Origin of the sequence: Salipiger sp. IMCC34102 (assembly GCF_004145405.1) — a bacterium.
Classification (GTDB): domain Bacteria; phylum Pseudomonadota; class Alphaproteobacteria; order Rhodobacterales; family Rhodobacteraceae; genus Loktanella.
The window spans coordinates 282288-336231 of sequence record NZ_SELQ01000002.1 but is presented as its reverse complement, the minus strand read 5'-3'; the positions used below and the strand labels follow the sequence as shown (position 1 = coordinate 336231).

Here is a 53944-nt window from a genome sequence, read left to right as displayed (position 1 = left end):
CACTTGCGCCGCCAGTTCGCGCGTCGGTGCAAGAACCAGGCTGCGGGGCATGCGGGCGCGGGCCCGGCCACGGCCCAGCAGCGTGATCATCGGCAGCGTGAAGCTGGCGGTCTTGCCGGTGCCGGTCTGCGCGATCCCCAGGACGTCGCGTCCTTCGAGGGCCGGGGGAATGGCCCCCGCCTGGATCGGCGTGGGGGTTTCGTAACCGGTGTCGGCCACGGCTTTCAGAACCTTCGCATCCAGGTTCAGGTCGGAGAATTTGGTCATCGAGGCCCTTTCGATCTTGGCGGCTGATGGGCCGCAGATCTTGCGCGGCCAGGTCCGACCGGATTGTCGGACACGTCGATGGGGGTCCGTTACGCCTTTGTGAAGATTGGGTCAAGGTAGCGAGGAACCTGCCGCAAGAGCCGGCGTTGGTGAGCGAAGATGAATAAAAGGAGATCAAGATGATCAAGAAGCATGGTACCGCGAACTGGAAGGGCACGCTCAAGGACGGCGAAGGCCACGTCTCGACCGAAACGGCCGCGCTGCAAGAACATCCCTACGGCTTCAAGGCCCGTTTCGAAGGCGGCAAGGGGACGAACCCCGAAGAGCTCGTCGGCGCGGCGCATGCCTCCTGCTTCGCCATGGCGCTTGCCATGGGCTTGGGCGAGAAGGGCTACACCGCCAGCAACATCGACGCCAAGTCGACGGTCTCGCTCGAAGAGGTCGATGGCGGCTTCGCTGTGACGAAGGCCCATATCGAAGTCTCCGCGAGCGTGCCCGATATCTCCGAGGAGGAGTTCATGGAAGTCGCGAAGGCAACCGAGACCGGCTGCCCGATCAGCAAGTTGCTGACTGCGGAAATCTCGATGGACGCCAAGCTGGTCTGACCCCGTTCGGATCGCGAATATGCAAAAAAGGGGATCCTTCGGGATCCCTTTTTCATATGACGGTGAATTGCAACGCAAGATACCCGCCGACCGCGAAAAGCACGTAGCCGATACAGACCCAGACACCGTCACGCACGGTCGTGCCGATCCCAAGGATCATGGCTGACAATCCCAGCGCAAAAGGCGCGCCCGGCACGAAGCCCAAGGGGACCATGATCGCCCCGCTTGCAAGGATGCACAGCGCGGTCAGCCGTCGTGCCACCGGGCCCTGACAGACCGCATGGAGCCGGTTCGAAAGCAATTTTTCCAGCCGCTTGGCCCAGGGACGCGCTTTGTCGAGCGCAGTCTCTACCTTGCTTGTCTCGATCTCGATGTCCTTAAGCTTTCGGGGGAACCATAGGGGTCTGCCCAGAAGCATCTGGCCGCCCATCAAAACCAGCATGACGCCGATAAGGGCTGGGACCCCGGGAATGGCACCGGTGGGCAGGACGACGAAGGCGGACAAAAATGCGATCAGTGGCCCATAGCCGCGCTCTTCGATTCGTTCGACGAGATCGCCGAAGCGGGTTTTCTCTCCTTCCTCATCCTCGAGGACGCAGTCGAGCAGGTCGAGCAGGGGGCCGTCATTGGATCTGGTCATGTTGCGACAACCCGTCGCAGGGGTCATGGTTCCGGAACGGGCCCTTCAAAGACAAGATCACCACGTGGCGCGATCGGCGGCGGGTCCGACCCACGTTGCGCCTCTGCCGCGGCGAGGACACGGGCGAAGGCCCCGGCGGGCACGGAGCCGGCGTAGGATTGCATGCGTCCCTCCACGATCAGCGGCAGGCCGTTCTTTGCCGCGGCGATGAACTGGTCCTCTGTCAGGCGGATCGCGCCGACCTCGGCTTTCTGGCAACCGTCGATGCAATGGGTGTAAAGCCTGTCATGCCGCTCGTAGGGCAGGAGTTGCGTACCCGTCGCCATGAGCCTGACCGCCGGCGCATTCGGCGCGCGGCGACGCACGTTGGTCAGGACCGCGTAAGCGCGCGCACCGCCGCGCTGGACGATGGCGGGACGCGCGGCCATCAGCCCGGTGCCGTCGCGAAAGATCTCGCGTTCCCGCGTGGTGAAGGTCTGGATGCCCGACGACGTGCCTTCCGAGGCGATCACTTGCCCATCGAGCGGCCCCAGACGCGGAGCACCGAGAGGCGGCGTGCATCCCGCCAGAAAGATCAGAAGAAACAACGCGCGGCACATGCGGGCTAGCTTGGGCGCAGAAGATTAACCAAGTCTGAACAGCCGTCGGACCGAAACCCGGCGGCTCTCCCGCGCCGTCAGGCCACCATCATCTCTTTCGTCGACGACAAAGTCACGTCCGGATAGTCGCGGTCCACCCGGTCGATGTCCCATTGCAGCCGCGTCAGGTAGACCGTGTCACCATCGTTGTCGGTCGCGATGTGCTGCTTGTTGGCCGCGGCGAACTTGTCGACCGCGTCCTTCGTGCCGTGCACCCAGCGGGCAGAGGTGAACTGCGACGGCTCGAACCGGACCGGCAGGCCGTATTCCATCTCGATCCGGCTGGCCAAGACCTCGAACTGCAGCGCCCCCACGACGCCCACGATGAAGCCCGACCCGAAGGTCGGCTTGAAGACCTTGGCGGCGCCTTCCTCCGCGAATTGCATCAGCGCCTTTTCCAGGTGCTTGGCCTTCATCGGGTCGCCCGCGCGGCAGGTCTGCAAAAGCTCCGGCGCGAAGGAGGGAATGCCCGAGACACGCAGCGCCTCGCCTTCGGTCAGCGTATCGCCGATCCGAAGCTGGCCGTGGTTGGGGATGCCGATGATGTCGCCGGCCCAGGCTTCCTCTGCCAGCTCGCGGTCCGAGGCGAGAAACATGACCGGGTTGGTCACCGCCATCTGCTTTTTCGACCGCACATGCGTCAGCTTCATGCCGCGTTCGAAGTGACCCGAGGCCATGCGGACGAAGGCCACGCGGTCGCGGTGCTTGGGGTCCATGTTGGCCTGCACCTTGAAGACGAAGCCCGCGACCTTGTCTTCCTCTGGCGCAATCTCGCGCGGGGTGGCCTTCTGCACCTGCGGCTCGGGGCCGAAGGTGCCGATGCCGTCCATCAATTCCTTCACCCCGAAGGAGTTGATCGCGGAGCCGAACCAGATCGGCGTCATCGTGCCCGCGAGGAGCGCCTGACGGTCGAGCGGCGGCAGCAGTTCTCGCGCCATCTCGATCTCTTCGAGGAAGGTGTCCAGCAGGTCCGCGGGCACGTGTTCGGCCAGCTTGGGATCGTCGAGCCCGCTGATCTTGACGCTTTCGCCGACCTTGTTGCGGTCGGCGCGGTCCATCAGCTCCAGCCGGTCGCGCAGGATGTCGTAGGTCCCGATGAAGTCGCGGCCGCGCCCGATGGGCCAGGCGGCAGGGGTCACGTCGATGGCCAGGTTTTCCTGGATCTCGTCGATGATCTCGAAGGTATCGCGGCTTTCGCGGTCCATCTTGTTGCAGAAGGTCAGGATCGGCAGGTCGCGCAACCGGCAGACCTCGAACAGCTTCTGCGTCTGGCTTTCTACCCCCTTGGCCCCGTCGATCACCATGACGGCGGCGTCGACGGCCGTCAGGGTGCGATAGGTATCCTCGGAGAAATCCGAGTGACCGGGCGTGTCCACGAGGTTGAAGCGGTAGGTCTCGAAGTCGAAGGACATGGCCGAAGCGCTGACCGAGATCCCGCGGTCCTTCTCCATCTGCATGAAATCGGACCGCGTGCGCCGGGCCTCGCCCTTGGCGCGCACCTGTCCGGCCATCTGGATGGCCCCGCCGTAGAGCAGGAACTTTTCGGTCAAGGTCGTCTTGCCGGCGTCGGGATGCGAGATGATCGCAAAGGTCCGGCGGCGGGCGATCTCGGCGGGCAGGGCGGGGCGATTGGACATGGGGCGAGCCATAGACCGCGCCCGTGGCTCGCGCAAGGCTGCACAAATTGGTCACAGCCACGCGCCAGATCCGACGTAATCACCGGCGATACGACGGGAAAGCGAAACGACAAGAGAAGAGCAGAATGTCGCTGAAATCGATGACGACGGTTCTCGTCCTGACCCTCGCGGCCGGTTGTGGCGGCGGGGGCGGATCCTCCGAGACGCCACCGCCCGCCAGGGATCGTGCGACGAAGGCCGACACCTCCGACAAGGTCCCGACCACCCCCCGGCAGGAGGCGACGGAAGACACCGCTTCCCCGGATACGACCGAAGGGCAAATCGACGGGCAACTGCGGATCCGCGACCGGGCGGAGGCATTGCTGAGCCGATACGAGGGCCGCATCGCGCAGGCGCGGTTCACCGACCCCGATGCGCTGCCGGCGACAGGCTCTGCGACCTACGAGGGTGTGGCGGGCTGGTCCCTGGGCGGTGACCCGCTACTATCGGACGTCGCGGCCCTGGAAGCGGCCGAGATGCTCTCGCGCCTGGAACTGGACGTCGACTTTCGCGACAGCGCGCTCTCGGGCAAGATCGACGATGTCTTCGAGGTCCGGTCGGGCAAGGCCTATGCGGGTGATCTGTCCATCGCCGGCGACTTGCGGCGCGGGACGGATCCGTCGCAGCAGGCTGGCCTGCGCGCGCGCGCGCAGGGCGATCTGCGCGGTGGGGACCAGACCCTGAACCTCGATCTGGAAATGTCGGGGGATGCGCTGGCCGATGGCGCCGCGGTGGCCGGACAGTTGACCGGCGTTGCGCGCAATGCGGGGCGGGTTCAGACCGTTCAGGGCGGTTTCGTCGCGGACCGGTGAGCGCCGGGGCGCTCGCTATCGGATAGCGGGGGGCTGAAATTGCCTTCCCCCCGGCATTCCCGGACGTTGGGGTCAGATCCCGTGACTGCGGGGAAAGCCCAACCTGGAGACCTGCCATGACCGTCCATTCTTCTACCCGCGCGCTCTTTGCCGCCGGCGCCCTTGTCCTGATGAGCGCCTGCGGGGGCGGTGGATCCGCGCTGCAGGGCGGTGCCGCGGCCGCCGATGCATTGGAGTCCGCGCCCCGCGATCGCCTGACCTTCGCCGAGATCGCCGATGTCGCGGCAGAGGTGAACGACGGCTACAACGACGTGCCCATCACACCCAAATCGCAAGTTCCGACGGCGGGGCGTGCGGATTATTTCGGCGCCGTGGGCGGTGACATCGTCGTGGGCCGCAACCGAACCGAGGTCGCCGGCGTCATGGGCCTCGGCGTCGATTTCGCGGCGAACCGCGTCGGCGGTCGCCTGAGCAACTTCGTGACCCGGGACGGCGATGAGATCACGGGCTCGCTCGGTGTGAACAACGGGGTTCTGAACCGCCAGTCGAACAGCCGCCAGGTCGCCATCTTCGGTGACGTCGACGGCACGCTGCGGTCGGCGGCCGGCGAGCGGATCGTCGTCGACGCCCGCCTGCGCGAAAGCGGTTTCAAGGGCCGGAACGTCGAATACATCGGTGGCAGCGTCGAAGGCGGCGTGAACGTCGATGGTCAACCCGGTTCGATCGACATGCGCGCACAACTCGAGCGGTGAGAGGCGTCCGCGCGTCTTAAGGGATCGTTAACCGATCTGGCGCAGGGTGAGCGGGATCTGACGAAAGGGACCCCGCACATGACGGTTTCACGTAGCCTTCCGCTCTTGTTCCTGCTCGCGGGCTGCGGCGGCGGCGGCGGGGGGGAGGCTGCGGTCGACCCCCAGCCCGTCCGCACGGAAGTGGTCGAGCGTCTGGAAAGCCGGATCGCGCGCGAACCGGTGTCCGACCCGGCCGTCCTTCCGAACCAAGGTCGTGCCTTCTACGAAGGTTTCATGCGCGCGACCCTGCCCACCGGTCCGAACGGCGAGCGTATCGGATACATCGGCGACATGGAAATGAACGTGAACTTCGGCGCGGCCCGGGACGAGATCGCGGGCCAAGCGGACGGCTTCCAGACCGGCGACGGCGACCGCCTCGCCGGGCGCCTCGACATCGCCGGCGGCGACATCTTTCGCGACACCGAGGTGCGCGAGAATTATACCTTTACCGGCGATGTCGACGGCGATTTGCGGCGCGGCGACGACACCTATCGCATCGACGCCGGGATCGAAGGCGAATTCAAGGGCGCGGACCAGACGGCCGTCAGCGGCTTGCTGTTCGGTGACGTGACAGGACCGCTGGGGCAGGACGTCTTCGACGGGTCCTTCGCCGGAGAGAAACAGCGGGAGTAAGGACCGCACGCGTGCTTCGGCGTATGACAGCGATGGCCCATGCGTGAAAGCGCTTGCCGCTTTCGCGTTTCGCCCGCCCGCGCGAAGCCGCGAACCTGCCGGCAAGCCTCAGCTTCTGGAGGCGCGCTTGAGCAAGGCGACTGCGTCGGGGTGGGAGACGAGCTGTTTCTGCACCTCGTAGTTCATGTGCGGCCGGAACCCGTGGCCGCCTTCCGCGATCCCGTCCAGGTGCTTCGGCAGGGCCGCGCGCGTGCGGTGGTCGATCAGCATGGATTCGGCGGCGATACCTTCGGCATAGATGATCTGGTGCTGGTCGAAGAGCAGTTGAAAGTAATCCACGAACCCGCCGTCGCGCTGGTAGACGGTCTTGCCGTTGATGAGGTGTCGTACCTTGACCAGCACCTCCGACCGGCCCGCGCCCAGCTTGTCCTGCCGCTGGTAGATGAAAAGCCGGTGGTCGGGGCTGAGAACCAGGTCATTCTGGTTGTGCAACGTGCCCGCTTTCACCACCACCGGGGCGAATTCGCCCACCGCGCGCAGCGTCGTCTCTCCGATCCAGCGGACCGGTTGCGGGCCGTCGTTGCGTGTCAGCACCCGGTCGCCGATGCGCACGTCCTCGATCCTGACCTGCGCACCCGAGGCCATGGTGATATGCGTTCCGCGGGTGAACGAGACGCTGGCGGCTTCCGCAAACCGGGTCGTGGCCAGTTGGCGATCGATGCCGACCAGCCGGTAGGGCGTCTTGGGGTGAAGGTCGGCAAGGGGGAGCAGGTAGATCTCCTCCACACCGCCGCCCACGACCTCGACCAGGACGATCCCTTCGTAGGTCGTGCCGTCGGTGCTCATCAAGGTAATGCAGCAATCGAGGTAGATCTGCGCCGCGGGCAGCCCGGTCTGCGAGGCCTGCGCCACGTGGAACGGCCCGCCGTCCGCGGGCATCTCCAGCGTCATGGGATGCGGGCGCGCGTCCGGCGCCAGCATGTAGGTGTCGTCCAGCACCAGCTCGTCGGCAAAGCTCAAAGGTTCGCCGTCGGCCACGCCTTCGGCGACAACGAAATGCTTCGCCTGCCAGACCGAGAAATTCTGCACTTGTGATCTGGTCTGGGTCATCGCCTGCACATTCGTTCCGGTTGGACACATATGGCACGGCGTGCAAGAAAGCCATGCGCCGGCTACCGTGATAGTGCGAAGGCGCGCGCCGAGTGTAAACGGCGCAGGCACCGGCCCCGTCCGGACCATGCAACCTAGGAGGGTGGAACCGATGGATTTGAACATAACCGGAAAACGGGCGCTGGTCTGCGCCTCGTCCAAGGGACTGGGACGCGGCTGCGCCATGGCGCTGGCCGAAGCAGGGGTCGATCTGATCCTGAACGCCCGCGGCGCCGAGGCGCTCGAGGCGACCGCGCAGGAGATCCGCGATGCCCACGGCGTCGAGGTGGTCTGCGTCGCCGCCGATGTCTCGACCGAAGAGGGCCGTTCTGCGTTGCTGGAGAAGGCGCAGGGCGTCGATATCCTCGTCAACAACGCGGGCGGCCCGCCGCCGGGCATGTGGTCGGACTGGGACCGCGAGGATTTCATCAAGGCGCTCGATTCCAACATGCTGGCACCGATCGCCCTGATGAAGGCGCTTCTGCCCGGCATGATCGACCGCGGCTGGGGCCGGGTGGTGAACATCACCAGCCAGTCGGTCAAGGCGCCGATCCCGCAACTGGGCCTGTCGAACTCGGCCCGCGCGGGCCTGACGGGCTATGTCGCAGGGACCGCACGGCAGGTGGCCGAACACGGTGTGACGATCAACAACCTGCTGCCCGGCATCCATGCCACGGATCGGGCCGTATCGCTCGACACCGGCGTCGCGCAGAACGAAGGCATCTCGATGGAAGAGGCGAAGGCGAAGCGGGAGGCGACGATCCCCGCCCGCCGCTACGGCACGCCGGAGGAGTTCGGCGCGATGTGTGCCTTCCTGTGTTCCGACCGGGCCGGTTTCATCGTGGGCCAGAACATCCTGCTCGACGGCGGCGCGACCAACGCGACGCTGTGAGCTTGCAGCCCGGGCGGGCGGTTGCTAGGCACGCCGGAGTCTTTCGCTAAGGTTTCCGATGTCCCAGCCGCCGCGCCTGCGCGTGTCACATCTGGCCAAGTCCTTCGATGGCCGCCGCGTGGTGGACGACGTGTCCCTGTCGGTCATGCCGGGGCAGGTGACCTGCCTGCTGGGCCCATCGGGGTGCGGCAAGTCGACGACCTTGCGCATCATCGCGGGCGTCGACGCGCCGGACGCTGGAAAAATCGAGGTGGACGGCGCGCTGATCTGCGACGCGGACCGCTCGGTCCCGCCGGAGGACCGCTCGATCGGCCTGATGTTCCAGGATTTCGCGCTTTTCCCTCATCTTACCGTGGCGCGCAACGTGGCGTTCGGCCTGGCGCGCGGGGCCGGGGTGGCGGCCCGGGTCGAGGAACTCTTGGCCAAGGTGGACTTGCCGGGCTACGCGGACCGCTACCCGCACGAACTGTCGGGCGGCGAACAGCAGCGCGTGGCGCTTGCGCGCGCGTTGGCGCCGCAGCCCCGGATCCTGCTGATGGACGAACCGTTCTCGGGCCTCGACGACCGGCTACGGGACGAGATCCGGGACCAGACGCTGGACGTGCTCAAGGCCGAGGGCACCGCGGTCCTGCTGGTCACGCATGAACCCCAGGAAGCCATGCGCATGGCCGACGAGATCGCGCTCATGCGCCACGGTCGGATCGTGCAGCGCGGCGCGCCCTACAACATCTACAACACGCCCGTGGACCTGGAGGCCGCGTTTTTCTTCAGCGATATCAACGTGATCGAAGGCGAAGTTCACGGCGCGCTGACAGAGACGCCCTTCGGTCAGTTCCTGACGCCGGGACTGGCCGACGGCACGCGTGTCGATATCTGCATCCGCCCGCAGCACCTGCGGATCGACTTCGACCGCGGCGGTCGCGGCCCCCATCCGACACCGTCCGAGGGCACGGCGGCGCGCGGGACCGTGCAGCGGGCGCGCTTCATGGGCTCCGAGAGCCTGGTGGAGTTCCGCATGGACCACGACGCCACGATCCTGACCGCCAAGGTGCCGTCGGTCTTCCTGCCGAAACCGGGGACGCCATTGTGGCTTATGCTGCGGCGGGACCGCTGCTTCGTCTTTCCCCGAACGGCCTAGGACGTCAGGCGAGCCACTTGGCCTCGTTCGCCTCGATCGCCTTGATCCGCTCGGGCGTCTTCGGATGGCTCAGCATCCAGGCGGGGGTGCTGTTGCCGCGGCTGCCCGTGAGGTCCTCAAGCTTGGTGAAGAGCGACTTCTGCGGCCCAGTCCCGATCTCTGCCTTCAGAAGCAGGGCACTGGCATAGGCATCGGCCTCGAACTCGTCGCTGCGTGATAGCCGCGCGGCCAGCAGGGACATCAGCGCGTTGCCGATCATCAACCCGATACCCGGCAGGATCCGGTTCAACACCATCGCGATGGCCGTGCGCATCGCGTTCTGGGCCGAGAAATCCGTCAGCCGTCGCCGCGAATGTCCCAGCGCGACATGCCCCAGCTCATGCGCGATGACCGACGCCATCTCCTCTGCGGTGACGTCGCCCTTCCGGTAGCGGTTGTAGAAGCCGCGGGTGATGAAGATGCGCCCGTCGGGGGCCGCGAGGCCGTTGACCTGCTCGATCTCGTAGATGTGGACCTTGATCCGCTCGATCCCCAGCGCGCGGGCCATGCGGTCGCAGAGCGCGCGAAGGGGGCCGTCGGCCAGCTCGGTCGATCGGTCGTCCAGCTCGCGCCGGGTCCGCCACGCGCTGAACTGGTACATGGCCAGCCCGTAGAGAACCGCCAGAAGGATCGGGGTGAACTTGATCATGCTCTAGATATGGGGCCGCGCGGGGCCGCGCGCAATCACGACAGCAGCTTCATGCCTTCGGTGATCCCGCCCAGCGTCATCGGCACCATGCGGTCGGGCCCGAAGATCTCCTGGATCATGTGCAGCGACTGGGTATGCGGCCAGTAGCGGCGGTCCATCGGGTTGATCCAGACATGCTGCGGCCATTGATCGCGGGCCCGCTCCAGCCAGACCGACCCTGCCTCTGCGTTCCAGTGCTCGTTCGCCCCGCCGGGCATGGCGATCTCGTAGGGCGACATCGAGGCATCGCCTACGAAGATGCATTTCCAGTCGGACCCATAGGTGCGCAGCACCTCCCAGGTCGGCGTCTGCTCTGTCCAGCGGCGGCGGTTGTCGCGCCAGACGCCCTCGTAGAGGCAGTTGTGAAAATAGAAGTGTTCAAGGTGCTTGAATTCGGCCTTGGCGGCACTGAACAGCTCTTCGACCACGCGCACGTGGGGGTCCATGCTGCCGCCCACGTCGAGAAACAGCAACACCTTCACCGCATTGCGCCGCTCTGGCCGGGTCTTCACGTCCAGGTATCCGTTGCGCGCCGTATGGCGGATCGTGCCGTCGAGGTCCAATTCCTCGTGCGCGCCGTCGCGGGCCCAGCGGCGCAGGCGTTTGAGTGCGACCTTGATGTTGCGCGTGCCCAGATCGACCTCGTCGTCGAGATTGCGAAATTCGCGCTTGTCCCAGACCTTCACCGCGCGCTGGTGGCGGGACTTGTCCTGCCCGATGCGGACGCCCTCGGGGTTGTAGCCGTAGGCGCCGAAGGGCGAGGTTCCGGCGGTGCCGACCCACTTGCTGCCCCCCTGGTGACGACCTTTCTGTTCCTCGAGTCGTTTCTTCAGCCGCTCCATGAGGGCCTCGAAGCCGCCGGAGGCTTCGATCTCGGCTTTCTCCTCTTCACTCAGATGCTTCTCGGCCATTTTCCTGAGCCAGTCGTCGGGAATGTCGACGGCGTCCATCACGGCCTCTTGCGGGATCGCCTCCAGCCCCGAGAAAGCCTTCGCGAAAGCCCGGTCGTAGCGGTCGATGTGACGTTCGTCCTTCACCAGGATCGTGCGGCCGAGGTGATAGAAGGCGTCGATGTCGTAGGTCGCGAGGCCTGCGTCCATTCCTTCGAGGAAGGCGAGGAACTCGCGCAGCGTGGCGGGCACGCGCGCCTCTCGCAACGCCTCGAAGAAGGGCAGGAACATCAGACCGCGGCGCGGGAGATGAAGATCAGCACGAACAATCCGACGAGCGCCAGCGCCGTCCCCATACCGAAGGCCCATTGCGCCATGTCACGGCCGTTGCCGCCGGCGGCGCGGGCGCGCCAGGCCCCGAGCAGGGCGCCGAGAAGGAAACCGCCTAAGGGGATGATCATGGGCCTGTCCCGTCTAGAAAGGGCGCAATCTCTTCACTTCCGCAAAGCGCGCGCGCACGTCTGTTTCAGACCCGAAGCCGTAACGCGCCATCGGCAGACTGTCCAGCCGCAGGGCCTCTGCCGCGACGGTGCCGCCTTGCAGGTCCAGCGCCTCTGCCTTGAACATCATCAAGGTCGCAAGCAAGGCCGCATTCTGGTGAAGTCTGGCGGTGGGGATGGCCCGGTCCGCGATCTCGATCGTGGTCATCGCATCGCCCTGGGACAGCGCGAATGCGGCTTTCTGCACGGCGATATGGGCGGCATGGATCCGGGTAACGGGGCTTGCGGAATAGGCGCGGTCCGCGGTCTCGAACGCGGCGATGGCCGCGGCGGAGTCGTGGCCCACCTGCAAGCGGCCGTAGGCGTAGTAGGAAAAGCCCTGCCGCGGTCCGGTCCAGCCCAAGGTGCGGCTGATGCGCACGGCACGCGCGGCTGCGGCGCGGCGCGCGCCCGGCGTGGCCCCGTCGGTCAGGGCGGTCTCCATCGCGTCGATCCAGTCGCGCGAGGTGTCGGCAAAGCTGCCGGCCCCCGCGAAGCGTCCGCCGGGGTTCAGCCGGTCCAGCACGTCCGGGACCACGGCGGCGGCCTGGGCGCGGCTCATGCCAGAGCGCAACTCGGGCGCGTAGGTCACGCGCAGCATCAACATGTCGAAATCGGTGAGCACGGCGTGGATGTTGTCGTCGTTGAACACCGAATCCGGCAACCGGTAGAGGTCGTTGAGCGGACCCAGCGCCTGGGCCAGTTCCTCGTGCAGGCAGTCGCGGATTTCCTGCGGGGCCGCATCGGAGGGCACGAAGATCGCGGCACGCTGCCGTTGCCTGACGTTGCCCCAGTCGATGGACCCGCCCCGGCGGCGGGACAGGTAGTCGCTCCAGTCGCGCGCGTCTGGCACGACGAAACAGGCGGCGGTCGGCACGGCGCGCCGCAGGTCGCGCTGCGGAATGGCCTGCACGGTGATGCGCGCGTCGTCGCTGGTGGTGGGCTGGATGTCGAGACCCGCTTCCTGCCGCAGCCGGCCCAGCAGGGTCGACAGATCGCCGGAGAGTGACGGCGGGGCCGCACCAAGGATGCGCACGGTCAGCGGGCCTTCGAAGCGGCTCATCGCGGTGACCACGCGCCCACTTTCCAGGCGGAAGGTGAGGTCGAGGAAATCCTGCGCCATCTCCGCGTTCGATCGCGTGACCCGCACCGGTGAGCGACCCTTGAAGCCGTCGATCATCGCCATGGCCGGCGCCGTCGCGGCCCGGCTGGGGGGCGGTGGGGTAGATGGGCCGGGGGCGCAGGACGCGCAGAGCGCAAGCCAGAGAAGTGCGATGGACCGCCTCATGCGCAAAAGCCGTCGCGCCGCGCGGTCAAGAGGAATGTCGGGGGCTCGGCATGGGTCATGGCGCGCTCTCCTTCTTGTTTCGACACCCGACCTGGCAGCGGACTGCGGCTCCTTGAGGACCCGATTGCGGCGCGAATGCCGCAATTTTGAAAGGAACGCGGCGCCATCTAAGGGGAAACGGCGAGATTCGTGCGAACGAAATCGCACGCGCAGGCAATCGGCCCCCCAGGCGTTGCCGCAATACCCCATTCCGGCGGTTGGGGCCGGGTGGATCAGCGCTGCCTTCGCGCCATGAAGGCCAGCCGCTCGAACAGGTGCACGTCCTGCTCGGTCTTGAGCAGGGCGCCGTGCAGTTTCGGCAGCGCGCTCGCCCCGTCGCGGGCCAGATCCTCGGGGGACAGATCCTCCGCCAGCAGGAGTTTGAGCCAATCCAGCACCTCCGACGTCGAGGGCTTCTTCTTGAGGCCCTGCGTCTCTCGCAGCTCGTAGAACTGGGTAAGGGCGGTGGTCAGAAGACGCTCCTTGATGCCGGGGTGGTGGACCTCGACGATGCGCTTGAGGGTCTCCATGTCGGGGAACTGTATGTAATGAAAGAAGCAGCGGCGCAGGAAGGCGTCCGGCAGTTCCTTCTCGTTGTTCGACGTGATGATGACGATCGGCCGCACCGTGGCCTTCACGGTCTCGCCGGTCTCGTAGACGTGGAATTCCATCCGGTCGAGTTCCTGCAGCAGATCGTTGGGGAACTCGATGTCGGCCTTGTCGATCTCGTCGATCAATAGCACCGTGCGTTCGCCCGCGGCGAAGGCCTGCCACAGCTTGCCGCGTTTGATGTAGTTGCCGATGTCGTGGACGCGTGCGTCGCCCAGCTGGCTGTCGCGCAACCGGCTGACGGCATCGTATTCGTAAAGGCCCTGCTGGGCCCGCGTGGTCGACTTGATGTGCCACTCGATGATCGGCAGGCCCAGCCCCGCGGCCACCTGGCGGGCCAGTTCGGTCTTGCCGGTGCCGGGTTCCCCCTTGACCAGGAGCGGCCGCTCCAGCGTGACCGCGGCGTTGACCGCCATCGTCAGATCGTCGGTGGCGATGTAGCTGTCGGATCCGGTGAATTGCATGGGACGCTCCGTCTTGGGTCGTCCCGTGATAGGGTGTCGCAGAGAGGCTCACAAGCGTCGCAAGCCAATGAAAACAGGTGACACCCCGGCATCATCCGTCTAAGAGGGCGCCAGTAGCCAGCAGGAGAGTCGAATGTCATCCGACCACCAAGACCTGACACTCGACCGGGACAAGGGGACACCAATGAAAGCAGAAACCTTTCTGCCGGACGATTACCGCCCGGCCGAGGACGAGCCGTTCATGAACGACCGTCAGATCGAATATTTCCGCCGCAAGCTGCTGGACTGGAAATCCGACCTGCTGGACGACACGCGCGACACCGTGGCCGGAATGAAGGACCAGACCCGCAACATTCCCGACATCGCCGACCGCGCCAGCGAAGAGACAGACCGCAGCATCGAGCTGCGCACCCGCGACCGCCAGCGCAAGCTGGTCTCGAAGATCGACGCCGCCCTGCGCCGCATCGAGGACGGAGAGTTCGGCTATTGCGCGATCACCGGCGATCCGATCAGCCTCAAGCGGCTGGACGCGCGCCCCATCGCCACCATGACGCTGGAGGCGCAGGAGCGCCACGAGCGCGGCGAACGGGTGCATCGCAAGGACTGAGCGGATGCGGAACATGCGGGTTGCCGTCGTAGGCGGCGGCCCGGCGGGACTGACAACGGCGCTGGCCCTTGCGATGCAAGGCGCCAGCGTTCGAGTTTTCGAGCGGGCCGCCGTGCTGGGAGAAGGTGGTGCAGGCCTGCAGATCAGCCCCAACGGCGCGCGGGCTCTGAGGGCGCTCGATTTGTCGGGCGGGCTCGATCGGATCGGTCTGACCTCCGACGCGGTCGTGCCCACGGACGGGCTGACGGGCCGCGCGGTGACCCGCTTCGACTTGACCGCGCAAGTGCCGCGATATCGCTTCGTCGCCCGCCCCGACCTGGTGGGCCTGCTGGCGGAGGCCTGCGCGCGGGCGGGGGTCGAGATCACGACCGGCACCGCCATCGACCGACCCGAAAAGTTCGACCTGACCGTCGGGGCGGACGGGATCGGCTCTGGCATCCGGCGCAGGCTCAACGGTGGGGCGGCGCCGGCGTTCTCCGGCCAGGTTGCCTGGCGTGCGACCGTCCCGGCAGAGGCCGCTCCGCAAGCGCATATCTGGATGCTGCCGGGCCGCCATGTGGTGAGCTATCCGCTGCCGGGTGGCCTCGTGAACCTCGTCGCTGTGCAGGAGCGCGCAGAGTGGACGGCAGAGGGCTGGCGGCATGCGGACGACCCCGACAATTTGCGAGCTGCGTTTGTCGATGCCTGTCCCGCGCTGATCGGCCTGCTGTCGAAGGTCGAGACGGTGCATCTATGGGGCCTGTTCCTGCACCCCGTTGCGGCCGTCTGGCACGACGCGGACACTGTTCTGGTCGGCGATGCCGCCCACCCGACGCTGCCATTCCTGGCCCAGGGCGCGAACCTGGCGCTGGAGGATGCGGTGGTGCTGGTGCGGTGCCTGTCGACCAAAGGTCTCTCCGCCGGGCTTGCGGCTTACCAGGCGGAGCGCGCCCCACGGGTCAGCCGCGCCATCGCCGCGGCTAGGTCCAACGCGGTGAACTACCACCTGCGCGGGATGCGGCGGCGCGTGGCGCACCTTGGGCTGGCCGGGATCGGCAAGCTCGCACCCGGGGCCTTCATCGATCGGCTCGCCTGGCTCTACGATTACGATCCTGCCGAAAGATGAAGGGGCTCTGCCCCCGCGCCTGCGGCGCTCCCCCGGAGTTTATCCGGCCAGATGAAGCGCGCGTGGATCAGGGCCAGTTGCGGGCAGCCTCTGCAGTGGCGCGTTCGAGCACTTCCATCGTGCGGTAATCGACCCGGTAGATGTCTCTCTCGATCCGGAAATATACCCAACCATCCTGTGGCAGGGGCAGGCCATAATAGCCTGCGTTCATCAGCATCGAGTAACGCCCGCGGTCGAGGATTTCCCCGATGTCCACCGGCGGCGGGCCGGGGTCCGGCGGGCTTACGCGCCGGATCGGGGCGGTGGCGCAGCCGGCGCCGATGCTGGCCATGCGGCATTGGGCGGTGGCCGGTGCAGGCGGCAAGGTGCACGCCGCGATGACCGCCGCGCAGGCCAGGCGGGCGATCATGCGGCCAGATCGACCCAGACCGGCACGTGGTCCGACGGTTTCTCGCGGGCGCGGACGTCCTTCTCGATCCAGGCGTCGGTGAGCAGATCGGCGCCTTGCGGGGTCAGCAGTACGTGGTCGATCCGGATGCCGTCGTTCCGATCGAAGGCCCCGGCCTGGTAATCCCAGAAGCTGTAGTGCCCGGGCCCGCGGGTGCGCGCGCGAAAGGCTTCGGTGAACCCGAGGTTGACGACCTTCCGCCAGGCCATCCGGCTGTCCAGCCGGAACAGCGCATCCTCGCGCCAGGCGTCTGGCCGGGCGGCGTCTTCGGCTTGGGGGATGATGTTGTAGTCGCCCGCCATGAGGGCCGGCATCTCTTCGGTCAGAAGATCGGCGGCCCGGGCGCGCAGGCGGTCCATCCAGGCGAGCTTGTATTCGTGTTTCGGCCCCGGCGCGGGGTTTCCGTTCGGCAGGTAGAGCCCGCAGACCCGCACCGCCGTCTCGCCGATGACCGTGGCTTCGATCCAGCGCGCCTGTTCGTCACTATCGTCGCCGGGCAGTCCGCGTGTGACATCCTCGAGGGGAAGTTTCGACAGGATCGCGACACCGTTGAACCCCTTTTGTCCATGGGTCTCGACCGTGTAGCCCAGATCCTCGATCACGTCGCGGGGGAAGCCGTCGTCGACGGACTTGATCTCTTGCAAAAGGGCGACGTCCGGCGCGCTGTCCTTTAACCAGTGGAGAAGGCCGTCGATGCGGGCCTTGACGCCGTTGATGTTGAAAGTCGCGATCTTCATGTGCCTGGCCCCTCGAGAGATCGCCAAACTAGGCCAAGGCACCGTCGGGGTGCAAGAGATCAGCGACGGGGATCGCGGACGCGAACCGGGATGGGGGCGTGATCCTCTCGCGGACCGCGCGCGGCCTGTCCGGCGATGGTCAGACCGGCCAGGCCTGCAAGGATGGTTCCAATCAAGACGGTCATGTATGTTTCCTCCTGTTGATCGTGAAACGATCGCTGGATGAGTTCGGTTCCTGCGACATCGTCGCGTGTGGTCAGATCGAGAACGAGGTGCCGCAGCCGCAGGACGAGGTGGCGTTGGGATTTTCGATGACGAACCGCGCGCCGATCAACTCTTCGCTGAAGTCGATGGTGGCATCGGCCAGGAACGGCAGGGAGACGGAATCGATCACCACCGTCTCGCCCTTGTCGGACAGCTTGAGATCATCCTCTCGCGGCTCGTCCAGGGCGATGTCGTACTGGAAGCCCGAACAGCCACCGCCGTCGACGGCGATACGCAGAACCTTGCCCTGGCCTGCGGCACCGATCTCGCTCAGGCGCTCGAAGGCGCGCGGGGTGACTTTGGGCGGCAACGTCAACATATCGGACCTATCGGTTTGGCTTCGCTTGAAATATAGGAAGCGCGGGCAATCGACACAAGACGGGCAGATGGCAGCACCTTACGCAACCGACCCCGCGGGTTCGCGCGGGCGACTTTACGCCGAAGAGGAAAGCGCGCACCGCTCGCCGTTCCAGCGCGACCGCGACCGGATCATCCATTCCAGCGCGTTCCGGCGACTCAAGCACAAGACGCAGGTCTTCATCGAACACGAAGGCGATTACTTCCGCACGCGTCTGACCCATTCGATCGAGGTGGCCCAGGTGGCCCGCACCGTGGCCGCCGCACTCGACCTGAACGTCGAACTGACGGAGGCCATCGCGCTTGCGCACGACCTTGGCCACACCCCTTTCGGCCACACGGGGGAAGAGGCGCTCGACCGCCTGATGCGGCCTTACGGCGGGTTCGACCACAACGCCCAGGCCCTGCGGATCGTCACCGATCTCGAGCGGCACTATGCAGAATGGGACGGGCTGAACCTGACGTGGGAGACGCTGGAAGGCATCGCCAAGCACAACGGGCCGGTGCCGGCGCCGCATCCTTACGCGCTCGCCGCATACGATGCGCGCCACGATCTCGAGCTGCAGACCCACGCCAGCGCCGAGGCGCAGGTGGCGGCGCTGTCGGACGATATCGCCTACAACAACCACGACCTGCACGACGGTCTGCGCGCAGAGCTGTTCAGCACCGACGAATTGGCCGAGCTTCCGATCCTGAGCACATGTTTCGCGAAGGTGGACGCGAAGTACCCCGGGTTGAACTACTATCGCCGCCGGCACGAGGCGCTGCGGCGGTTCTTCGGCGTGCTGGTGGAGGACGTGATCGCGGTCAGTCGCGCCAACCTCGCCGCGCTCGATGCGAAAAGCGTCGCGGATATCCGGCACGCGGGCCGCATGGTGATCCAGTTCACCCCGGCGCTCTGGGCGGACCTGAAGGTCATCCGCCGGTTCCTCTTCGAACGCATGTACCGCGCCCCCGCGGTGATCGAGATGCGCCGGACCGTGACCGGCATGCTGGACGAGCTCTTCGACTTCTACCTGACCCATCCGTCCGAACTGCCAAAGCAATGGCGCAAGGAAGTGGCAGAGGCATTGGACCGCCAGACCTTGGCACGGCTGGTTGCGGACTATATCGCCGGAATGACGGATCGTTTCGCGATCCAGGAACACCAGCGGCTGATCGGCGGTCGCGACGTCCCACCAGGAGTGACAGATGGCCATTGAGACCGCCCCGGGGGCCCTGAGCCCCGTTATCGCCATTGCACTGGTCGGCGGCCTTGGCGTCGGAAGCCAATGGCTGGCCTGGCGCCTGCGGATGCCCGCGATCGTGCTGATGCTGGCCGCCGGCATCGTGATCGGCCCGGTCCTGGGCGTCTTCGATCCCGCCCGCGACATCGGGCCGCTGATGACACCGATCATCGCCATCGCCGTGGCCGTCATCCTGTTCGAGGGGGGGCTCACGCTCAACTTCCACAAGTTGCGCGACGCGGCCGTCGGCGTGCGGCGGCTGGTCTTCGTCGGTGCGCCGGTGGGGTGGATCCTGTCGGCCCTGGTCCTGCGGTACGGGGCGGGGCTGTCCTGGTCCTCGTCCTGGGTCTTCGGCGGCATCATGATCGTGACCGGCCCCACGGTCATCGCACCCTTGCTGCGCACCGCACGCCTGGCACGCCGTCCCGCGCAGCTGCTGCAGTGGGAGGCGATCGTCAACGACCCCATCGGGGCGATCGCCGCGGTGCTGGCCTTTCAGGTGGTCCTTGTCCTGAACTCCGCCGAAACCGTCGCGAGTGCCGTCTGGGTGCTTGCCCTGGGCATCGGCTGCGCGATCGCTCTCGGCCTCGCGGGGGGTTACGGGCTGGCCTGGGCGTTCCGTAACGCGCATGTGCCGGAATACATGAAGGTCAGCATCCTCTTCGCAGCCCTTCTGGGGATCTTCGGCCTGTCCGATGCGATCCTGCACGAAAGCGGGCTTCTGGCCGTGACCGTCATGGGCATCGTGATCGCCAACGCCAACCTGGCGTCCTACGCGGAGCTGCGCCGGTTCAAGGAGCATGCGACGATCCTGCTCGTCTCTGGCGTCTTCATCCTGCTCGCGGCCTCGCTCGATTTCGCGGAACTCGGCCAATTGACCGGGCGGGCGGCGCTGTTCGTGGCGCTCATCATCCTCGTGGCGCGTCCCGTGACCGTCTTCTTGTCGCTGGCTGGGTCCGGCCTGCCGTGGCGCGAGCAGGTGCTGGTGGCCTTCACCGGACCGCGGGGCGTTGTGCTGGTCGCGGTGGCCGGGCTCTTCGCCGATCGTCTCGTGGAACTGGGGCTGGAGGACGCCCGGGTGATCGGACCGCTGGCCTTCGTCCTGGTCGCGGCCACGGTCGTCATCCACGGCTTCACGCTCAAGCCCATGGCCCGGTTCCTGAAACTAGCGGGGGCGGGCAATCCGGGCGTCATCATCGTCGGCGGGTCCGAATGGACCACCGCGCTGGCCGAGGCGCTGGCCAAGGCCGACGTGCCCGTCCTGATGACGGATGCCAACTTCGGACACCTGCGCAAGGCGCGGACGGCCGGTATCGCGACCTTCACCGGCGACATCCTGTCGGAGGCCGCCGAACAGCGGCTGGAACTGGTCAGCTACGACAAGCTTCTCGCCGCCACCGACAACGATGCCTACAATACGCTGGTGGCCACCGACCTCGGCCCCGAGTTCGGACGCGAGAACGTTTTCCAGATCGAACGCACCCGCACCGACGGGGCCCGCCATACGCTGCCGGCGACGCTGGGCGGCCGTCCCTTCGGGCACGGTGTCACCTTCGACGAATGGGAGCGGCTGGTGAAAGCGGGCTGGACCTTCCGGATTACCCGCCTGACCGAGGAATTCACGCTCGCGCATTGGCAGGAGAAACGTCCCCGGTCGCACCTCGTCGGGCGGATCCTGCCCAACGGCGACTTCCGCCTTCTGCACGAAGACGAGGAGATCCGCGGCATCCCCGATACCCGCCTGATCGCCTTGCGTCCGCCGGATCCGAAAACGGGCAGCGTGCAGCCGCCTGCGGATACCTGACGCCAAATTTCCGGCCGCGGTTCGGGCTGAATCTGCGGGACGCCTCGCCGGCGGGGCGGATGTTTTCAGAACAGAGATGGGGGCGGCGCGCGACAGGCCGGCGCGTCGCGCGGAGGGAGGCGACAGGGGTTCGCAAGGCACGATCGGCGCTTGCGGGCCTTCGAGATGGTGCATGATGCGTTGACGCGGGGCAGGGGGCTGGTAAACCACCCGACACCCCCAGTCACAGGTCCTGCCATGAATATCTTCGCCGACATCCGCACCCTCGTTCTCGACGCGCTGGACGGTCTGGTGCGCGAAGGCGTCCTGCCGGAGGGTCTGTCCACCGACGCCATCACCGTCGAACCGCCGCGCGACGCGGGCCACGGCGACATGGCGACCAATGCCGCGATGGTGCTGGCCAAACCCGCGCAGAAAAAACCGCGCGACATCGCCGAGGCGCTGGCCGCGAAACTGGCCGGCGACGACCGGATCGCCGCCGCGGAGGTGGCGGGACCGGGGTTCCTGAACCTGCGGCTGGCGCCCGGCGTCTGGCACGAGATTCTGCGGGCGGCCCTGACGGATCCCGGCTACGGGCGCTCGAAAATGGGGAACAACCTGCGCACGCTGGTGGAATACGTCAGTGCCAACCCCACCGGGCCGCTGCACGTGGGCCATACGCGCGGCGCCGTCTTCGGCGATGCCCTGGCCGCCTTGCTGGACTACGCGGGCTTCGACGTGACGCGCGAATACTACATCAACGACGGCGGCGCGCAGGTCGACGTGCTCGCCCGGTCCGTCTACCTGCGCTACCAGGAGGCGCACGACCTCTCCGTCGACTGGCCAGAGGGCACCTATCCCGGCGACTACCTGATCGAGGTGGGCGAGGCGCTGAAGGAAAAGGTGGGCGATGCCTACCTCGACCAGCCCGAGGAGGTCTGGCTGGAGGAGGTGCGGCTTTTCGCGACGGACGCCATGATGGAGCTGATCCGCACCGACCTGGCCAAGCTGGGCATCGTGATGGACAACTTCTATTCCGAGAAGTCGCTCTACGGCACCGGCAAGATCGAAAAGGCGATCGAGCGGCTGGACGCCGCGGGCCTGATCTACCGCGGCACGCTGGAGCCGCCCAAGGGCAAGATGCCGGAGGACTGGGAACCGCGGGAGCAGACACTCTTCAAGTCCACGGCGCACGGCGACGACGTGGACCGGCCCGTTCAGAAAAGCGATGGCGCCTGGACCTATTTCGCGCCCGACATCGCCTATCACTACGACAAGATCGACCGGGGTTACGACGCGCTGATCGACGTCTTCGGCGCCGATCACGGTGGCTACGTCAAGCGCATGAAGGCGGCCGTGTCGGCCCTGTCGAACGGGCGCGTGCCGCTCGACGTGAAGCTGACGCAGCTGGTCAAGCTTTACCAGAACGGCGAGCCCTACAAGATGTCCAAGCGGGCGGGCACCTTCATCACGCTGGCGGATGTCGTCGACGAGGTGGGCCCCGACGTGACCCGCTTCCACATGCTGACGCGCAAGAACGACGCGCCGCTCGATTTCGATTTTGCCAAGGTGACAGAGCAATCCAAGGACAACCCGGTCTTCTACGTGCAATACGCGCACGCACGGGTGAACTCTGTCCTGCGCAAGGCGCGCGAGGCCGGGATCGACGTCTCGGACGCCACGCTCGCCGGGGCGGAGCTGTCCAAGCTGGACCACGCGGCGGAACTTGCGCTTGCCGCCAAGATCGCCGAATGGCCACGCCTGGTGGAGATCGCCGCCCGCGGGCACGAACCGCACCGGGTGGCATTCTACCTTTATGATCTGGCGTCCGAATTGCACGGCCTCTGGCACCAGGGAAACACGGACGAATCCTTGCGTTTCCTGCAGGATGGCGACAATGCCACATCGCAGGCCAAGATCGCCCTCATTCGTGCAGCCCAGGTTGTGATCGCCGCGGGCTTGGGTATCCTTGGCGTCACACCGGTAACAGAGATGCGTTGAAGCGCACGCGATCCGATCAGGCAGCAAAGGACCCGCGAGAGGTCCGGGACAAGAGGCAGTAATGGCAGCATTCGACGATATGAGCGCACCCGCGCGCAAACCCGTGACGCAACTGGCAGGGGCCGCATGTTCGCTGGCCTTGATGGTGGGCATCGGCGCCTGGGGTACGACGATGGTGATCCGCGACGTCTCCGGCGTGCCTGTGGTGCGCGCCGTGCAGGGTGAGATGCGCCGCGCCCCCGACCACGCGGGCGGTCGCATCGCGGACCACGAAGGGCTTTCCGTGAACGAGATCGCCGCGCGCGGCGAGGCGGGCGGGCCCGAGGACATGCTTCTGCTGGCCCCCTCCGGGTCGGACCTCGCCGCCGAGGATCTCGAGGTGGCGCCGCTGGGCGAGGACGAATTGACCGTGACCGAACTTGTCGAGGACGACGGCACCGAAGTCGCCGAAGCCCCGCAGGACGAGGCCGCGTCGGAGGCGCTGCAGACCGTTTCCGTGACGAGCGGTCCGATGAGCGCCGACGAGATCCTGGCCTTCGCCGATCGCATCGCGGAAGGCGCCGACCCCCTGACGGATCTGGCCGAAGGCGAGGACGTGGCCCCCGTCACGATGGTCGACGGCGAGGAGATCGACCCGGTTGCCGCAGCCCTGGCCGAGGCGATGGCCATGGACGCGCCGCCCGCCATTGAGGGCAAGCTGGCGCAGACCCTGCGTCCGGCGCTGCGGCCCCGTGCGAACCCCGGCATCCAACCGCAATCGGAGTCGATGGTGGTTCCGGTCTCCCTGACGACCGAGGATGTCCCGCTTCCCAGCGCCGCCGTCCTGACCGACGCGCTGCCGGTCGGTACGAAGCTGGTGCAACTGGGCGCCTTCCCGACCCCGACCGAGGCGCAGGCCGAATGGGACCGCCTGTCCGTCCGCTTCGCCGATTACATGGGCGACAAGACGCGGGTGATCCAGGAGGCCTCCTCGGGCGGGGCGACGTTCTATCGCCTGCGCGCCAGCGGGTTCGGCGATCTGGCCGATGCGCGGCGGTTCTGCGCCACCCTGGACGCGGCCCGCGCGGCCTGCATTCCCGTCATCGTCCGCTAACGCCCTTGTCCGCGAGCAACGCCACCATCCTCGGCACGTCGGGCCCCCGCCTGACCGCGCGCGAGGCCGCGTTCTTCCGCGATGCCGATCCCTGGGGTTTCATCCTTTTCGCGCGCAACGTGGACAACCCCGACCAGCTCCGGGCGCTGACGTCCGACCTGCGACAGGCCGTGGGGCGAGAGGCGCCGATCCTCGTGGACCAGGAAGGCGGTCGCGTGCAGCGGCTGCGCAGCCCGCATTGGCGGGAATACCTGCCGGCGCTCACCCAGATGGCGCGTGCCAGCGATCCCTTGCGCGCCCATTGGGTCCGCAACCGGTTGATCGCGCAGGAACTGCACGACGTGGGCATCGACGTGAACTGCGCGCCGCTTGCCGACCTGGTCGAGGCGGAAACCCATCCCGTCCTGCGCAACCGATTGTCCGGCCAGACGCTGGAAGAGGTCACCTCTGCCGCACGCGTCTGCGCCGAGGCGTTCCTCGCGGGTGGCGTCCTGCCGGTGCTGAAGCATATTCCGGGCTATGGCCGCGCCAGCGTCGACAGCCACAAGAGCTTGCCGCGTGTCCATGCCCCGCGCGAAGATCTCGACGCCCGGGACTTTGCCCCCTTCGTCGCACTCAACGACATCCGCATGGGGATGACCGCGCATATCGTCTTTTCCGACATCGACCCGGTGGCGCCCGCCACGACCTCTGCGCGCATGATGGAGGTGATCCGCAAGGACATCGGCTTCGACGGGCTGATGATGACCGACGATATCTCTATGGAGGCTCTGTCGGGCAGCGTGGCCGAACGCTCCACTGCGGCCATCGCCGCAGGCTGCGACCTGGTTTTGCATTGCAACGGCGAGCTGGACGAGATGGAAACGGCCGTCGCGGCGGCGGGGAAAATGGGCGTTCTGGCGCAAGCCCGGGCCGCGAGCGCGCTGGCCCAGCGACAGCCGCCCGTGGACGTTGACACCGCGGCGCTGACGGCGGAACTTGAGGCGCTTCTGAGCTGAAAGGCTGAACAGTGCCGCAGGACACAGACCTGAGTGTTGCCGACCGTGTCGCCGCCGAGGCGCTGATCGTCGACGTGGACGGCTTCGAAGGACCGCTCGACCTGCTGCTGACGTTGTCGCGCACGCAAAAGGTCGACCTGCGGGAAATCTCGATCCTGGCCTTGGCCCGACAGTACCTGGCCTTCGTCGAGCGGGCGCGGGCCCTGCGGCTGGAACTGGCGGCGGATTACCTGGTGATGGCGGCCTGGCTCGCGTTCCTGAAATCGCGCCTGCTGCTGCCGCCGGACCCCGAGGAAGAGGGCCCGTCGGGAGAGGAGCTGGCCGCGCACCTTGCGTTCCAACTGGAACGGCTGGAGGCGATGCGCCGTGCCTCGGCCCGACTGATGGCCCGCGACCAGCTGGGGCGGGACTTCTTCGGCCGCGGCATCACGCAGGACGTGACCCGCGTGCGCCGGGTGAGCTACACCGCGACGCTTCTGGACCTCATGCAGGGCTACGCGCGCATCCGCACCCGCGACGACTTCAGGCCTTACGTCATGGACCGCGAAAACCTGATGACACTGGAGGACGCGCTCGGCAGCCTGCGCAAGCTGATCGGCTTTGCGGGGGAATGGAGCGACATCTCGGCGTACCTGCCGCCGGGCTGGACAGAGGATCCGGTGCGTCGCCGCAGCGCGACCGCCGCGACCTTCGCGGCCTCGCTGGAACTGGTGAAGGAAGGCAAACTTCAGATAAGGCAGTCCGAGACCTTCGCCCCCTTGCAGATCCGCCGCAGCGAGGGCCGCAATGCAGGATGACCCCGGCCTTTTCGAGGCGCCGCCCGTGGCCGAACAAGAACGGATGGTCGAGGCGCTCTTGTTCGCGACCTCCGATCCCATGACGGTGCCGCAACTGGCCGGACGCCTGCCGCACGGCTGCGATCCCGCGACGGCGCTCGCCTCGTTGCGCCGTCGCTACGAAGGGCGCGGCGTGCGGCTGGTGCGCGTAGGCGACGCCTGGGCCATGCGGACCGCCCCGGACCTCGGCCACCTCATGCACGACGAGGTGACGGAAACCCGCAAGCTCAGCCGTGCGGCGATCGAGACGCTGGCGATCATCGCCTACCACCAGCCCGCCACCCGGGCCGAGATCGAGGAGATCAGGGGTGTCAGCGTCTCTCGCGGGACCATCGACCAGTTGATCGAGATGGGTTGGGTGAAGCTGGGCCGCAGGCGCATGACGCCCGGCAGGCCCGTGACCTTCGTGGTGACGCCCGCGTTCCTTGACCACTTCGGGCTGGAGACCGCACGCGATCTGCCGGGGCTGAAGGAACTGCGCGCGGCTGGGCTGCTGGACAACCGCCCCGTGCCGGGCACACCGGACGAGAGCGATGACGACGGGCAGGGCGGTCTGTTCGAGGAAGAGTGAGTCGCCTCGGGGGGCGTCGCGCGTCTAGGCAGAGGTCGCGCTGGCCGAAAGTGCGGGACGCCTCGCCGGCGGGGCGGATATTTTCAGAACAGAGATTGCGGGCGGCGCGCCATGAGGCGCAGTTCTGGTTGATGCTGCCAAGGGGGTCAGGCCTTTTAGGCCGGGGTCCGGAAGTGCTTCGACAGCTTCAAGCCCTGTCCCTGATAATTCGATTTTATGTCCTGACCGTAGAGCGCGTCGGGCACTTGCGACATCCGCTCGTAGATCAGGCGGCCGACGATCTGGCCGTGTTCCAGCACGAAAGGAGCCTCGTGGCAGCGGACTTCGAGGACGCCCCGCGCACCCGCGCCGCCGGAAGCCGCCCATCCGAAACCGGGGTCGAAGAAGCCCGCGTAATGCACGCGAAATTCACCGACCATGGCGAGGTAAGGCGCCATCTCGGCCGCCTGTAGCGGCGGGATCGCGATCGATTCGCGGCTGACGAGGATGTAGAAGGCGCCCGGATCCAGGATGATCCAGCCGCTGTCGCTGTGGATATCTTCCCAGTAATCGGCGGGATCGTAGTGCGTGAGCTTGGAGAGGTCGACGACGCCCGTGTGGGGCTTGGCACGAAAGCCGACGCGGGTGCCGGTTGCGGGCCGCAGGTCGACCGAGAAACCGAGTCCGTCCGAGATCACGGGCCGTGTGTCGACGATCGGCGTTTCGGCGTGCAATGCCAGAAGCTCGGTATCGCTCAATCGGGTCTGGCCCGCGCGAAATATGATCTGGGTCAGCATCTGCCCCGGCTGCGCCACGACCGAGAAGCTGCGCGGGCAGATCTCGACGTAGAGTGGGCCGGTGTAGCCGTCGGGGGCGCGGTCGAACTCCGTCCCGCGGTCGGTGATGATCCGGGTGAGAAGATCCAGCCGCCCGATGGACGACTTGGCGCTGGCCGCGGCGGTCATGCCCGCCGGCAGGGCCAGGGATTCGCGCAAGGGCACGACGTAGACGCAGCCTTTCTCCAGCACGGCACCACCGGCAAGCGGGACTTCGTGCATGGTGAAATCGGCAAGCCGGTCGGCGACCGTGCGCCCGTGTCCCGGCAGGAAGGACGCGCGGACGCGGTAGGCCACGTCCCCCAACGTGAGGTCGAGAGAGGCCGGCTGGATCTGACCCTCCGCAAGGTCCGGCACCTGCACCGCGCCATTCGCGATCAATTGGGCGATCTGGTGGTCCGCAAGGACGCCGGCGGGAATGGTCATCGCAGTGCCCCCTTCATAGCAAAACGCCCGCCGCGGGATGCGGGCGGGCGGTTTGTTGGTCGGGCTAGCAGGACTCGAACCTGCGACCTTCCGTCCCCCAGACGGACGCGCTACCAGGCTGCGCTATAGCCCGACTGAGCGCGTGTTTACCCGAATGACGCGTGGAGGCAAGGCGGTTTTGACGCTTGTGAAGCGGTTTATCGACCCTGTCTCAGGCGGTCGTGCAACGCATCCAGCCGGTCGAGGAGCGGACCGAGAGTATCAGCCTCCCGCAAGAGGTTCTCGGGGTCGGATCGGGCGGCGAGCGACAGCAGCGCAGGTCGGGTCGCCCCGGCGGGCCGGGGGCGCAGGGGCACGACCTGGGAACGCGGTTCGGATGGTTGGGCAGACGCAGGTGATGCAGCATCCTCCGCCCGTATTGATTCGGTATCGTCCGACGGTGCGGAGGCGCTTGTCGGAACCCCGGTCAGCTTGGACGAATCGGACGGGACGTGGTCGATGACGTCCGCCGCCCCTGTCCGGTCGTCCTGGGCGTCCTCGAGCGCGGAAAGGCCAAGGTCGGCGACATGCTTCACGCCCTGATCGCGCAGGACCTTCTGGGCGCCTTTGATCGTCAACCCCTGTTCGTGCAGCAACACGCGGATCCCGCCCAGCAGGGCCAAGTCGTCGGGACGGTAATACCGCCGCCCGCCGGCGCGTTTCACGGGCTTCACCTGGGCGAACTTGCTTTCCCAGAACCGCAGCACGTGTGGCGGGGTGTCGAGCACGTCGGACACCTCTCCGATGGTGCGAAAGGCGTCGGGAGATTTTGCCAAGGGATCGTTCCTAGCGCTTGTTTCCGGCGGCGACCTTGTCCTTCATGAGGTGGCTGGGCCGGAACGTAAGGACACGGCGCGGCAAGATCGGTACCTCTTCCCCGGTCTTCGGGTTGCGCCCGATCCGGGCCGCCTTGTCCCGGGTGCTGAAGGTGCCGAAGGACGAGATCTTGACTTGTTCGCCGTCGACGAGAGCGTCGGAGATATGGTTGATCACGCTTTCCACCAGCTCGGCGCTTTCGTTGCGCGACAGGCCGACCTGTTCGTAGACCGCGTCGGACAAATCCATCCGTGTCAAAGTCTTGTCCGACATAAATTCCCCAATCCAATCGCCGGTTAACTTAGACGGGTCGGTTCGGCTGTCAAGCGTTCTACCAGCGCAGGACGACCGACCCCCAGGCCAGACCGCCGCCAATGGCTTCCGTCACCACCAGATCGCCGGGCTTGATCTGACCGCGCGCGTGCCCGACCGACAGGGCCAGCGGGATCGACGCGGCGGACGTATTGCCATGGTCCTGCACCGTCACGACGACGTGCTCCATGTCCAGCCCCAGCTTGCGCGCGGTGGACTGGATGATGCGGATATTGGCCTGGTGCGGGACGACCCAGTCGACGTCCTGCGGCGACAGGCTGGCCTTCTGGAGTGCCGCCTCCGCGGTTTGCGCCAGCTTCTCGACTGCGTGGCGAAAGATCTCGCGGCCTTCCATGCGCAGCTTGCCGGTATTCTGCGTGGCAACGCCGCCGTCGACGTAAAGCAGATCGCGATAGCGTCCGTCGGAATTGAGGTCCGTCGACAGGATGCCGCGGTCGGCGCTGGTCCCTTCGCCGTCCTCTGCCTTGAGGACCAGCGCGCCGGCACCGTCGCCGAAGAGCACACAGGTGGACCGGTCGGTCCAGTCCATGATCCGGCTGAAGGTCTCTGCCCCGATGACCAGAGCGGTCTTCGCCTGGCCCGACTGGATCAGGGCGTTGGCATTGGCCAGCGCGAAGACGAAGCCCGCGCAGACCGCCTGGACGTCGTAGGCGAAACCGTTCGTCATGCCCAGGTTGCCCTGCACCATCGTGGCGGCGGAGGGAAAGGTCATGTCCGGGGTCGAGGTGGCAAGGATGATGACGTCGATCTCCGAGGCCTCCATGCCGGCATCCGCGAGGGCCGCCTGCGCGGCGCGCGTGGCCAAAACCGATGTGCCTTGACCCTCGGCCGAGAAGTGGCGCCGCTCGATGCCGGAGCGCGAGCGGATCCATTCGTCGGAAGTGTCGAGAGAGGCCTCGAATTCCGCATTCTCGACCACGCGGTCGGGCAGGTAATGGCCGCAACCTTTGACGACGGCGCGCAAGGTCATGAAGCGCTCTCTTTCTCGTCGGTATGGGGGAGGGCGGCGGTCAGGCGCGCCGCGAGCTTTTCCGAAAAACCCTGATCGGCCAGCCGGTGCGCGAGCTTGAGTGCCGCGGCGACCCCGGTTTCGTCGGCGGACCCATGGCTCTTGATGACGATCTTGGACAGCCCGAGGAACACGCCGCCGTTCACCCGGCGCGGATCGACCTTGCGCTTGAGCCGGGCCAGGGCGCCTTTTGCCATCAGCGCGCCCAGCATCGACAGGGGCGTGCGCCGCAGGCTGGCGCGCAGGGTGTCGGAGATCAGGTTGGCGATGCCCTCGCCGGTCTTCAGCGCCACGTTGCCGGTGAAGCCGTCGGTGACGATCACGTCGCAGCGGTCCCCCGGCAGATCGCCGCCTTCGATGAACCCCGCGTAGTCGAATCCACCCGGACCGGCGGCTGCGGCGATCATCTCGTGCGCGACCTTCAGCTCAGCCCGGCCCTTGTGCTCCTCGGTGCCGACATTCAGCAGGCCGACGCGGGGCTGATCCAGGTCGAAGGCGTTGCGCGCGTAGGAGGACCCCATCAGCGCGTAGGTCAGCAGGTCGTCCTGGTCGGCGCGGATGTCGGCGCCCGCGTCCAGCATGACGTTGAATCCTTGGGGATTGCGCGACGGCCAGAGGCAGGCGATGGCGGGGCGGTTCACGCCGTCGATCTTGCGCAACCGCAGCATCGACATCGCCATCAGGCCACCGGTGTTGCCGCAGCTGACGACGACGCCGGCCTCGCCGTTGCGCACGGCCTCGATCGCGGACCACATGGAGGTCTGCTTGCCACGGCGCACCACCTGGCTGGGCTTGTCGTCCATGGTGACGACGTCCGGCGCGTCGCGCAGCGTGACCCGATCGGTCAGCTTGTAGCGCGCCAGAAGCGGCGCCAGTTCCGACGCGCGGCCGTGAAGGAGGATCGCGGTGTCGGGCGCCTTGTTCAGAAAACGCGCGAGGCCCGCGACGACCGTCGCAGGCCCGTTGTCACCGCCCATCGCATCGACAGAAAGCACACGCGAGGCGTCGCCCCTGGCCGCAGAGACGGGATCCGTCCGTGCCATGTGCGTCCCCCCCGCGCGGGCGATTATGCCGCGTCTTCGTCCAGATCGAGGTCGGTGCCGATCACTTCCTTCGAGGCGTAGTGGCCGCAGGACGGGCAGATGTGGTGCGGGCGCTTCAGCTCGCCGCAGTTTTCGCATTCGTTGGGGTTGGCCCCTTCGAGCGAATCGTGCGCGCGACGGTTGTTGCGACGGGACTTGGAGACTTTGTTCTGCTGGACGGCCATGGCGCACCCTATCAACTGGTTGGGGGGCCGGTTCATGGCCCGTGGTTCAAATGATTTGCGCGGTCCTAGGACATTCGCGCGGCCCTGTCGAGAGGGCCTTACGGAAGGCCGCCTACATACTCCGAAATCGCGCCGTGGCAACCCGGTATCGGGCTAATCGTCCTTCGCCAGGCGGTCGCGCAATGCACCGAGACCGGCAAACGGCTTCACGTCCTCGTCCGTCATGGGGTCGACCCCGTCCTCGGCGGCCAGCACTTGGCCGACCTCGGCCCCTTCGGCGCGCGGGAAGGCGGGCAGGGCGAGGCTCAGCGCCTCGATCATCACCTGGGCCACGTCGACGGCCGCCGGAAGCGGTTCGATCGTGTCATCCTCCGGCATCTCGGTCTCGGAGGCCTCGGGGAATTCGAAATCGGCGGCGTAGGTGCGCAGGACGGACTCGTCGATGCGGGTCGTCACCGGCTCCAGCGTGGCAACGCAGGACTGGACGACCGTGGCCCCAAGCGTTCCGGTCAGGCGCCAGTCGGCGCGCCCTTCGGGCGCGATCTCGCCCACGAAGGTCAGTTTCTTCACGGCGACGATGTCCAGTTCGCGCGCGGTGGCCGCGCGTTCTGCGGGCGTTGTCTCGAGGTCGAACGCGGTTCCGCGGCGGTTGCGCAACTGGGACAGCTGGAGGACGTGGGTCGGCAGGTCGGACGTCATGGCGGGCATCCATTCTTGGCAAGGGGGCCGGGCTTCGATAAGGGGGATACAAGGGCGCGCGGCGTCAAGGCAAGGGGGCGCGCATGCGCAAGATCAGCACCAATCGCAGACATATCCCGGCGCTTGCCGCCGCGGCCTTGGCCCTGGCCGTGGCCTGCACGCCGATCGTGCGCAATCACGGCTATATCCCCGTGGCTGAGGATCTCGCCGGGCTGACGGTCGGCCAGGACACCCGCGAAACCGTGATCGCCGCGGTCGGCCCGCCCGTCACCGGGGGCGTCAGCAACAACGACGCGCTTTACTACGTGCAAAGCCGCTTCGTCACCCGGGGCGCCGCGGCCCCGGTGGAGACGGCCCGCGAGGTGCTTGCGATCCGGTTCGATTCCGCCGGGATCCTGTCCAACATCGAGCGCTACGGGCTTGAAGACGGCCGCGTGATCACCCTGTCGCGCCGCGTGACCGACAGCAACGAGGCCGACGGCGCGCTGCTGCGCCAGATCCTGGGCAACGTGGGCCGGGTCGATGCACAGGATATCCTGAACTCGCCGTGACGTGCGACACGAGGAACACATGAAGAAGGGGCCGCGCAGCACTTGGTTGCGCGGCCCCTTTTTTTCGGTTCGAGAACGATGCGGGGAACTCAGTCCTTCGGCTCGAAGGTCATGGCGACGCCGTTCATGCAATAGCGTAGGCCGGTGGGCGCGGGACCGTCGGGAAAGACGTGACCGAGGTGGCCGTCACACCTGGCGCAATGCACCTCCGTACGGCGGGTGAAGAGGCGGCGATCCTCGCTCTCTCCCACGGCACTGGGGTCGATGGGGGCGTAGAAGGACGGCCAGCCGGTACCGGATTCGTACTTCGTGTCCTGGTCGAACAGCGGGTTGCCACAGCCCTTGCACAGAAAGATCCCGTCTTCCTTCGGAAAATCGTCATGGCTTCCCGCACGCTCGGTGCCGTGCTTGCGCAGGACCTTGAAGGCGTCGGGGGCGAGCTCTTCCTTCCACTCCGCGTCGGTTTTCGTGACCTTGTCCATTTTTTCGTCCTCTTTTCGGTGTCTTGAGGGTATGTAGGGTCAAAGCCTTCCAGAGCCAAGGAGTCGCGATGACCGGCCCCAACGTGCGGCTGACCGCCAGACCGGCCAGGACGGGCGCGGACCTGGACGCCTGCCTGCGCCTGCGCCACCGGCGGTTCATCGGCGGCGAGGGACAGGATACGGACGCCCATGACACCGCCTGCGATCACCTGATGATCGAGACCCGGGGCCGATTGGTGGCCACCGCGCGGACGCTGCTGGTGCCGGACGGTGCGGCGCTCGACCGGACCCTGTCGGCGCAAAGCTACGATCTGTCCCCGCTGGCGGTCGTGGGTACTCCGATCCTGGAGGTGGGGCGCCTGTGTACCGCCGCCGGAACGCTGGACGCCGACGTGCTGCGCTGCCTCCTGGCGGCTCTGACGCGCATGGTCGACGAAAGGCGCATCGGGCTGATGATCGGCTGCACGAGCTTTCCCGGTGCCGATCCCTCCCGGCATGCGGCGGGCCTGGGTCTGCTGGGGCGGCACCACCTCAGCCCGCGGGGCCTGCGTCCCACCGCGCGGACGGCGGAGGCGGTCGAGCTGAACGGTGCGGTTCTGGACCGCCGGGCGGCTTTGGCCAGCCTGCCGCCGCTCTTGCGCAGCTACCTCGCCATGGGCGGATGGGTGGGACCGCAGGCGGTCATCGACCGCAAGCTCGACACCATGCACGTCTTCACCTGCGTCGAAGTCGCCCGCATCCCCGCGGCGCGCACCCGGGCCTTGCGGGCACTGGCGGGGTAGGACTCATGCTTCGTGTGTCGAAGATGCGCGTCACGGGCGAGGACGGAGCGCTTGGAAGGTGCGGGACGCCTCGCCGGCGGGGCGGATATTTCCAGAACAGAGATGGCCGGCGCGCCACGGGCGGCCTTGCGCTGCCGGCAGCCCCTGGGCGAGGAGCTTACACCCGCGATGGCATGAATTGTGAGGCGAGGGACTTGCGCTGGTGCGGGCGGGACCGTAGCTGGCGGGCATGGCACGCACACCCCTTCTTCAGCTCTCCGACATCTCCCTGACTTTCGGCGGCGACCCCGTCTTCGAGGATCTCTCCCTCGTGGTGCAACCCGGCGACCGCGTGGCCCTGGTGGGGCGCAACGGGTCTGGCAAGTCGACCTTGATGAAAGTCATGGCGGGACTGGTCGAGGCCGACCGCGGCACCGCGATCGCGGCCCCCGGCGTCAGCGTGGGCTACATGGAGCAGGAGCCCACCATGGAGGGCCACGCCACGCTGGGCGATTACGCCGCAAGCGGGCTGGATCCGTCGGAGGCCTACCGCGTGGAGATGGTGGCCGAAGGGTTGAAGTTTGACCCCGCGGGCGCCGTCGCGACGGCCTCTGGCGGGGAACGACGGCGCGCGGCGCTGGCCAAGCTGATGGCAGAGGCGCCGGAGCTGATGCTGCTGGACGAGCCCACCAACCACCTCGATATCGAGGCGATCGCCTGGCTTGAAAACGAGCTGAAATCGACCCGCGCGGGCTTCGTGCTGATCAGCCACGACCGGGCCTTCCTGCGCAACCTGACGCGCGCGACGCTCTGGATCGACCGCGGTCAGGTCAGGCGCACCGAGGAAGGCTTCGACGGGTTCGAGGCCTGGCGCGATCGGATCTGGGAGGAAGAAGACCAGCAGCGCCACAAGCTCAATCGCAAGATCAAGGCCGAGGCCCGCTGGGCGGTCGAGGGGATTTCCGCCCGGCGCAAGCGCAACCAGGGTCGCGTTCGCGCGCTGCAGGAATTGCGCGCCGAACGGGCCGGGCAGATCCAGCGCCAAGGCACCGCGGCCATGGCGTTGGAGTCGGGACCCACGTCGGGCAAGAAGGTGATGGAGGCGACGGGCCTCAGGAAAGCCTTCGACGGCAAGGAGATCGTGCGCCACCTGGACCTGACGGTGCAGCGCGGCGATCGCGTGGCCTTCGTCGGTCCGAATGGCGTCGGCAAGACCACGCTGATCAAGATGCTGCTGGGACAGGTCGCACCCGACGACGGGACGATCAAGCTTGGTACGAACCTCGAGACGGCCGTCTTCGACCAGACCCGCGCGCAACTGGATCCGCAGCTGTCGCTTTGGGACAACCTGGTGAACGACCCCGAGATGGGCGTCTCCGGCAAGGCCGACCAGATCATGGTGCGCGGCACACCGAAACACGTGGTGGGCTACCTCAAGGAGTTCCTCTTCGACGAAGCCCAGGCCCGCGCACCGGTCCGCGCCCTGTCGGGGGGAGAGCGGGCCCGGCTGCTCTTGGCGCGGCTGATGGCCAAGCCCAGCAACCTTCTGGTGCTGGACGAACCGACGAACGACCTGGACATCGAGACACTGGATCTGCTGCAGGACCTTCTGGGGGACTACGACGGCACCGTGCTGCTGGTCAGCCACGACCGCGATTTCCTCGACCGGGTGGCGACGACCACGGTGGCGATGGAGGGGGACGGGCAGGCCACGGTCTATGCCGGCGGCTGGACGGATTACCGGGCGCAGCGTGGGGACAGGGCCGCCGCCCCGTCGTCGGTCGGCAAGCCCATGGCCAAGAAAGGCAAGCAAAGCCAGCAGGTTGCGCGCAAGGAAGGGCTGTCCTTCACCGAGCGGCACCGGCTTGAGGAGCTTCCGGGCGTCATCGCGCGACTGGAGGCGGAGATCGCCAAGCTCGTCGATCTGCTGGCCGATCCCGACCTGTTCACCCAGAACCCGGTGAAGTTCGAGAAAGCCACCGATGCCCTGACCGAACGGCAGGGCATGCTGGACGCGGCCGAGGCCGAATGGCTTGAACTGGAAGAGAAGTCCGAAAACGGCTGACGGCGGTCCGGTCCGGCCGCGTCATAAATTCATCGTCATGCAACTCTTTGCCGCCCCAATTCGTTGGCTGGCGTGATTAAAGAGGAGAGACCAATGACGAAGACCTTCACCGCCGCAGCCGTGGCTGCCATCCTTCCGCTGGCCGCGATGGCCCAGGACGGCACGGACGCAGACGTCCCGCGCGTGGTTCTGCAAGAGCAGACCCAAGGCTTCATCGACAGCCTCGCCGGGTCCGATCCGCTGCCGTCGATGTCCTATGAGGATGCGCGGCAAGTCCTGATCGACACCCAGACCGGGGCCGATGTCGACATGGCCGATGCCGATGTGCAGGAAATGACGCTCGACGGGGACGACGGCAGTTTCACCATCTACACCGTCCGTCCCGCGGGCAGCGAGGGGGAGACCCTGCCGGGCGTGGTCTACTTCCACGGGGGCGGCTGGATCCTGGGCAATTTCACCACCCATGAACGGCTGGTCCGCGAACTTGCGAATGAGGCCAATGCGGCCTTCGTCTTCGTAGACTACACCGCCGCCCCGGAAGCCAAGCATCCGACGCAGTTGAACCAGAATTTTCAGACCTTGCAATACGTCGCTGACAACGCAGGGGAATTCGGAATCGACCCCGAACGCCTCGCCCTTGCCGGTGACAGTGTCGGCGGCCAGATGGTCGCGGTTGTCGCACAGATGGCGGCTGACAATGGCGGGCCGGAACTTGACGCCCTTGCGTTCCTCTATCCGGTGACGACCGCCGATCTGACCAGCGAATCCTACGAGCTTTTCAGCGACGGGCCCTGGCTGACCAAGAACATGATGGAATGGATGTGGGAAGCTTACCTACCCGAAGGTGCGGACACGACCGATCCGATGATCTCTCCGCTGAACTACGGCGAGGAGGATCTGGCGCGGCTCGCACCTTCGCTGGTGATCACCGATGCCAATGACGTGCTGCGCGACGAAGGCGAGGCCTTTGCGGCCAAGCTGGTGCAGGCGGGCGTCGAGGTCGAGGCCGCGCGGTACGACTTCACCATCCACGACTTCATGATGCTGAACCCGATCACCGATACGCCCGCCCCGCGGGCTGCGATCGAACAGACCGCCGGGTTCCTGTCGGACCACCTGTCCGAGTGAACGCCCACTCATGAAAAAGGCCCGCCCGGACATTCCCTGGCGGGCCTTTCTTGTGTCAGTGTCGGCGCTTAGCCGTCGAAGTTCACTTCTTCCATGATGCGAAGGGCAGCGCCGCGATGGCTCGCCACTTCGGACAGGTCGATGTCGTCTGCGGTGAAATCACCCCAGCCCGCGACCAGGTCGGACCGTTCGGCCGAGGGCAGAACGGGGTATTCGTAGTTCTCTTCGGCGTAGATCGCCTGCGCGGCGGGGCTGACGAGATATTCCATCAGCTGCAACGCTTCCTCGCGGTTCGGCGCGCTTTGCGTCATCGCGATGCCGGAGACGTTCACGTGAGTGCCGCCCTCCTCGAACTCGGGGAAGACGATGCGCACGGAGTTGGCCCATTCGGTCTGCTCGGGATCTTCGAGCATCTTGCCCATGTAGTAGGTATTGCCGAGGCTGATGTCGCACTGGCCGGCCCAGATTGCCTTGACCTGCGCGCGGTCGTTGCCTTCGGGCGTGCGGGCGAGGTTGGCCTTGAGCCCTTCGGCCCAGTCCCGCGCCGCGTCTTCACCGTGATGAGCGATCACGGCGGAGAGCAGTGCCAGGTTGTAGTTGTTCAGGCCGGAGCGGCTGCAGATGCGGCCTTCCCACTTCGGGTCGGTCAGATCCTCGTAGGTGGTGACTTCGCCATCGGCCACGCGCTCCTTGCTGGCGTAGACGATGCGCGCCCGGGTCGTAAGGCCGAACCAGTGGTTGTTCGCCCCGCGCAGGGATGCAGGGATCGCGTCCTGCAGCACTTCGCTGTCGACGGGCTGCGTGACGCCTTCGTCCACGACGCGTTGCAGGTTGGCGATGTCGACATCCATGACGAGGTCTGCGGGGGACCGCGCGCCTTCGGCCTTCAGCCGTTCGACGAGCCCTTCGTTCACGAAGTTGAGGTTGACGGCGATGCCGCTTTCTTCCGTGAAGCCGTCGATCACGGGCTGGATCAATTCGGGCTGGCGGGTGGTGTAGATGGTGACGTCGGCCAGTGCGGGCAAGGCGGTAACGCCGGCGGCGGTGGCCAGAAGGAAAGTACGGAATGTCATCTTCAGGTCTCCTGTAAAGGTGGCCTTGGTAAACCCGACAATTTTTCTTGGGTCAATCCGTCTTTGGCGGGTTCGATTGGCGCTCCGCGTGTTTCGCCGCGTTCCATATGGCATCCATCTCGGACAGGTCACTGTCAGCCGGTGTCTGGCCTCTTGCCGCAAGAGCGTCCTCCACCGCGTTGAAACGACGGGTGAACTTGGCGTTCGCGGCGCGCAGCGCCTCCTCCGGGTCGACCTTCAGATGGCGGCCGAGATTGGCCATCACGAACAGCAGATCGCCATACTCCTCGGCCACGTCCTGTGCGTCGAGCGTATCGCGGGCCTCTGCCAGTTCGCGCGATTCCTCCGCGATCTTGTCGATGACCTCATCGATCCGCGGCCAGTCAAAGCCGACCCGGGCCGCGCGCTTTTGCAGTTTCACGGCGCGCATCAGAGCCGGCAGCCCCAGGGCCACGCCGTCGAGCGTGCGGGCGGGGCCGCGTTCGGCGGCCTTCACCGTCTCCCAGTCCGCGGTCTGCTGGTCGGCGGACTTGTCGCGGCTCTCCTCGCCGAAGACATGCGGATGGCGGGTGACCATCTTGTCGCTGATCGTGCGCAGGACATCGTCGAGGTCGAAGAGACCGGCGTCCTCCGCCATCTGGGCGTGAAAGACCGATTGGAACAGAAGATCGCCCAGCTCGCCGCGCAGCTCGTCCCAGGCGCCGCGCTGGATCGCGTCGTCCACCTCGTAAGCCTCTTCGATGGTATAGGGGGCGATGGTGGCGAAGGTCTGCTCGACGTCCCAGGGGCAGCCGGTGTCGGGGTCGCGCAGGCGGCGCATGATCTCGCGCAGGCGTGGCAGCCCGCCGTCGGGGTCGTGGATCAGGTCGGGGGGCATTGCGGGTCTCCTGTCGGGGTGCCAAGGTTGTAGCAGTCGAACGCCGGAGTGCCACCATGCCCGTCCTCAATTCCATCGCCAATGCGCAGGATGACCTCGCAGCCTGGCGCAAAGATCTGCACCGGATCCCCGAGACGATGTTCGCGCTGCACAAGACCTCTGCCTTCGTGGCGAAGCGCCTGCGCGAGATCGGCGTGGACGAAATACACGAGGGTGTTGCCGGGACCGGGATCGTGGCCTTGATCGACGGGCGCGCGCCGGGTCGGACGATCGGGTTGCGCGCCGACATGGACGCGCTGCCGATGGAGGAACGCACCGGGTTGGAGCATGCTTCTACCCACGCGGGCGCGATGCACGCCTGCGGTCACGACGGGCATACGGTCATGCTTCTCGCTGCCGCGCGATACCTTATCCAGACGCGCAATTTCGCGGGCCGGGTCGCGCTGATCTTCCAGCCCGCAGAGGAGATGGGGGCCGGTGCGCAGGTGATGGTGCAGGAGGGGGTTCTCGACCGGTTCGACGTGGCGGAGGTCTACGCCCTGCACAACGCCCCCGGCACCCCCGCCGGCCAGTTCTATACCACGCTGGGGCCGATCATGGCCGCCGTGGACACTTTCGAGATTCACGTCGACGGCCAGGGCGGGCATGGCGCCATGCCGCACGAGACCCGCGATCCCATCGTCGCCGCCGTGTCGATGGTGCAGGCCATTCAGACGATCGTCAGCCGCAATCACTACGCGCTGGACGATCTGGTGGTCTCGGTCACGCAGATCCACGCGGGCACCGTCGACAACGTCATCCCCGGCACGGCCTTCATCAACGGCACGGTACGGACCTTCGATCCAAACGTGCAGGCGATGGTCATGGCGCGCCTGAAGGCCATCGTGGAAGGTCAGGCGGCAAGCTTCGATGTAACCGCGCGGCTCGAGTACGAGGTGGGATACCCCGCGACGATCAACGACCCAGACCGTGCCGCCTTCGCAGCCGCCGTCGCGGCCGAGGTCAGCGCCTGTCCCACCGACGCCAGGCGCGAGATGGGGGCGGAGGATTTCGCCTACTTCCTGGCCGAGCGCCCCGGTGCCTACCTCTTCGTGGGCAACGGTGACAGCGCGGGGCTGCACCATCCCGAGTATGATTTCAACGACGAGACAACCGCTTATGGGGCGTCTTTCTTTGCGCGCCTGATTGAGCGGGCCTTGCCGCTGGAGGTTTCCTGACATGGCATTGGAGGATGCGAAAACACAAGTCGATCAAGCGTTTACACGCGAAACCTCACGCGGATTGAGCTACGAGAACGCTTTCGGCGGTGCGACGTCCTTCCTGCGGCGCCGCTATTCCAAGGATGTGGCCGGGGCCGATCTGGTCGTGACCGGCGTGCCGTTCGACCAGGCCGTGACACATCGGCCCGGTGCGCGGTTCGGGCCCCGCGCGATCCGGGAGGCCTCTACTCTCCAGCCCTACGATCCACCCTATGGCTGGGACGGGTTCGATCCGCTTGGAGAGTTCTCGATTCTGGACGCAGGCGACGTGGCCTTCGATTACGCGGATGTGCCGGGCGTGCCCGACTTGGTGCAGCGGCATATCGCGGGGATCCTCGGGCAAGGGCCCGGAACGATCACGCTGGGCGGGGATCACTTCATCACCCTGCCGATCCTGCGGGCCTACGCCGAAAAGTTCGGCCCGATGTCGGTTATCCAGTTCGATGCCCATTCCGACCTCTGGCCCGACGACGACATGGGGCGCATCGATCACGGGACCTTCATGTACAAGGCGGTGAAGCTCGGCCTCGTGGATCCGGCGCGGTCGGTGCAGATCGGGATCCGGACCGAGTGCGGGGATTACCTCGGCATGCCATACATCGACGCGCGGACCTGTCACGAGCGGGGCACCGCCCACGTGGTGGCCGAGGTCAAGCGCATCGTCGGCGATCATCCCGCCTACGTGACCTTCGATATCGACGCGCTGGATCCGGCCTTCGCGCCGGGCACCGGAACCCCGGTCTGGGGTGGTCTGGCGTCATGGCAGGCGGCGGCGATGCTGCGCGATCTCGCGGGTCTGAACGTGGTCGGAGGCGATGTCGTTGAAGTCTCGCCCCCGTATGATACCACCGGCGCCACGGCGGTCGCGGGCGCGCATGTCGCGATGGAATTGTGCTGCCTCGCCCTTTGGAACCGTCGCAAGGACAGATGAAGAAAGGCGTTCAGATGATTGCCACCGTTATACTTTTCCTGATCTTGGCCGTCGCGGCCGTGATGGCCTACGTCCGGCTGGCGCCGGTCGATATCGCGGCCTTCCATACCCCGCCGTCGGCTGCGGCCCCGGGCGACGAGAAGACGCTCAACAGCTTCAAGGCGGTGCGGACGATGACCGCGCCTCCTGCGGATGTCCTGCGCGGGGTGCGCACCATGGCGGAAGATCGCCCGCGCACCAGGCTCATGGCCGGCGACGTGGCCGAGGGGCTGATGACGTTCGAGACGCGCTCGGCGCTGATGGGGTATCCCGATTACACGACCGTCACGGTGACCGAGGCGCAGCCCCCGTTGCTCGCGATCAAGGGGCGCTCACGCTACGGCAAGGGCGACATGGGGGTCAACAAGGCCCGGGTGGAAGACTGGCTGTCGCGCCTCGGGCCGCTGGTCGCGCCTGCGTCTTGACGGCGCGCGCGTTTGGCCTCACCTGACATCCATGATCCCGCAAGACCGCATGGCCCAGATCGTCGACCGTTTCCAGTTCCTGGAGGCGAAGATGTCAAGCGACATGGACGCCGATTTCGTGGCGTTGTCCAAGGAATATGCCGAGCTCAAGCCCGTGGTCGACACCGTGCAGGCCTACCAGTCCCTGCAGACCCAGCTGGCCGAGACGGAGGCGCTGCTGCGCGATCCGGAGATGCGCGAACTGGCGGAGGCGGATCTGCCGGATCTGCGGATCGCATTGGAGGAATCCGAACGCGCGGTGCAACTGGCGCTGCTTCCCAAGGATGCCGCCGACGAGCGTCCCGCGCTTCTTGAGATCCGGCCCGGCACGGGGGGTGACGAGGCCTCACTCTTCGCGGGTGATCTCTTGCGAATGTACCAGCGCTACGCCGAAGGCCGAGGTTGGACGTTCGAGATCCTCGAAGAAAGCCAGACCGAGCTGGGCGGCATCAAGGAAGTGACCGCACGGATCGCGGGCGCGGGGGTCTTTGCTCGGATGAAGTACGAATCCGGCGTGCACCGGGTCCAGCGCGTGCCGGAAACGGAAAGCGGCGGGCGGATCCATACCTCCGCCGCGACGGTGGCCGTGCTGCCGGAAGCGCAGGAGGTCGACGTCCAGATCCCGGCGACCGACATCCGCATCGATACCATGCGCGCCAGCGGGGCCGGGGGACAACACGTCAACACGACCGACTCGGCCGTGCGGATCACCCATGTTCCGACGGGCATCATCGTGGTCAGCGCCGAAAAATCGCAGCATCGCAACCGAGAGATCGCGATGCAGGTGCTGCGGACGCGGCTTTACGACCTGGAACGGCAGCGGATCGACGGCGAACGCTCCGCCGACCGCAAGGCGATGGTGGGCAGCGGCGACCGGTCCGAGCGGATCCGCACCTACAACTTCCCGCAAGGTCGCCTGACCGACCACCGGATCAACCTGACGCTCTACGCGCTGGGGCAGGTGATGCAGGGCGACCTCGATCAGATCATCGACGCGCTGCAATCCGACGCCCAGGCGCAATTGCTCGCAGAGATGGGCGCCGCGTGACCTGGGATCAAGTGCTGCGGCAGGCCAGCGCGTCCCTGTCCGCGGCGGGCCTTGCCGACGCCCCGCGCGATGCCCGCAGGCTTCTCGCACATGTGCTGGAATGCGACCCGTCCCGCCTGTCGCTGCTGACCCATGAGGCGGCGCCGGATGATCTGCGGGCCCGGTTCGACGCGCTGATCGCGCAACGGGCCCGGCGGATCCCGGTCTCTCATCTGACTGGACGACGGGCGTTCTACGGCCGGGACTTTGCCGTGTCGCGCGACGTGCTCGACCCCCGTCCCGAAACGGAAACGCTGATCGCCCGCGCCCTGGAACACGATTGGTCGCGCGTCTTGGACCTCGGCACCGGATCGGGCTGCATCCTGCTGACCTTGCTTGCGGAACGCGCCGGGGCCAGGGGTCTGGGCACCGATCTGTCGGCAGCGGCGTTGACCGTGGCCGCGCGCAATGCGGATATGCTGAAGCTTGCCGATCGTGTGGCGTTTCAGTCCGGCGACTGGCTCGACGCGGTGCCCGCCGGATCGGGGCCGTTCGACCTCATCGTGTCGAACCCGCCCTATATCGCGCGGGACGAGATGCCGGGCCTCGACCCCGAACTGGACCACGAGCCGCGGCTCGCCCTGACGGACGAGGCTGACGGGCTGACCGCATACCGCCGCATCGCGCGCGATGCGCCCGCGCATCTTGCCCCGAATGGTGTCCTGTTGGTCGAGATCGGACCCACGCAAGGCGCCGCCGTCGCAGATCTTTTCGCAGCCTACGGGCTGTCGGGCATCGCGGTCGATGTCGATCTGGACGGTCGGGACCGTGTCGTATCGGGACATTTCGGCGCGAATTGAGCTATTTTCCCCGCAAATGACGGGAATCGGCTTGTCACGCGCCGCCCGACGTGGTTTCACAGCGTCACCGAGATGAAGAGCCTGGCTCTCTCCGGTCCGTCGTCAGACACCGCCTGGTCCGATTGCGCAGCCCTTCCGGCGCGGGACCGCAAAGCGCAACGAAGCCCGTGCCGGGCTTGCCGAAAGTTTCAAGATGAGATCTTCCAAGTCCCGCTCGCGGAACAACAAGAACCGTAACAACCGGCCCTCGGGCGGAAACCTGATCAACCGCGTGTTCGACAGTTCCGGCCCCGACGGCAAGGTGCGTGGCACGCCGCAGCAGATCATCGACAAGTACAACCAGCTCCACCGCGACGCGCAGCTCTCCGGCGACCGCGTCAACGCGGAGAACTTCGCCCAGCACGCGGAACACTACCTGCGGATGCTATCGGAAGCCCAGAAGGAGGTCGATCGCCAGCGCGAGGAGCAGGAAGAGCAGAACCGCCAGCGCCAGGCCGAACGCGACCGCGAGCGCGCCGAACAGGAAGAGCTGAACCGTCAGCGCCAGTCCGAGCGCGATCGCGAACGCAACGAGCGGCTGCGCGCCCAGGAAGACGCCGCGAACGGCGAAGAGTCCGATCAGGACAGCGGCCTGGTGGAGACGCCGGAGGCGAAAACGGAGCCGCAGCCCGAAGCGGCGCCGGAAAAACCCAAGCGCAAGCCGCGCGCCCCCCGCAAGCCCAAGGCAAAGCCCGCCGAAGGGACCGAAAGCGGTGGTGAGGCCGCCGCTCCGGACAGCCAGGCGAGCTAAGGCGCGTAGGCCCGGGCCAGGGCACAGAAGCCTTCCAACCCGATCTCCTCGGCGCGCGCGGTGGGCTTCAGGCCTGCGGCGTGCAAACGATCCTCCGCATCCGGGCCCAGCGGCTTCAGGGCAGATCGCAGCATCTTCCGCCGCTGGTTGAAGGCCGTCGCCACGACCTTGTTCAGCCAGGCGGCATCGGCCGGGTAGCGCGGCGCAGGCCGGGCCCGCAGATGCACCACGGCAGAGCTGACCTTGGGCGCGGGGGTGAAGGCCTCGGGCGGCAGGTCCAGCACGATCGCCGGATCCGCCCGCCACTGCGACAGGATGGCAAGCCGCCCGTAGGCCTTCGAGCCCGGTTGCGCCACGATCCTCTGCGCCACCTCGCGCTGGAACATCAGCGTCAGGCTCTCCCAGACCGGCGGCCAGGCAGGCGGTGTCAGCCAGCGCACCAGAAGTTCGGTGCCGACGTTGTAGGGCAGGTTGGCCGCGATCTTCACAGGCGCGCTCAGGCGATCGGACAGGTCGACCTCCATCGCGTCGGCGTTCACGATCTCCAGCCGCCCGGGATAGGCGGCGGCGATCTCCTCCAGTGCGGCGATGCAGCGGCTGTCCTTTTCGATCGCGACGACCCGGCGCGCACCTTCGGCCAACAGCCCGCGGGTCAGACCGCCCGGGCCGGGGCCGACCTCCAGCACGTCCGCGCCCGCAAGGTCGCCCGCCATGCGCGCGATCTTGGCCGTCAGGTTCAGGTCCAGCAGGAAGTTCTGCCCCAGCGACTTCTTCGCCGCGATCCCGTGGGTGGCGATCACCTCGCGCAGCGGCGGCAACCCGTCGATCTGGCTCATGCACGATCCTCCGGAACCGCGACCGGCGGCCGGGCCTTCATCTGGCCAGACAAACTCCCGCCGGAGGCTTCCGCACCCTCACCCCGCACGGGCGTCCGCCATCATGCGCGCCATTCGGACCGCCGCGATCATCGAGGTCGCATCCGCCACCCCCTTGCCCGCGATATCGAAGGCCGTCCCGTGATCGGGCGAGGTGCGCACGAAAGGCAGCCCCAGCGTCACGTTGACCCCGCCCGCGAAGTCGATGGTCTTGATCGGGATGAGCGCCTGGTCGTGATACATCGCGACGGCGGCATCATAGCGCGCGCGGGCGCCGGCGTGGAACATCGTGTCGGCGGGCAGTGGACCGGTGAGGCGCATTCCCTCGGCCCGCAGATCGTCGAGACAGCCCGCGATCCAGTCGCGTTCCTCGGTCCCTATCTTGCCTTCCTCACCCGCGTGCGGGTTGAGCCCCGCCACGGCGATCACGGGCTCCGTTACGCCGAAGTCGCGGATCAGCGCCGCGTGGGTGATCTCGATGACGGTGCGCAACCGCGCCGGCGTCAACGCGCTCGGTACCTGCGACAGCGGAATGTGGATCGTGGCAGGCACGACGCGCAACTGCTCGCAGGCCAGCATCATCACGACCGGCACGTCCCCCGCCAGGGCCGACAGGTATTCGGTGTGACCCGGGTAGGCAAAATCGGCCCCGTCGATCAGGGCGGCCTTGTGTATGGGCGCCGTACACAGCGCTGCGGCTGCTCCGGTGGCGGCAAGGTCAGCCCCGGTGGCGATGGCCTCCATCACGCCTTGGGCATGGGCCGGGTTCGCCTGCCCGGGGGTCCGGGCCGGGCCGAAGTCGCGGACCAGGACGGGCAGGGCATCGGGACAGGGGCCACGGGCCGCGGAGGCATCGCTTATCTCGCGGATCGGCAGATCGTCCGGAAGGTGACGGGGATCCCCGATCCAGAGCATCGGCGTCGTGGAGCCAAGCTCCGCCCAGGCGCGGGCGGCGACCTCGGGGCCGATGCCCGCGGGTTCGCCGCAGCTGATCGCGATGGGGGCGTCGGTCACGGGCGGATCGTCGCCGCCGCGCGCAGATCGGCCAACAGCGCGTCGGCGTAACCCGTCAGCCGCTGGCTGCGCAGCTGATCGCGGATCGCCTCAGGGTCGGACCCGGCCCCGCCTGCGAATTGCCGGCTGCACAGCATCAGGTAGACGCGGGTCTGGCCGTTGCCGCGCAGCACGTTCCAAGATGCCTCGTTGGAGTCGAGGCGCGCCAATTCGATCGCGATATCCTGCGGGATGTCCGCCGGGGCGACGGTTTGGCGCTGCAGAACCTCTTCCGGCAGGCCGCGGGCGGCGCCGTAAAGGTCGTCGCAGGTGTCTGTCCGGGCATCGAGCGCGCGGGCGGCGGTTTCACCCTGGCCTGCGGGCAGCATGAACATGGCATAGTCGACCTGTGTGGCGATCGGGCGTGGTTGCGGCACCTCGCGCAGGCCCCGGGACTGGAACAGGGCGATGCCATTCGGAATGGCGATCGGCGGGGTGATTTCGCCCACCGCGAGGCCGCGCAGCAGCGGCTGCAGCGTGGGCGGATAGTTCGACAAGGGCAACCATCCCAGACGTCCGCCATCGTCCCGGCTGGGAAGGGCGGAATACTGCCGGGCGGCGGCCTCGAATCCCGCAAGGCTGGTGCCTTCCGCGATCTGGTTGGCGATGGCCTGCGCCTGCGCCGCGCGGGGGGGCGGCGCGGGAATGATGATCTCGCTCAGCAGGATCTCGAGCGCGTCGGCGGACCCGGTGGCGGCATTGGCGGCCTGGCGGACCTCCTCGTCGGTGACGTCCGCCTGCGAGCTGAAGCGCAGCCGGATGTAGTCCCGCCAGCTCGACCCGGTCCTGACGAAATTTTCCAACGTGGTGAAATCGACGCCGCCCTGGGCCAGGGTCTGGGTGAACTGGTCCAGCGACAGGTCGGCACGGGCGGCGAATTGTTCCAGCTCGCCGGCCAGTGCCTCCGGCGTGATGCCGATCCCCTGCCGCCGCAGCTCCTGTTGCTTCAGGCGCTCCTCGATCAATTGCTCGCGCGCAAGCTCCGTCAGGTTGCCGGGGGTGCGGAACAGCCCCAGCATCCGGGCGCGCTGGTCCAGTTCGTAGGGCGTGATGACGTCGTTGTTCACGGTGATCGCCGCGTCGAACTGACCTTGCCCCACGGCAGGGGTCGCGAAGGCAAGCACGGCCGCGGTCAGGAGTGTGGTCAGGCGCATAAGAGGATCCCTTGGTCTTCAGCTGTCGCAACGGGCCTGCGACCGAACGCCGTCCGACCGGGCGGAAAAGCCCAGCAGTTCGACCGACAGGCCGTAATCCGTCGATGGCTGCAGCGTAGTGGAACTCGCAAAGCGGCGCGAGACCGAAAGCGCGAGGTTGACACATTCGTTCGTCCAGCCGACGCCGAGGCCCGCCTCGACGGCGGCATCCTGTCCCAGATCGTAGCGCGCGTCGAAGCTGACGTCCCAGGCCGGGCTGACACGCACCGCACCGTCGAAACTGTATTCCGAGATATCCTCCGGCCGGTCGATGCGTGGATCGGCTCGCTGAAAGATATAGGCCGCGGCAAGCTGCACCTCGGGGCGGTCCCAGTAGACACGGGCGGTCGACAAGGATGTCTCTCCCTCGTCGTCGATCAGTGCGCGTCCGTCGAAGGTCAGCCCGCGCGGCAATTCGAGCTGTGCCGCCACGAGCCAGTCCGACCGCGCGTGATCGAGGCCGGAGGATCGCGTGAAGTCTTGCTGCACCTCCTGCTGGAAGACGCGGCCGAAGGTCAGCGCCGAGGTGACGCCTTCGCCGCCCGTGCGCGTCCAGGTGATGCCCAGCGCCGCGCGTCCTCCGGTCTGGACCGCATCCTCGCCGGGCAGTTGCGTCAGCGTCGTCAGGTTGCCTTCGTCGAACTCCTGGCGAAGGCTGTCCTCGTTCGGCGGGGTCTCGCCGAAAGCCTCGGAATAGCTGATGGCGAGCACCGGTTCGATCAGGTTGCGACTGCCGGAGGAGATCCGCGCCAGGGGATAACGCAGCACCGCCCGGGCCGACGGGGCTATCCGTCCGAGCGACGTGTCGGGGCCGCCCATCTCGTTCTCGATCCGAAATGCGTCGGCGCGCACCCCCACGGTCATCGACGCCGACAGGCCCGCATCGGTCACGCGCCGGGTGCTGTAATAGGCGGAGGCCCCCAGCCGGCCCTGGTCGCGTTCGAAATCGTCGCGGTCGTCCGCGTAGCGCAGCAGGGTATCGCCACTCGCAGCCAGGGTCAGCGTCCCGCCCAGCCGTTCGAACTGGCGCAGGACACCGCCTGTCAGGACCACCGGCGGCAGGCTGGAGGTCACTTCGTTTTCCCGCAAGGAACTGTAATTGCTGCCCGAGATCGAGAAGACGCTGTCCTCGTCCACCCGGGTCAGGGCGATCACGCTGGCCAGCCGGTCGGTGTCCGAGATGTTGTAATCCGACAGGTAGGCGTCGTCTGAGGCGTATTGCAGGTCGAAGGAAAGGTCGTAATCCTCGGCCACGCGGAACGTGCCCGTGGCCGTGGTAAAGCCGCGCAGGTCCGGGCCGCCCCTCAGGTCGTCTTGGGTCACGGCGGTCTGGATGTCGATACCGCCACGCCCGAAGGCCTGACGGTAACGGGCCTCGAGCGTGCGGGTCTCGCGCGAGATGAAGGGTGTCAGGGTCAAATCGCGGCTGGGACCGATGGTGATGAAATAGGGCAGGCGCAGGCCAGGACCCAGCAGATCGCTCGTCGTGAACCGCGGCGTCAGAAGGCCCGTGGCCCGCCCGTTCGACGGGGTCGGCAGGCGCAGGGACGGCAGGTAGGCGATCGGCACGTCTTTCACGCGGAAGCGCACCCGTTCGAGGTAGAGCATCTCCTCGGCGTCATCGAGCAGCACCCGGTCGGCCCGGATCGACCAGAGCGGCGCCCGCCCGCCGCAGACAGCACAGGAGGTGACGGCCGTCTGCGACAGCTGCGAGAAACGCCCGTCGACGCGGTCGATGCGGTTGGCGGCCAGTTGCAGCTGCTGGTCCAGCACCAGCCGCGCGCCGAGCAGGAGACCGGTTTCGAACTGCGGGTCGAGGCGCGCCGACTCGGCGGTCAGGATCTGGCCGTCGGGATCGGTGATCAGGATCGGCCCCTCGATGGTGAGCTTGTCCGTGGTGCGGTCGTAGGTGATGCGTTCGGCCCGCAGGCGGGTGCCCTGGTAAAGCGCCTCGACCCCGCCGGTGGCGATGAGACGACTGTCGGCGGTGACGTCCACCCGGTCGGCCACGAGGGTCGCGGCCATCTGCGCCGTGGCGGCGAGCGGCAGCACCGTCAGGATCAGCCATAGGGCAAGGCCACGCATCAACCGTCCTCCCGTTGCAGCAGCAGGCCCATGGCAAGGCCCACGGCGGCGATCGGCGGGACCCAGGCTGCCAGCACCACGGGAATGTCGCCGTTCTCGCCCAGGATCTGGGCAAAGTTGCGGATGAAGTAAATGGCGAAGGCCACGATGATGGCCAGCAGGACGTTCAGGCCCACGCGCCCCGCCCGCTGGGGGCGCATGGTGAAAGCGGCGCCGATCAGGACCATCGCAGCGAGAAAGGCCGGTGACGACAGTTCCATCTGCAGCCAGACCCGGTGGCGCTGCGCCGAGAACCCCGCCTGTTGCAGCCGCTCGATGAATTGCGGCAAATCCCAGATCGCCACTTCCGAGGGCGTGCCGAAACTGTTGCGGATCTGGTCCGGCGTCAGTGTCGAGGGAATCGTCATGCTTGCCGCCGTCTCGGCCTGCGCCTCGGGGTTCTGGGCGCCTTGCAGGGGCCAGATCTTGGCATCGGTCAGAACCCATTGGCCGGGATCGAGCCGGGCGGACGCAGCCTCGATCCGGCGGCTGGGGGGGCCTTCGGGGCTGAAGGTCAGGAAGGAGGCCCCCATGAGCTGCGTGCCAGACAGGTTGGCGCGCTCGGCCCGGATCACGGTCTGTCCGTCCACCCCGCCTTGCCGCAGCCACAGGCCCGAGGTGCCGAGGCTCAGCACCGATCCGGGCCCGTCGAAGGTGGCGGCGACGGCCTCGAACTGGCGACCGGTCGCGGCGACGATCGGGTTGAGCACGCTCACCCCGATGACGCCCGCCAGCATCGCGACGATCACCGGGGCGATCAAAAGGCGCAGTCCCGACCGTCCGACGGCCCGGACCACGACCAGCTCCGAGGTCCGCGCGAGGCCGAGAAAAAGGAAGATGACCGCGATGATCGTGATGAGCGGCGTGATCTCGTAGAGGCTCTCGGGGGCGCTGAGCAGGGCGAGCCGCACGATCTGCGCGAGCGACGCACCATCGCCCGAAAAGCGCCGCGCGGTGTCGGCGATGGCGACGAAGCTGATCAGCAACGCGAAGACGACGAAGGTATAGACCAGCGTCTGGGCAAAGCGCCGCGCGATATAGGCGTCCAGGATCATGCCGCCACCCGCGGGCTGCGATGCAAGAGGTAGGGCCGGGCCGCGATGAACAAAAGCACCGCCACCATCCCCAGTCCCGCCGCGATCGACAGGTAGGCGGCCGGCCAATAGCGCGCATCCTGTGCCGCCAGATCGAAGCCCACCGTCTCCAGCGATTTGATGATCACGATCAGCACCACTGCCATGACCACCCGCGGCCAAAGCCCGAACCGGCTGAACCCGCCGGCGAGCAAGGCCGAGAATCCCAGCAGCGCGCCGACGAGGCCCAGAAGCGACTGGTTGATCCGCTCGTGCAGCTCCAGCCCGATGCGCATGGGCGTGGCACCGGTTTCCGCCGCGATGGCCGCGCGGTTGGCCAGGATCTGGTGCGTCGGCACCTGACGCAGGCTGCGGGGGCCCTCGGGGTCGCGCGTGATCAGATCGCCCAGGTCGTAGGAGAAATCGTCGAAAGTCGTCACCACGAGCCGCCCGGTCTCGACCCGGTAGCTTTGCGCCATCCCGTCCAGCATCACCAGTTGCGACCGGTCGTCGCTGCGCACGAGGTAGGCGCGGCCCGCCGTGTAGGTCACGGTGGTGTCGGGGGCGCTCATGTCGGACAGAAAGACGTCGCGCAGCTCCCCCTCGGGAGAGATTTCGCGGATGTAGATCGTCATCGCGTCCGACGGCTCGATGAACTGCCCCTCGGTCAGCAGCCGCGCGGTGATGCTCTGCGCAAGCTCGGTCTGGCGGTCCGACAGCGCCGAGGCCGAGAGCGGCACCAGCAGATGCACCAGCACCGACATGCCGGCAAGGACCAGCACGCCGAAATAGAAGGCCGGGCGCGCCAGCCGCCAGGGCGAGAAGCCGGTGGCCTGCACGACCACGAGCTCGGAATCCTGGCTTAGCCGGTTGGTCACGTAGACCGAGGCCGCGAAAGCCGCGATCGGCACGACGATGCGGATGACGCCCGGCAAGGTCAGGATGAGCAATTCGCCGATGGCCGTCGCCGATTGCCCGTCCGCGATGAGTTGGTCGAAGAGCCGCACCGCCGCGTTGATCCAGTAGACCAGCACCAGCACGAGGCCGAAGAAGTTGAAGACGAGCGTGAGCTGTCTCAGCAGATATCTGTCGATCCGTCCCAAGCGTCCCGCCTTCGTCGTGTCCGCGCAACCTAGCCGAGGCGGCGTCGCGCGAAAACTGCAATCTGGTCAAAGCGGCGCAGTCTCGCTAGCAAGGTCGAAACCCGATCGACCCTGCCCCGGAAAGGCACTGCTATGACCGACATGACCGACATCCGCTTCGATGCGATGGACCTCGACACCCTGGCCGAGGTGACGGGGGCCATCGCGGTCTTCGTGGAAGAGGACGGGACGCTGAGCGCGGGGGCGAAGGCGGTCGACGATCTGGCCGGGGGATCGGTCACCCGCGTCGTGTCCAGCAAAGGGTTCGCCTCGGCGAAGGCAGGCGACTTGCGTTCGGTGAACTTTCCCGCGGGCCTTGCGGCGGATCTGGTGCTGGTCGTGAAGGCAGGCCCGCAGGACGATCCCGCGGCCGCGCGCAAGCTGGGCGGAAAACTGGCGGTGGCGCAGAAGGACAGCGCGCTGACGGTGCTTGCTGGGGACCGCGCGGATCTGTCCGACATCGCGTTGGGGCTCGTGCTGCGGGGCTACCGCTTTACCGATCACAAGACCGACAAGGGCAAGGACCAAGGCCCCGTGTCCTTGCGCAGCGATACCCCCGAGGAGGCGGCCAAGGCCGCGCGCACCGGCATGGCCGTGGCCGAAGGCATCTATTTCACGCGCGACCTGATCAATGCACCGGGCAACGTGCTGACGACGGATGATTTCGCCGCACGGCTGGCCGCGATGCAGGACCTGGGCCTCGAAGTCGAGATCCTCGAAGAGGACGAGCTGAAGCGTCTCGGCATGGGCGCGCTGCTGGCCGTGGGGCAGGGGTCCGAGGCGCCCTCGAAGGTGGTGGTGATGCAGTGGAACGGCGGCGGCGATGCCGCCCCCTTCGCGCTGGTCGGCAAGGGGGTGACCTTCGACACCGGGGGCATCTCGATCAAGCCGGGCGCGGGCATGGAAGACATGACGATGGACATGGGTGGCGCGGGCACCGTCGCGGGCGTCATGCGGACCCTGGCGCTGCGCAAGGCGAAGGCCAATGTCGTGGGCCTCGTCGGACTGGTCGAGAACATGCCCGACGGCCGCGCCTACAAGCCGGGCGACGTGGTCACCTCGATGAAGGGGGACACGATCGAGGTGATCAACACCGACGCGGAAGGCCGCCTCGTTCTCGCGGACGTGCTGTGGTACGCGCAGGATCGGTTCAAGCCCACGGGGATCATCGACCTCGCCACGCTGACCGGGGCGATGCTGGTGGCCCTGGGCCACGAGCGCGCGGGGGTCTTCGGCAATTCCGACGCGCTAGCGGAGGATTTCCTGGCCGCCTGCGCGGCGGAAGGCGAAGGTGCCTGGCGGATGCCGATGGGGTCTGCCTACGACAAGATCATCGACAGCCATATCGCGGACGTGAAGAACTCCGGAGGGCGCATGGCGGGGTCGATCACGGCAGCGCAATTCCTGGGCCGTTTCGTGAAGGATGACGTGCCGTGGTGCCACCTGGATATCGCGGGCACCGCCAGCCGGTCGTCGGCCACGGACCTTGCGCCGAAGGGCGCGACCGGCTGGGGCGTGCTGGCCCTCAACCGGTTGATCGCGGACCGCTTCGAGAGCTGATGGGCGCCGTCTACTTCTATCATCTGACCGAAAGTTCGCTGGAGTCGACCCTGCCCGGCCTGCTGGACCGGGCGCGCGGGCAGGGCTGGCGGGTGCTGGTGCGCGGGACCGATCCCGACCAGCTGGCGCAGCTCGACGCGCTGCTATGGCAAGGGCCGCCCGAGAGCTTTCGCGCCCACGGAATGGCCGGGGGGCCTTCGGACGCGGATCAGCCGATCCTGCTGGGGACGCAGGTCGGGATGGAGGGCTTCGACTGCGTGATGTGCATCGCAGGCGCGGATCTGACGGCGGCGGAAGTCGCCACCTCGAAGCGCGCTTGCGTGCTCTTTGACGGGCACGACGAAAGCGCCCTGTCCGCCGCGCGCACCCAGTGGAAGACGCTGACCGGGCAGGGGGTGGCGGCCCAGTACTGGGCACAGGAGGACGGCCGCTGGACGAATAAAGCCGAAAGCGGCGGGTCGGACGCCCGGGCCTAGTAGGCGAAGGTCGGGTCGAACCCTTCGGGGATTTGCGGCTGCGGGCTGCAGGCGGCGAGGGTCAGGATCAGCAGCAGGGTCAGGCGCATGGGCACTCCTATCGGGTGAGGACCAGTTCGCCGTCGCGAATCTGGATGGCGGAAAATCGGCTGAGGTAGCTCATGCCCAGAAGCGAGCCGAACATCTCGCCTTCGTTGACGACGGCGGGGACGTCGGTTTCGGTCAATGGACCCAGGCGGACGCTGTCGAGCCGGACGTTGGCGGTGCGCACCACGCCGTTCGCCGTGCTGGCGGAACCCAGGTAGCGCAAGCTCTCGGGGTCGAGGCCGGCCCGGAGCGCGTCCGCGCGGCTCAGCACCATCTGGCTGGCCCCGGTATCCACGACGAAATCGATCGGCGTGCCGTTCACGTCGAGTTGCACGTAGTAATGTCCGTCCGCCTGCTGCGGCAACACGATGTCACCGCCCTGGGTGACCGACTGGCGTGGGAGGATGTCCCGGCTGATGTCGCCCCACAACCCGACGGCGGCGATGACGCCGACGAAGATCAGCCCCCAGATGCTGGCCTGTTGGGCGACGCGGCCCATCTGGCCGCGCTGGCTGACGAGGTAGCTTACGAAGATCGCCCCGCCCATGAGGGCGAGGAAGGTGACCTGCATGATCTGATCGGTGTTCATGGACCAGATATAGGTGTCAGCCGGCCAGACCGAAACCCTTCAACCCGTCGAGGATGAACTGCACCGACAGTGCCGCGAGCAGCATGCCCAGCAGACGGGTGACGACGTTGATCCCGGTCTTGCCCAGGGCGCGCTCCAGCAGACCCGCTGCCATGAAGAGCGCGAAGACGATCGCGATCACGAAGGCCATCACGCCCAGCACCGCGCCGATCCCGATCGCCGTGTCTGCCTGGCCGGT

General features: G+C 67.0%; 60 protein-coding genes and 1 tRNA gene (2 of these 61 only partly in view). 27 read left to right on the top strand and 34 right to left on the bottom strand.

The annotated features are described in order from the left end of the window. Positions 1–267 carry the 5' end (the start) of a DEAD/DEAH box helicase gene (locus EU805_RS05930; protein ID WP_129763031.1) on the bottom strand. Its footprint begins 1320 nt before the window's first position, so only the first 267 of its 1587 coding nucleotides appear in the window; its start codon is at positions 265–267; the stop codon falls past the left edge of the window. Between the two features lie 179 nt (positions 268–446). On the opposite strand from EU805_RS05930, the gene EU805_RS05925 reads away from it, so the two are divergent. Continuing rightward, complete coding sequence (locus EU805_RS05925; RefSeq protein WP_129763030.1) at positions 447–872, top strand: OsmC family protein; 426 nt, start codon at positions 447–449, stop codon at positions 870–872. Positions 873–924: 52 nt separating this feature from the next. On the opposite strand, the gene EU805_RS05920 is transcribed toward EU805_RS05925, so the two are convergent. The 3 genes from EU805_RS05920 to EU805_RS05910 all read right to left on the bottom strand — a co-directional run bounded on the left by EU805_RS05920 (position 925) and on the right by EU805_RS05910 (position 3787). Next, positions 925–1539: an exopolysaccharide biosynthesis protein gene (locus EU805_RS05920; RefSeq protein WP_129763029.1), complete on the bottom strand. Its 615-nt coding sequence runs from the start codon at positions 1537–1539 to the stop codon at positions 925–927. Next, on the bottom strand, positions 1536–2111 hold the full coding sequence (locus EU805_RS05915; protein WP_165351899.1) for a hypothetical protein: 576 nt from the start codon (positions 2109–2111) through the stop codon (positions 1536–1538). The genes EU805_RS05920 and EU805_RS05915 overlap by 4 nt, the downstream gene beginning before the upstream one ends. A gap of 77 nt (positions 2112–2188) precedes the next feature. Further along, complete coding sequence (locus EU805_RS05910; protein ID WP_129763027.1) at positions 2189–3787, bottom strand: peptide chain release factor 3; 1599 nt, start codon at positions 3785–3787, stop codon at positions 2189–2191. Positions 3788–3912: 125 nt separating this feature from the next. Here EU805_RS05910 and EU805_RS05905 point away from each other — a divergent pair, with 125 nt between their 5' ends. From EU805_RS05905 to EU805_RS05895, 3 genes are all read left to right on the top strand, one after another. Then, the gene (locus tag EU805_RS05905) at positions 3913–4638 is read left to right on the top strand and encodes a hypothetical protein (RefSeq protein ID WP_129763026.1); all 726 of its coding nucleotides are present in this window, start codon (positions 3913–3915) and stop codon (positions 4636–4638) included. Positions 4639–4754: 116 nt separating this feature from the next. Further along, positions 4755–5390 carry a hypothetical protein gene (locus EU805_RS05900; protein ID WP_129763025.1) on the top strand — a complete coding sequence of 212 codons (636 nt, stop codon included), beginning with the start codon at positions 4755–4757 and terminating at the stop codon, positions 5388–5390. Between the two features lie 78 nt (positions 5391–5468). Continuing rightward, complete coding sequence (locus tag EU805_RS05895; protein ID WP_129763024.1) at positions 5469–6062, top strand: hypothetical protein; 594 nt, start codon at positions 5469–5471, stop codon at positions 6060–6062. A 108-nt stretch (positions 6063–6170) separates the two neighbouring features. Here EU805_RS05895 and EU805_RS05890 read toward each other — a convergent pair whose 3' ends face one another. Beyond that, positions 6171–7172 (bottom strand): Hint domain-containing protein, encoded by a 1002-nt coding sequence (locus EU805_RS05890; RefSeq protein WP_129763023.1) that lies wholly within the window; start codon positions 7170–7172, stop codon positions 6171–6173. A gap of 151 nt (positions 7173–7323) precedes the next feature. Here EU805_RS05890 and EU805_RS05885 point away from each other — a divergent pair, with 151 nt between their 5' ends. Together EU805_RS05885 and EU805_RS05880 are read left to right on the top strand one after the other, a co-directional pair. Next, the gene (locus EU805_RS05885; protein ID WP_129763022.1) at positions 7324–8103 is read left to right on the top strand and encodes an SDR family oxidoreductase; all 780 of its coding nucleotides are present in this window, start codon (positions 7324–7326) and stop codon (positions 8101–8103) included. Positions 8104–8161: 58 nt separating this feature from the next. Next, positions 8162–9241 (top strand): ABC transporter ATP-binding protein, encoded by a 1080-nt coding sequence (locus tag EU805_RS05880; protein WP_129763021.1) that lies wholly within the window; start codon positions 8162–8164, stop codon positions 9239–9241. Positions 9242–9245: 4 nt separating this feature from the next. On the opposite strand, the gene EU805_RS05875 is transcribed toward EU805_RS05880, so the two are convergent. The 5 genes from EU805_RS05875 to EU805_RS05860 form a co-directional block, all read right to left on the bottom strand. Then, positions 9246–9929 carry a M48 family metallopeptidase gene (locus tag EU805_RS05875; RefSeq protein WP_129763020.1) on the bottom strand — a complete coding sequence of 228 codons (684 nt, stop codon included), beginning with the start codon at positions 9927–9929 and terminating at the stop codon, positions 9246–9248. Positions 9930–9964: 35 nt separating this feature from the next. Next, positions 9965–11149, bottom strand: coding sequence for a VWA domain-containing protein (locus tag EU805_RS05870; protein ID WP_129763019.1), 1185 nt, complete (start codon positions 11147–11149; stop codon positions 9965–9967). Further along, positions 11149–11319, bottom strand: coding sequence for a hypothetical protein (locus tag EU805_RS17395; protein ID WP_165351897.1), 171 nt, complete (start codon positions 11317–11319; stop codon positions 11149–11151). The genes EU805_RS05870 and EU805_RS17395 overlap by 1 nt, the downstream gene beginning before the upstream one ends. 13 nt (positions 11320–11332) lie before the next feature. Next, positions 11333–12685 (bottom strand): DUF2927 domain-containing protein, encoded by a 1353-nt coding sequence (locus EU805_RS05865; protein ID WP_129763018.1) that lies wholly within the window; start codon positions 12683–12685, stop codon positions 11333–11335. Between the two features lie 272 nt (positions 12686–12957). After that, entirely contained in the window at positions 12958–13797 is an 840-nt protein-coding gene (locus EU805_RS05860) for a MoxR family ATPase (RefSeq protein ID WP_129763017.1), read from the bottom strand. A 184-nt stretch (positions 13798–13981) separates the two neighbouring features. Between EU805_RS05860 and dksA the strand changes: the two genes are divergently transcribed. Together dksA and EU805_RS05850 are read left to right on the top strand one after the other, a co-directional pair. Next, positions 13982–14404, top strand: coding sequence for an RNA polymerase-binding protein DksA (dksA, locus tag EU805_RS05855; protein WP_129763379.1), 423 nt, complete (start codon positions 13982–13984; stop codon positions 14402–14404). A 13-nt stretch (positions 14405–14417) separates the two neighbouring features. Then, entirely contained in the window at positions 14418–15509 is a 1092-nt protein-coding gene (locus tag EU805_RS05850) for an FAD-dependent monooxygenase (RefSeq protein ID WP_370318171.1), read from the top strand. A 67-nt stretch (positions 15510–15576) separates the two neighbouring features. Here EU805_RS05850 and EU805_RS05845 read toward each other — a convergent pair whose 3' ends face one another. From EU805_RS05845 to EU805_RS05835, 4 genes are all read right to left on the bottom strand, one after another. Further along, entirely contained in the window at positions 15577–15918 is a 342-nt protein-coding gene (locus EU805_RS05845) for a hypothetical protein (RefSeq protein WP_129763015.1), read from the bottom strand. Then, positions 15915–16694 carry an exodeoxyribonuclease III gene (xth, locus tag EU805_RS05840; RefSeq protein ID WP_129763014.1) on the bottom strand — a complete coding sequence of 260 codons (780 nt, stop codon included), beginning with the start codon at positions 16692–16694 and terminating at the stop codon, positions 15915–15917. Before xth ends, EU805_RS05845 begins: the two co-directional genes overlap by 4 nt. A gap of 59 nt (positions 16695–16753) precedes the next feature. Further along, the gene (locus EU805_RS17825; protein WP_255465865.1) at positions 16754–16879 is read right to left on the bottom strand and encodes a hypothetical protein; all 126 of its coding nucleotides are present in this window, start codon (positions 16877–16879) and stop codon (positions 16754–16756) included. Between the two features lie 71 nt (positions 16880–16950). Further along, the gene (locus EU805_RS05835) at positions 16951–17277 is read right to left on the bottom strand and encodes an iron-sulfur cluster assembly accessory protein (RefSeq protein WP_129763013.1); all 327 of its coding nucleotides are present in this window, start codon (positions 17275–17277) and stop codon (positions 16951–16953) included. Positions 17278–17344: 67 nt separating this feature from the next. Between EU805_RS05835 and EU805_RS05830 the strand changes: the two genes are divergently transcribed. From EU805_RS05830 to scpB, 7 genes are all read left to right on the top strand, one after another. Further along, positions 17345–18517, top strand: coding sequence for a deoxyguanosinetriphosphate triphosphohydrolase (locus EU805_RS05830; protein ID WP_129763012.1), 1173 nt, complete (start codon positions 17345–17347; stop codon positions 18515–18517). After that, the gene (locus tag EU805_RS05825; RefSeq protein ID WP_129763011.1) at positions 18507–20345 is read left to right on the top strand and encodes a sodium:proton antiporter; all 1839 of its coding nucleotides are present in this window, start codon (positions 18507–18509) and stop codon (positions 20343–20345) included. The genes EU805_RS05830 and EU805_RS05825 overlap by 11 nt, the downstream gene beginning before the upstream one ends. Positions 20346–20582: 237 nt before the next feature. Then, entirely contained in the window at positions 20583–22325 is a 1743-nt protein-coding gene (gene argS / locus EU805_RS05820; protein WP_129763010.1) for an arginine--tRNA ligase, read from the top strand. Between the two features lie 61 nt (positions 22326–22386). Then, positions 22387–23418 carry an SPOR domain-containing protein gene (locus EU805_RS17635; RefSeq protein WP_242494069.1) on the top strand — a complete coding sequence of 344 codons (1032 nt, stop codon included), beginning with the start codon at positions 22387–22389 and terminating at the stop codon, positions 23416–23418. A gap of 5 nt (positions 23419–23423) precedes the next feature. Further along, positions 23424–24416 carry a glycoside hydrolase family 3 N-terminal domain-containing protein gene (locus tag EU805_RS05815; RefSeq protein WP_242494068.1) on the top strand — a complete coding sequence of 331 codons (993 nt, stop codon included), beginning with the start codon at positions 23424–23426 and terminating at the stop codon, positions 24414–24416. Between the two features lie 11 nt (positions 24417–24427). Further along, positions 24428–25213 (top strand): ScpA family protein, encoded by a 786-nt coding sequence (locus EU805_RS05810; RefSeq protein WP_129763008.1) that lies wholly within the window; start codon positions 24428–24430, stop codon positions 25211–25213. After that, a complete protein-coding gene (scpB, locus tag EU805_RS05805; protein ID WP_129763007.1) occupies positions 25203–25823 on the top strand; it encodes an SMC-Scp complex subunit ScpB in 621 nt (206 codons plus the stop codon). The genes EU805_RS05810 and scpB overlap by 11 nt, the downstream gene beginning before the upstream one ends. A gap of 155 nt (positions 25824–25978) precedes the next feature. On the opposite strand, the gene EU805_RS05800 is transcribed toward scpB, so the two are convergent. The 8 genes from EU805_RS05800 to EU805_RS05765 all read right to left on the bottom strand — a co-directional run bounded on the left by EU805_RS05800 (position 25979) and on the right by EU805_RS05765 (position 31227). Next, the gene (locus EU805_RS05800) at positions 25979–27064 is read right to left on the bottom strand and encodes a 2'-deoxycytidine 5'-triphosphate deaminase (protein WP_129763006.1); all 1086 of its coding nucleotides are present in this window, start codon (positions 27062–27064) and stop codon (positions 25979–25981) included. 56 nt (positions 27065–27120) lie between these two features. After that, a tRNA-Pro gene (locus EU805_RS05795) sits at positions 27121–27197 on the bottom strand. A gap of 64 nt (positions 27198–27261) precedes the next feature. Next, entirely contained in the window at positions 27262–27879 is a 618-nt protein-coding gene (locus EU805_RS05790) for a MerR family transcriptional regulator (RefSeq protein WP_129763005.1), read from the bottom strand. 10 nt (positions 27880–27889) lie between these two features. Further along, complete coding sequence (ihfA, locus tag EU805_RS05785; RefSeq protein ID WP_129763004.1) at positions 27890–28192, bottom strand: integration host factor subunit alpha; 303 nt, start codon at positions 28190–28192, stop codon at positions 27890–27892. Between the two features lie 58 nt (positions 28193–28250). Continuing rightward, positions 28251–29222, bottom strand: coding sequence for a beta-ketoacyl-ACP synthase III (locus EU805_RS05780; protein WP_129763003.1), 972 nt, complete (start codon positions 29220–29222; stop codon positions 28251–28253). After that, the gene (gene plsX, locus EU805_RS05775) at positions 29219–30304 is read right to left on the bottom strand and encodes a phosphate acyltransferase PlsX (protein WP_129763002.1); all 1086 of its coding nucleotides are present in this window, start codon (positions 30302–30304) and stop codon (positions 29219–29221) included. The genes EU805_RS05780 and plsX overlap by 4 nt, the downstream gene beginning before the upstream one ends. Before the next feature lie 23 nt (positions 30305–30327). Continuing rightward, positions 30328–30528: a 50S ribosomal protein L32 gene (gene rpmF, locus EU805_RS05770; protein WP_129763001.1), complete on the bottom strand. Its 201-nt coding sequence runs from the start codon at positions 30526–30528 to the stop codon at positions 30328–30330. Between the two features lie 153 nt (positions 30529–30681). Further along, the gene (locus EU805_RS05765) at positions 30682–31227 is read right to left on the bottom strand and encodes a DUF177 domain-containing protein (protein ID WP_129763000.1); all 546 of its coding nucleotides are present in this window, start codon (positions 31225–31227) and stop codon (positions 30682–30684) included. A gap of 83 nt (positions 31228–31310) precedes the next feature. On the opposite strand from EU805_RS05765, the gene EU805_RS05760 reads away from it, so the two are divergent. Then, positions 31311–31778, top strand: coding sequence for an outer membrane protein assembly factor BamE (locus EU805_RS05760; RefSeq protein ID WP_129762999.1), 468 nt, complete (start codon positions 31311–31313; stop codon positions 31776–31778). Between the two features lie 89 nt (positions 31779–31867). Here EU805_RS05760 and msrB read toward each other — a convergent pair whose 3' ends face one another. Next, positions 31868–32260, bottom strand: a complete 393-nt coding sequence (gene msrB, locus EU805_RS05755; protein WP_129762998.1) for a peptide-methionine (R)-S-oxide reductase MsrB — start codon at positions 32258–32260, stop codon at positions 31868–31870. 68 nt (positions 32261–32328) lie between these two features. Between msrB and EU805_RS05750 the strand changes: the two genes are divergently transcribed. From EU805_RS05750 to EU805_RS05740, 3 genes are all read left to right on the top strand, one after another. Beyond that, on the top strand, positions 32329–33042 hold the full coding sequence (locus EU805_RS05750) for a GNAT family N-acetyltransferase (RefSeq protein ID WP_129762997.1): 714 nt from the start codon (positions 32329–32331) through the stop codon (positions 33040–33042). A 229-nt stretch (positions 33043–33271) separates the two neighbouring features. After that, positions 33272–35086: an ABC-F family ATP-binding cassette domain-containing protein gene (locus EU805_RS05745; protein WP_129762996.1), complete on the top strand. Its 1815-nt coding sequence runs from the start codon at positions 33272–33274 to the stop codon at positions 35084–35086. A 93-nt stretch (positions 35087–35179) separates the two neighbouring features. Next, positions 35180–36214: an alpha/beta hydrolase gene (locus tag EU805_RS05740; protein ID WP_129762995.1), complete on the top strand. Its 1035-nt coding sequence runs from the start codon at positions 35180–35182 to the stop codon at positions 36212–36214. 68 nt (positions 36215–36282) lie between these two features. Here the strand turns inward: EU805_RS05740 and EU805_RS05735 are convergent, their stop codons facing one another. Together EU805_RS05735 and mazG are read right to left on the bottom strand one after the other, a co-directional pair. After that, entirely contained in the window at positions 36283–37287 is a 1005-nt protein-coding gene (locus tag EU805_RS05735) for a Fe(3+) ABC transporter substrate-binding protein (protein WP_129762994.1), read from the bottom strand. Between the two features lie 52 nt (positions 37288–37339). Further along, positions 37340–38164: a nucleoside triphosphate pyrophosphohydrolase gene (gene mazG, locus EU805_RS05730; protein ID WP_129762993.1), complete on the bottom strand. Its 825-nt coding sequence runs from the start codon at positions 38162–38164 to the stop codon at positions 37340–37342. 56 nt (positions 38165–38220) lie between these two features. On the opposite strand from mazG, the gene EU805_RS05725 reads away from it, so the two are divergent. From EU805_RS05725 to EU805_RS05700, 6 genes are all read left to right on the top strand, one after another. Continuing rightward, positions 38221–39381 (top strand): M20 aminoacylase family protein, encoded by a 1161-nt coding sequence (locus tag EU805_RS05725; protein WP_129762992.1) that lies wholly within the window; start codon positions 38221–38223, stop codon positions 39379–39381. Position 39382: 1 nt separating this feature from the next. After that, positions 39383–40354, top strand: coding sequence for an agmatinase (gene speB / locus EU805_RS05720; RefSeq protein WP_129762991.1), 972 nt, complete (start codon positions 39383–39385; stop codon positions 40352–40354). A 14-nt stretch (positions 40355–40368) separates the two neighbouring features. Next, positions 40369–40818, top strand: a complete 450-nt coding sequence (locus EU805_RS05715) for a DUF1499 domain-containing protein (protein ID WP_129762990.1) — start codon at positions 40369–40371, stop codon at positions 40816–40818. A 31-nt stretch (positions 40819–40849) separates the two neighbouring features. Beyond that, positions 40850–41905, top strand: coding sequence for a peptide chain release factor 1 (gene prfA, locus EU805_RS05710; RefSeq protein WP_129762989.1), 1056 nt, complete (start codon positions 40850–40852; stop codon positions 41903–41905). Beyond that, complete coding sequence (gene prmC / locus EU805_RS05705) at positions 41902–42744, top strand: peptide chain release factor N(5)-glutamine methyltransferase (protein WP_129762988.1); 843 nt, start codon at positions 41902–41904, stop codon at positions 42742–42744. The genes prfA and prmC overlap by 4 nt, the downstream gene beginning before the upstream one ends. Before the next feature lie 193 nt (positions 42745–42937). Then, a complete protein-coding gene (locus EU805_RS05700; RefSeq protein ID WP_129762987.1) occupies positions 42938–43534 on the top strand; it encodes a DUF4167 domain-containing protein in 597 nt (198 codons plus the stop codon). On the opposite strand, the gene rsmA is transcribed toward EU805_RS05700, so the two are convergent. The 6 genes from rsmA to lptF all read right to left on the bottom strand — a co-directional run bounded on the left by rsmA (position 43531) and on the right by lptF (position 50955). Further along, entirely contained in the window at positions 43531–44370 is an 840-nt protein-coding gene (gene rsmA / locus EU805_RS05695) for a 16S rRNA (adenine(1518)-N(6)/adenine(1519)-N(6))-dimethyltransferase RsmA (protein WP_129762986.1), read from the bottom strand. The genes EU805_RS05700 and rsmA overlap by 4 nt on opposite strands. A 78-nt stretch (positions 44371–44448) precedes the next feature. Beyond that, positions 44449–45423: a 4-hydroxythreonine-4-phosphate dehydrogenase PdxA gene (pdxA, locus tag EU805_RS05690; protein ID WP_129762985.1), complete on the bottom strand. Its 975-nt coding sequence runs from the start codon at positions 45421–45423 to the stop codon at positions 44449–44451. After that, entirely contained in the window at positions 45420–46616 is a 1197-nt protein-coding gene (locus EU805_RS05685) for a peptidylprolyl isomerase (RefSeq protein ID WP_129762984.1), read from the bottom strand. Before EU805_RS05685 ends, pdxA begins: the two co-directional genes overlap by 4 nt. An 18-nt stretch (positions 46617–46634) precedes the next feature. Further along, on the bottom strand, positions 46635–48740 hold the full coding sequence (locus EU805_RS05680) for an LPS-assembly protein LptD (RefSeq protein WP_129762983.1): 2106 nt from the start codon (positions 48738–48740) through the stop codon (positions 46635–46637). Beyond that, positions 48740–49834, bottom strand: a complete 1095-nt coding sequence (lptG, locus tag EU805_RS05675) for an LPS export ABC transporter permease LptG (protein ID WP_129762982.1) — start codon at positions 49832–49834, stop codon at positions 48740–48742. The genes EU805_RS05680 and lptG overlap by 1 nt, the downstream gene beginning before the upstream one ends. Then, on the bottom strand, positions 49831–50955 hold the full coding sequence (gene lptF / locus EU805_RS05670; RefSeq protein WP_129762981.1) for an LPS export ABC transporter permease LptF: 1125 nt from the start codon (positions 50953–50955) through the stop codon (positions 49831–49833). Before lptF ends, lptG begins: the two co-directional genes overlap by 4 nt. A gap of 132 nt (positions 50956–51087) precedes the next feature. Between lptF and EU805_RS05665 the strand changes: the two genes are divergently transcribed. Then, positions 51088–52554, top strand: a complete 1467-nt coding sequence (locus EU805_RS05665) for a leucyl aminopeptidase (protein WP_129762980.1) — start codon at positions 51088–51090, stop codon at positions 52552–52554. Next, on the top strand, positions 52554–53030 hold the full coding sequence (locus EU805_RS05660; RefSeq protein WP_129762979.1) for a DNA polymerase III subunit chi: 477 nt from the start codon (positions 52554–52556) through the stop codon (positions 53028–53030). The genes EU805_RS05665 and EU805_RS05660 overlap by 1 nt, the downstream gene beginning before the upstream one ends. On the opposite strand, the gene EU805_RS05655 is transcribed toward EU805_RS05660, so the two are convergent. The 3 genes in view from EU805_RS05655 to EU805_RS05645 are tightly spaced (at most 16 nt apart) and all read right to left on the bottom strand, a layout consistent with a single transcriptional unit that may run on beyond the window. Continuing rightward, a complete protein-coding gene (locus EU805_RS05655) occupies positions 53027–53119 on the bottom strand; it encodes a DNA polymerase III subunit chi (protein ID WP_129762978.1) in 93 nt (30 codons plus the stop codon). The genes EU805_RS05660 and EU805_RS05655 overlap by 4 nt on opposite strands. Before the next feature lie 8 nt (positions 53120–53127). Continuing rightward, positions 53128–53706 carry a TIGR02281 family clan AA aspartic protease gene (locus tag EU805_RS05650; protein ID WP_129762977.1) on the bottom strand — a complete coding sequence of 193 codons (579 nt, stop codon included), beginning with the start codon at positions 53704–53706 and terminating at the stop codon, positions 53128–53130. Positions 53707–53722: 16 nt separating this feature from the next. Next, positions 53723–53944, bottom strand: partial view of a MarC family protein gene (locus EU805_RS05645; protein WP_129762976.1) — the 3' end only. The gene runs 405 nt beyond the window's last position; only the last 222 of its 627 coding nucleotides appear in the window; the start codon falls outside the window, past its right edge — the gene reads right to left on this strand; it ends in the stop codon at positions 53723–53725.

Excerpts from the sequence above, each read along its gene's own strand:
- EU805_RS05925 (WP_129763030.1), top strand. The coding sequence starts at position 447 with ATGATCAAGAAGCATGGTACCGCGAACTGGAAGGGCACGCTCAAGGAC.
- EU805_RS05920 (WP_129763029.1), bottom strand. The coding sequence starts at position 1,539 with ATGACCCCTGCGACGGGTTGTCGCAACATGACCAGATCCAATGACGGC.
- EU805_RS05915 (WP_165351899.1), bottom strand. The coding sequence starts at position 2,111 with ATGTGCCGCGCGTTGTTTCTTCTGATCTTTCTGGCGGGATGCACGCCG.
- EU805_RS05910 (WP_129763027.1), bottom strand. The coding sequence starts at position 3,787 with ATGTCCAATCGCCCCGCCCTGCCCGCCGAGATCGCCCGCCGCCGGACC.
- EU805_RS05905 (WP_129763026.1), top strand. The coding sequence starts at position 3,913 with ATGTCGCTGAAATCGATGACGACGGTTCTCGTCCTGACCCTCGCGGCC.
- EU805_RS05900 (WP_129763025.1), top strand. The coding sequence starts at position 4,755 with ATGACCGTCCATTCTTCTACCCGCGCGCTCTTTGCCGCCGGCGCCCTT.
- EU805_RS05895 (WP_129763024.1), top strand. The coding sequence starts at position 5,469 with ATGACGGTTTCACGTAGCCTTCCGCTCTTGTTCCTGCTCGCGGGCTGC.
- EU805_RS05890 (WP_129763023.1), bottom strand. The coding sequence starts at position 7,172 with ATGACCCAGACCAGATCACAAGTGCAGAATTTCTCGGTCTGGCAGGCG.
- EU805_RS05885 (WP_129763022.1), top strand. The coding sequence starts at position 7,324 with ATGGATTTGAACATAACCGGAAAACGGGCGCTGGTCTGCGCCTCGTCC.
- EU805_RS05880 (WP_129763021.1), top strand. The coding sequence starts at position 8,162 with ATGTCCCAGCCGCCGCGCCTGCGCGTGTCACATCTGGCCAAGTCCTTC.
- EU805_RS05875 (WP_129763020.1), bottom strand. The coding sequence starts at position 9,929 with ATGATCAAGTTCACCCCGATCCTTCTGGCGGTTCTCTACGGGCTGGCC.
- EU805_RS05870 (WP_129763019.1), bottom strand. The coding sequence starts at position 11,149 with ATGTTCCTGCCCTTCTTCGAGGCGTTGCGAGAGGCGCGCGTGCCCGCC.
- EU805_RS17395 (WP_165351897.1), bottom strand. The coding sequence starts at position 11,319 with ATGATCATCCCCTTAGGCGGTTTCCTTCTCGGCGCCCTGCTCGGGGCC.
- EU805_RS05865 (WP_129763018.1), bottom strand. The coding sequence starts at position 12,685 with ATGAGGCGGTCCATCGCACTTCTCTGGCTTGCGCTCTGCGCGTCCTGC.
- EU805_RS05860 (WP_129763017.1), bottom strand. The coding sequence starts at position 13,797 with ATGCAATTCACCGGATCCGACAGCTACATCGCCACCGACGATCTGACG.
- dksA (WP_129763379.1), top strand. The coding sequence starts at position 13,982 with ATGAAAGCAGAAACCTTTCTGCCGGACGATTACCGCCCGGCCGAGGAC.
- EU805_RS05850 (WP_370318171.1), top strand. The coding sequence starts at position 14,418 with ATGCGGGTTGCCGTCGTAGGCGGCGGCCCGGCGGGACTGACAACGGCG.
- EU805_RS05845 (WP_129763015.1), bottom strand. The coding sequence starts at position 15,918 with ATGATCGCCCGCCTGGCCTGCGCGGCGGTCATCGCGGCGTGCACCTTG.
- xth (WP_129763014.1), bottom strand. The coding sequence starts at position 16,694 with ATGAAGATCGCGACTTTCAACATCAACGGCGTCAAGGCCCGCATCGAC.
- EU805_RS17825 (WP_255465865.1), bottom strand. The coding sequence starts at position 16,879 with ATGACCGTCTTGATTGGAACCATCCTTGCAGGCCTGGCCGGTCTGACC.
- EU805_RS05835 (WP_129763013.1), bottom strand. The coding sequence starts at position 17,277 with ATGTTGACGTTGCCGCCCAAAGTCACCCCGCGCGCCTTCGAGCGCCTG.
- EU805_RS05830 (WP_129763012.1), top strand. The coding sequence starts at position 17,345 with ATGGCAGCACCTTACGCAACCGACCCCGCGGGTTCGCGCGGGCGACTT.
- EU805_RS05825 (WP_129763011.1), top strand. The coding sequence starts at position 18,507 with ATGGCCATTGAGACCGCCCCGGGGGCCCTGAGCCCCGTTATCGCCATT.
- argS (WP_129763010.1), top strand. The coding sequence starts at position 20,583 with ATGAATATCTTCGCCGACATCCGCACCCTCGTTCTCGACGCGCTGGAC.
- EU805_RS17635 (WP_242494069.1), top strand. The coding sequence starts at position 22,387 with ATGGCAGCATTCGACGATATGAGCGCACCCGCGCGCAAACCCGTGACG.
- scpB (WP_129763007.1), top strand. The coding sequence starts at position 25,203 with ATGCAGGATGACCCCGGCCTTTTCGAGGCGCCGCCCGTGGCCGAACAA.
- EU805_RS05800 (WP_129763006.1), bottom strand. The coding sequence starts at position 27,064 with ATGACCATTCCCGCCGGCGTCCTTGCGGACCACCAGATCGCCCAATTG.
- ihfA (WP_129763004.1), bottom strand. The coding sequence starts at position 28,192 with ATGTCGGACAAGACTTTGACACGGATGGATTTGTCCGACGCGGTCTAC.
- EU805_RS05780 (WP_129763003.1), bottom strand. The coding sequence starts at position 29,222 with ATGACCTTGCGCGCCGTCGTCAAAGGTTGCGGCCATTACCTGCCCGAC.
- plsX (WP_129763002.1), bottom strand. The coding sequence starts at position 30,304 with ATGGCACGGACGGATCCCGTCTCTGCGGCCAGGGGCGACGCCTCGCGT.
- rpmF (WP_129763001.1), bottom strand. The coding sequence starts at position 30,528 with ATGGCCGTCCAGCAGAACAAAGTCTCCAAGTCCCGTCGCAACAACCGT.
- EU805_RS05765 (WP_129763000.1), bottom strand. The coding sequence starts at position 31,227 with ATGACGTCCGACCTGCCGACCCACGTCCTCCAGCTGTCCCAGTTGCGC.
- EU805_RS05760 (WP_129762999.1), top strand. The coding sequence starts at position 31,311 with ATGCGCAAGATCAGCACCAATCGCAGACATATCCCGGCGCTTGCCGCC.
- msrB (WP_129762998.1), bottom strand. The coding sequence starts at position 32,260 with ATGGACAAGGTCACGAAAACCGACGCGGAGTGGAAGGAAGAGCTCGCC.
- EU805_RS05750 (WP_129762997.1), top strand. The coding sequence starts at position 32,329 with ATGACCGGCCCCAACGTGCGGCTGACCGCCAGACCGGCCAGGACGGGC.
- EU805_RS05745 (WP_129762996.1), top strand. The coding sequence starts at position 33,272 with ATGGCACGCACACCCCTTCTTCAGCTCTCCGACATCTCCCTGACTTTC.
- EU805_RS05740 (WP_129762995.1), top strand. The coding sequence starts at position 35,180 with ATGACGAAGACCTTCACCGCCGCAGCCGTGGCTGCCATCCTTCCGCTG.
- EU805_RS05735 (WP_129762994.1), bottom strand. The coding sequence starts at position 37,287 with ATGACATTCCGTACTTTCCTTCTGGCCACCGCCGCCGGCGTTACCGCC.
- mazG (WP_129762993.1), bottom strand. The coding sequence starts at position 38,164 with ATGCCCCCCGACCTGATCCACGACCCCGACGGCGGGCTGCCACGCCTG.
- EU805_RS05725 (WP_129762992.1), top strand. The coding sequence starts at position 38,221 with ATGCCCGTCCTCAATTCCATCGCCAATGCGCAGGATGACCTCGCAGCC.
- speB (WP_129762991.1), top strand. The coding sequence starts at position 39,383 with ATGGCATTGGAGGATGCGAAAACACAAGTCGATCAAGCGTTTACACGC.
- EU805_RS05715 (WP_129762990.1), top strand. The coding sequence starts at position 40,369 with ATGATTGCCACCGTTATACTTTTCCTGATCTTGGCCGTCGCGGCCGTG.
- prfA (WP_129762989.1), top strand. The coding sequence starts at position 40,850 with ATGATCCCGCAAGACCGCATGGCCCAGATCGTCGACCGTTTCCAGTTC.
- EU805_RS05700 (WP_129762987.1), top strand. The coding sequence starts at position 42,938 with ATGAGATCTTCCAAGTCCCGCTCGCGGAACAACAAGAACCGTAACAAC.
- rsmA (WP_129762986.1), bottom strand. The coding sequence starts at position 44,370 with ATGAGCCAGATCGACGGGTTGCCGCCGCTGCGCGAGGTGATCGCCACC.
- EU805_RS05685 (WP_129762984.1), bottom strand. The coding sequence starts at position 46,616 with ATGCGCCTGACCACACTCCTGACCGCGGCCGTGCTTGCCTTCGCGACC.
- EU805_RS05680 (WP_129762983.1), bottom strand. The coding sequence starts at position 48,740 with ATGCGTGGCCTTGCCCTATGGCTGATCCTGACGGTGCTGCCGCTCGCC.
- lptG (WP_129762982.1), bottom strand. The coding sequence starts at position 49,834 with ATGATCCTGGACGCCTATATCGCGCGGCGCTTTGCCCAGACGCTGGTC.
- EU805_RS05665 (WP_129762980.1), top strand. The coding sequence starts at position 51,088 with ATGACCGACATGACCGACATCCGCTTCGATGCGATGGACCTCGACACC.
- EU805_RS05660 (WP_129762979.1), top strand. The coding sequence starts at position 52,554 with ATGGGCGCCGTCTACTTCTATCATCTGACCGAAAGTTCGCTGGAGTCG.
- EU805_RS05655 (WP_129762978.1), bottom strand. The coding sequence starts at position 53,119 with ATGCGCCTGACCCTGCTGCTGATCCTGACCCTCGCCGCCTGCAGCCCG.
- EU805_RS05650 (WP_129762977.1), bottom strand. The coding sequence starts at position 53,706 with ATGAACACCGATCAGATCATGCAGGTCACCTTCCTCGCCCTCATGGGC.